This window comes from Agrobacterium bohemicum, assembly GCF_001562555.1.
Taxonomy (GTDB): domain Bacteria; phylum Pseudomonadota; class Alphaproteobacteria; order Rhizobiales; family Rhizobiaceae; genus Agrobacterium; species Agrobacterium bohemicum.
Map to the genome: position 1 here is coordinate 9,832 of NZ_KQ961036.1, position 56,571 is coordinate 66,402.

Consider the following 56,571-nt stretch of genomic DNA (forward strand, 5'->3'; position numbering starts at 1 on the left):
AGACATGGCGGCGCAGAGAAAGACTGCGTCAGCTCTTGTGGTAGCTCTGGCGGGGCAGCCTGACACAGCACGGTTGATAGAGGCAAATGGGCGCGAAGAAATCCTGTCGCGCTATATAGCATCTCTAACATCGATAACCACCGATGGTGGCATCCAGCTTATTACATTCATCAACGCCAATGGTGAAGCCGTTGCGCGCATTCACGCGCCCGATAAATTTGGCGACGACATGAAAGGTCGCCGCAAAACGGTTGTACAGGCTCTGTCGACCGGAAAGCTCGTTGCCGGAATTGAGCCCGGCCGCACGGCTGTCAGCATGTTTGCTTCCGCCCCGGTTATTCGTGACGGAAAAGTCATCGGTGCCGTAGATGCCGGAACGGCACTGGCAAATGACTACTTTAACTCAGTCGCAGAACGTATCGGCGGCGAGATCGCTGTCCAAATTATGATGGATGGAAAGTTCGTGAAGCAGGCCTCAACATCAGAGGCCTCGTTGCTGTCCGAAGAAGGCATGAAGACAGCATTCGCGGGGCAGCGTGTACAGGAAGAGCTATCTGTGGGCGACAGTGAATATGTCGTGGCGGCACTTCCTTTTACGAATTTCTCCGGCGAAACCATTGGCGTTCTTGAGATTGCATCTGATGTGACGTCGGTTGCCCATGCGGCGCGAGACGCCCTTTGGACAACCGTTATCGGCACGGCAATCGTCTCCCTGCTTTCGCTGCTGGGCTTCTTCCTTTTTGCAAAATCGCTGGCAGGCGCGATTGGCCGCATCACTGGCACTATGGGACAACTGGCTGACGGCAATCTCGACGCCGCAGTAGAAGGCGAAACCCGAACCGACGAAGTGGGCGCCATGGCGCGTGCGGTGAAGGTCTTCAAGGACAATGCACTGAGGACGCGCGAACTGGAACGAGATGCGGACCAGCAGCATAGCCTGACCGAAGACCAGCGTCAGCGTAGCGCCGAACAAGAACGGTTACGCTCCGAAGCGATGTCCCAGGCCACGGGTGGTCTTGCGGAAGGTCTGAGACAGCTCGCCGCCGGAAATCTCACCGTCAAGCTCGACCAACCTTTCGCTGGCGATTTTGAGAGTTTGCGAACTGACTTCAACAGGGCAGTCGAACAGCTTCGCAGTACGCTGACCGCTGTGGCGACTGCAACTAACGGCATTGATAGTGGCTCGCGGGAGGTAAGCCAGAGCGCCAACGATCTGGCAAAAAGGACGGAGCAGCAAGCAGCGGCTCTTGAGGAGACAGCTGCGGCTTTGGATGAGATCACCGTTAACGTTACAAACTCTTCAAAGCGCGCCGATGAAGCTCGCAAGACTGCCGTACAGGCTAATGAAAGCGCTGCCCAATCAGGTCGCGTGGTGGCGAACGCCGTCGATGCGATGCAGAAGATCGAGCAGTCTTCAAACCAGATCTCCAATATCATTGGCGTTATCGATGAGATTGCATTTCAGACCAACCTTCTGGCGTTAAACGCGGGCGTGGAAGCTGCACGGGCCGGGGACGCCGGGAGAGGGTTCGCCGTCGTCGCGCAGGAAGTCCGGGAATTGGCTCAGCGTTCTGCGAAAGCGGCCAAGGAGATCAAGGACCTTATCCGAAATTCGTCGATCGAGGTGCAGAATGGCGTCAAGCTGGTGAGCGACACCGGTGAGGTGCTGAAGACGATTGAAGCCTACATCGTTACGGTGAACCAGCACATGGATTCCATTGCAACATCTGCGAAGGAACAGTCCATTGGTCTTGCCGAGGTCAACACAGCCGTCAATCAAATGGATCAGGTGACGCAGCAAAACGCCGCGATGGTTGAAGAAACAAGTGCCGCCGGCGCGACGCTTGCCAACGAGAGCGGGCGGTTGCGCGAGCTGATCTCGCAATTTCAGCTCGGAGGAGCACTCCATAACACAGCATCGGTAATGGCGGCCGGGCCTGCACATTGTTCGGTCGCATCGCCGGCAAAACGACTGTCAGGGAAGGTCGCGTTGGCCTTTTCCGGCAACGCCGCCCTCAAGGAAAGCTGGGAGGAGTTTTGATGAACGTTTCCAATCGTTCCACAAGCAGCACCAGCGATATGCTCGAGATTATTGCTTTCCGGCTCCACGACCAAGAATTTTGCGTCCGTACAACGACCATTCGTGAAATTCGCGGATGGTCACCGGCTACACCCATCCCACATGCACCGTCCGATGTAATCGGCGTGATGAATCTTCGGGGAACGGTCATTCCCATCATCGACCTAGCTACCAGGCTTGGCATGAAAAGCACTGAGCCTAACGAGCGTAGCGCGATCGTTGTTGCCGAGGTGCACGGGAGGGCGATGGGGTTAGTCGTTGATCGTGTCTCTGACATTCTGACGATCGCCGCCAACCTGCTTCAGCCAGTCCCCGAGATCAGCATGTCCAGCGGCATGCGCTATGCCGAGGGTATCATTGCCCAACCGGGCGGAATGATATGCTTTCTTGCTCTTGAGGGCATGTTCGAGAAAACTGAAACAACGGCGATGCTCGCCGCTTAAGGGTCGTGTTCAATATTCTTTTGCATAGACCGAACAGCCGGCCGATCGGGTATCTGTCGATCGCCGCTGCAGGAATGGAGAGCTGCAGAGTGTGGTGCTGAGCGATAGACGGGCTTGCAATAGCTCATTTATAGCGTTAATTATGAGTTATAGATAGGGATGCTATAACTCATGAAATGGAACTGGCAAAACACTGATTGGCCAAACTTCAGGTACGACACCGCAAGCCTGGTACCGTTGGAGCAGAAATTCTTGCAGTCCGCCGGCGAGGTTATCGGTGCTGTCCGGCATTTCAACGATGACGACAGCAACCAACTTCGCATTGAGTTGCTGAGCGACGAAGCGGTCAAGACCTCAGAGATTGAGGGGGAATTTCTGGACCGCGTGAGTGTCCAGTCATCACTCCGCCGCCAGTTCGGGCTAAACACTGATGATAGACAGATCCGCCCCCAAGAGCGGGGGATCGCCGAGATGATGGCGGATGTCTATCGAAGCTGGCATAGGCCGCTGGACCATGAGGGACTGTTCCATTGGCATTCAATGCTGATGGCCGGAAACCGATATATTGAAACGGTTGGTGCTTACCGCACGCATGAAGACGCCATGCAGATCGTATCAGGTCGATTGGACAAACCCACTATCCACTTCGAGGCTCCCCCATCTCGTCAGGTTGCCGCTGAGATGGAGACCTTCATCACATGGTTCAATCAATCCGGGCCAGATGGTCAAACGTCGCTTCAAGCTTTGGCACGCGCCGCAGTAGGACACCTTTACTTTGAAAGCATACATCCATTTGAGGATGGCAACGGCCGAATTGGACGCGCGCTCGCCGAGAAATCCCTGGCGCAAAACATAGGGCAGCCAAGCCTCATTTCACTCGCCTTCACAATCGAGAAGCGCCGGAAGGCCTATTACTCAGAGCTTGAGCGGCACCAGCGCACGCTTGATATCACCGACTGGGTCATTTTCTTTTCAGAGACTATCCTGGATGCTCAACGAGCGACGCTTGAGCGCGTAGATTTCTTCATCCAGAAAGCAAAGTTCTATGATCGTTTTCGGGACAAGCTGAATGAGCGGCAAGAAAAGGTAGTCTCGCGTATCTTCAAGGAAGGCACGGCTGGCTTCAAGGGAGGTCTAAGTGCCGAGAACTATATCTCGATCACAGATACATCCCGCGCTACAGCAACACGCGACCTTCAGCAGCTCGTGGAGATCGGTGCACTGACGCGTAGGGGTGAACGTCGGCATACCCGGTACTCGCTTTTATTGCTGAAATAAATTGCTGTAGTCGAGTTAGGTTGGAACTTGAAACCGATGATAAACAATGTGTCGACGGTTCGAATGCGTCCAGGCGTTTGCCCCGTCCACCTACTCTGACGCCAGCGCCAAGTGGCTGGACGTGGACCGCTTGTCGGTCCGCGCTCGCGCCGACATAGGCATGAAGATCGAGATACGTCGTGTGTTCCATGAGAACTTCCAGGTTTATTGCGTTCGAGAGGTCTGGTGGCAATTGCAGCGGGGGGGCTTCTACAGGGCCTAGGTCATCCGTTGGCGAAGACCATGGCGAAACTTCAAAGCCGTTGAATTCGCCACTCTCGAATGGGACTGGCTCAACAACCGCCGTCTTCTGGAGTGCATCGGAAACATTCCACCAGCCGAAGACAAGGAGCGATACTACGTCGTGATGGACGTGCCATCCATGGCAGCATATCTGAGGCTGGTCGCGCCCGTGGCAAGATTGTTCTCACCCCAGCAGACTAGCTCCGCCAATCTTTAGGCCTTTCCTTCCGCTGATCACGGTTTATGACAAAATAGAAAGCGAACGCCGGTAACATCGGCTGGGTGGCTCTCAATCAATCAGACTTCAACATGCTTGCGCCGCTGTCAGATGGATTCATCGAACAATTCTGCCTCAGTTTGAGAAGTGAAGGTGAATGTGACCCGTTCACTGTCATCTTCCTGACGGATGCCCACTGCAGTCACAATCAACCGAGCGATCTCATCCCGTGCGTCACTGCCTGATCGAGACGAGTTCACCGTTTTCTCGATCGCTTGTGCGAAGACTTCGCTGATTACACCAAGACGCATATTGTGTTTCATGATGATATCGCGATCCTCAATGATCGCTGCCTGTTCAGCTTTCGGGAGTCCGGCGTTGTCCATTGCTGTTATCGTGGCATTCGTCGCGAGCTTGATTGGACCCTCGTTAAGCCAGCGCTCAACCATCTGATGGAATTGGTGCGTACGCGCTGCGGGGATTATTTTCTGTACAGTTATCGACATCTGCGTTCCTTTGTCAGCTTCGATGCATGCTTATAGACGTCCGCAACGAAAGGGACCGGCTACAGCGAAACATTAACAACTTGCTCGAGCACGGTGTATGAGGTCGAGCGGAAAGCTTCAATGCATTTGTGTTGCATGCCAGCTCCGCCGAGGAGGGTAGCCGTTGCGCTCGAGGTACGTATTGCAAGCAGCCAGCCCGCAAGACCGGCGATGGCACCAGTCATAACGAAGGCGAGGATAAGGTTGCGGGTGACGCGGATACCGGCCCGGAACGTCGCCGTTTCATTGCCGCCGATCATCACGAGATGCCGCCCGAGCGGCGTTTTCGACATGAGAACCGAAAATACGACGAAGCAGGCAATCGCGATCCAGCCGGAAAGCGGAATGCCGAGGAAGCGTTCTATTGCGAACACCCGGATGGAGGGGTGCGAGATCCTGCGCGGACCTGCCGCCGGAAACGGCCAGCACGATACCGCGCACCCATATGAAAGAGGCGAGCGTGATGATGAGGCGCTCGTCTTCAGCTTGACGACGAGGACACCGTTGAGAAATCCGATCAGCGCCCCAATGGCACAGGCAATCAGCAGGGAGACCGGAACCATCAGCCACTCCGGCGATAGCTTGATGCCAAGCCCGATGCCAGCCGAGCAAAAAAGGATACCGACGGCCATGGCAGACAGAGCTGCCACCGACTTCACGGATAGGTCCATATGACCCACAAAACACGATTTTGGGCATTTCTGGTTGTTTCGAAGCTAGGTTAAATGACAGCGAGCACGGTTCCGCTATCATATTGGCGAACAAAATCCACCCTTGAACCATCCCAGTGGTAGCAATAGTGCCGCCCTTGAACGGGTACCGGCGCCGTGTCCGGCCAGAAGAGACCAATGCACTGATAACTCGGCATACGTACGCTATCCCACACGAGTCCGTTGCTGCCATCGTCCCTCAGTGCTTTGCCTTCGATCTGCGAAGGACCGTAGTCGGTCGCGTCAAGGACGTCAGGTACTGCATTTACGTTATCAAGGGTTGTGTCTATGCTCCCTATCAGGACACGGAAGTCTGAAGTCCAGCCTGGACTTTCGGATGTTGCAGCCATGAATTTCTGGTGATGATGGACTGTCTCGGCTACTGCAACTTCTTCGCTGCTTCCCGCGTAATAGATGCCGTAACTACCATCCGTAAAGCGGCCGGGTCTTGCAGGTGAGCAATGGACGAATGGAGCCATCAACAGGCTAGCACCAGGCCCTGACACCCGTCTGTGTGCGGGAACTTTACCGAGGTCCCCCACTTCCAATCGAATGCGTGGGTTGGATTTCGCTTCGACCGAAACCAGAGCCTCCCAGTCACGTGGATCGGCAATGTCCTCAAACAAATCAATCGGCGGGTAGATTGACCGAATTATTCGATAAGTCTGCGGCCATTGAACCGAAGTCGGTACCGCAAAACCACTCACCATGCGCCGCGCTCTGCATCGAGCCACTCTCTTATAGCTGCAAGGTCGGAGAGTTCGCCGCGAAGCATGAAGTCAAGTGCTGACGCACCACCAAACGCAGAATTGGGTGCCTTGACCCAGGCATATCCCCGCGCGGGTTCTTTAAAAAGATGACGCAGCCCCTTATGGATACCCATCAGATGAGCCATGCGCATTTTGAGATCTCTGTCGATGCGGCCAAGGTTTCCCTCTTTCCATCGCGCCCAGGTGCGTGCGGACAGGCCACCCAGCAGCGTACTGGCTTGGGCGTCCGAGATATTCCATTGTCGGAAAAGATTGACGGTCGTGCGGGCCAATGCCCCTGCTTCAGCATCAGAAATTTCAGTTGAATTTGTACTTGCAGGTGTGATTGTAATCCGCTCTAGCAACATGCTTCATGCCCTCTGATTTGGCATAAAATACCATATATTTGCCAAATGGCAAGTCGCCTATAGCGCAGCAATCTGCGCTGTCTCAGATCATTTTTGCCAGGGGTATCTTGAATTGAAAAACTCCGACGTGCTCAACATCATTTGGTAAGAGGTTTACAATGGGCTTGAGAGCTTGAATGACTATTATAGAGCGTCGCTCCCTTCGCTTGGAAGCCACCTCTGTTAAATCCATGTCCCGTGGCAGACGTCGCCAGCGCCATGTGCTGGTGCAAATGCTGCACATCATCCAGTAGGGTTTTTATGGCTTTGCGCTCATCACCATCGTGCTATGCGATAATGCGCTCGACCGGGTCAGCCTGCGGCATTTCGAATTGCGGTGGCACGTTATTCAATCTCCATCTTTTAGATTCATTGCCCTGGTTCTCCAGACTGGACGCAGCCTGCATTGATTTGGTTCTTTTTTTGTTCCGCTTTGCGGATGAGTCAAAGCAACTCTTGGATTTGATTGAACGCTAGAAAATTATGCTACTGCTGAGTCTAGGGGAGGGGGAATGTGACCCGCGCAAGTTAGTGCGAGTTAGCGACCGCACAGTTACCATGGCGCTTGGCTTCTTTCGAAAAAGAACCCGCCCGATGGTCCGGAGGCATCTTGGCACGCCAGCCAGACAATTGTATCAGCGGCCTGTTCGACTGTTCGATATCCGGTGTGGTTGTTGAAGTCCGTCTTCGTGTAGCCAGGATCGGCGGCATTGACCTTGATCCCATCCTTCGCGAGGTCCTTGGACAAAGACAGGGTGATAGCATTCAGCGCCGTCTTGGAACTGTTATACGCAAGAATGTTCACAGCGTGGTAGGGGTGTGTGGGATCAGAAAGCCATGTCAGCGATCCAAGACCGCTGCTGACCATGATGACATTGGCTTGGCCGGACGCACGAAGCATAGGCAAAAACGCCTGCGTCGTTCGGATCGGGCCGAAAACGTTGGTCTGGTACACAGTTTCGATTTCAGTGATTTCCTGTGCGCCCGGAGCGGCATAACTTCCTGGTATACCAGCGTTGTTAATTAACACGTCAAGCTTCCCATCGGTGGCGGACACGGTTGCCGCTGCGTTCTTGACGCTATCGTTATCCCCTACATCGATGGCGATCACTCGCACATTAACACCCTCTGAGGAAAGCTTTTGGGCCGCACTTGCACCCCGCTCGGCGTCTCGGCTCCCAAGCCAGACGCGATAACCGAGCCGGCCAAGCTGCCGGGCTGTCTCGTAGCCGATGCTCTTGTTAGAGCCCGTAATCAACACAGACTTAACCGTCATGTGATTTCTCCTGGTTTGAATATGGTTGAAGGTTTTGACTTTCAACAATCCGCCTGCAGCCGATGCAGTCAAATCTAGCATTGAGGGATTGTTTGATAAGATACCTGAAACCGGCTAGTCTGATCGCCATGGCGAACAGCGATCAACTTCCTATGGACGATCTGTCCATCTTTCTTTCGGTGTGCGAGACGGGTGGTTTTCGTAAAACCGCTAAGCGACTTGGGTTGTCGCCATCGACGGTCAGCGAGAAGGTTGCTTTGTTGGAAACCCGGTTGGGGGCTCCTCTCCTCATAAGAACCACACGGAGCGTCAGTCTGACGGACGTAGGGCGGACGCTTGCGGAACGTCTGTCGCCGCTTATGCGCGAAACGCGAGCGGCACTGCAGGATGCCATGAGCTCTCAGGACGAGGTGAGGGGTCAACTCAAGCTAAATGTCACCGGGGCCGTCATGGTCGATATACTGCCTCCACTCATTGATCGTTTCCTGATCCGTTTTCCAGATGTACGAATTGAGATTGTGGTGGAGGACAGACTTGTCGACATCACGGCTGCGGGATGTGACGCTGGTATCCGCTACGGTGAGCATCTGGCGCAGGATATGATCGCTGTTCCCATCGGCCCGAAGTTTCAGCGTCTGGCGCTCGCAGCATCGCCGGGTTATCTCGATACGCAGGGTACACCCTCGCATCCCAGCGATCTTTTGGCCCACGATTGCATCCGGCTCCGGTTCTCAAGCGGTGCGCTCACGGCCTGGGAATTGGAGTGCGGCGACCAGTCACTGACCGTCGATCCTCCAGGTCGTGTCATCATCGGTGTCGATGCGGCACCTGCTGCGATTGAACTGGCGCGCGGTGGACATGGAATCATCTGTACTTTTAAGAATTGGCTTGATCCCGCGTTGAAGACCGGCGATCTCCAGCCAGTCTTGCAGCATTGGTGGAGCACGTTCGATGGTCCACGGCTATACTTCTCAAGCAGGCTCATGTCGGCACCCCTGAGAGCGTTCGTTGATCTGGTGGGAGAAGAGAGATTTAAGGGTAGCGCATGATCTTGACTATCGCCATTTCGGGTTATCGGTCCCTTCGTAACCTCGTCCTGCCGCTTGAAAAACTTACCGTCGTGACCGGCGGGAACGGGGCAGGAAAGTCGAGTTTCTATCGGGCGCTACGACTTCTGGCAGATGTCGCGCAGGGACGGGCTATCGCATCATTGGCGGCAGAGGGTGGCCTGCAATCAACGATATGGGCTGGACCGGAGGCTTTTTCGCGTAGCATGAAGGACGGCACGGTTCCCGTGCAGGGGACGGTGCGGAAACATCCGGTCGCACTCAAGCTTGGATTTGCATCAGATGATTACGGTTACGCGATTGATCTGGGATTGCCTGTGGCTCCACCCCAACCGAGCTATTTTGCGCTTGATCCCGTCATCAAGGCAGAAGCGGTGTGGGCAGGTGAAGCGTTCAGCCGCCGAAATGTGTTCGCAGAACGTGCAGGGCCAGTCGTGACCGCACTTTCCGAAAACGGTCAACGTCAGGTGCTGCTGCATGATCTCGCACCATTCGAAAGCATGATGACGCAGTCCGCTGACCCCAAGAACTTACCTGAACTTCTGTATTTGCGTGCCCAAATGAGTGGCTGGCGTTTTTACGATCACTTTCGAACAGATCCCTCTTCGCCTGTGCGACAGATGCAGATTGGAACTCGAACATTGGCCCTGTCATCAGACGGCGCCGATCTGGCAGCAGCCATCGCGACGATCCGGGAAATTGGCGATGCGGCGGGCTTTGATGCCGCTATCGAAGATGCTTTTCCAGGCAGCACAATCGAGATCAAGACGGAGCAAGGGCGCTTCGAACTGCTGATGCGCCAGAAGGGCTTGCTGCGGCCGCTTTCGACGGCAGAACTCTCCGATGGCACTTTGCGTTATCTGCTCTTGGTGGCAGCTCTCACCACGCCGCGCCCTCCCTCCCTGATGGTGCTTAACGAGCCTGAAACCAGTCTGCATCCCAGCCTCCTTGCGCCCCTGTGCCGTTTGATCATCCGGGCGTGTGACCGGTCTCAACTCCTCGTCGTGTCCCATGCGGAGGAGTTGGTTTCGCAACTTGACGCCGAAGGAAAGGCATTGATGGTGAGGCTCTCCAAGGTACTTGGCGAAACGGTGGCTGAAGGGATTGACGAACCTGCATGGAATTGGCCTGCACGATAAGCACTTCCCAACACTGATTTGGTAACTTCTTGCGCAAACATGGGTGATTTGCCGTTCCTCCCATATTCGAAGGTGCAACCTGCGGCGGGATGAAGACGGTGACGACGGCAGAATAGTTCGACAAGTGTTCGTTTTCTTATGAATTTGATCCATTTTTTTTCGCCGTAATCCACTTGCACCGGATAAAATTATTGTCGGACAATTCACTTCACCGAATGTGGTGGACTGACGCGATTTGGAAAATCGGGTTAAATCCTGCTGAACTCAACAGTGCAAATGAACAGGTCGTAAGTTCGGCTCCCATCAAGACCTTCAGCTTGAAATGATAACAACATACGACGTATGGGGCGAGGTCTCATTTGATGAGTATTCAGGTGGTCGATCAGAATGCCAGCTTCGCGCTCTTAGTATCACTTCCTCCGTGCTCCAGCAGGATTCAGGAAGGAGCCTGTGCATATAGACCGAAGGAGACCATGGCCGCTTCACACGCACGCGTAAACCGCATAGACGGACCTTCTTTGCCCGCTGCAAGTTTGCTGACGCGCGCTCCCTCCAACAGCATGGATAGCGTGTCAGCTAAAAGCTCTGGATCGCTAACACCTGTGGAACGGCAAAGATCGGCAAGCCGGGAATGCTGTTCCATCTTCAATGTTTCTATGATCGCATGCGCCGGGTGGCCTTGCTCTTTCAACTCCACCGCAGCATTGGCCAAATCACATCCATAAGGTTCGCTGGAAAGACATTGGGCGCGTGCTTTTACCCAGGCTGTAAGCTGAGCTCTTGGGTCGCCTGGGTTATCCGTTTCGAGATCTTCCCAGGCTTTCTCGAGCGTTCGAGAACTGTGCTTGAGCGCTTCACAGACGAGATCGTCCTTAGACCCAAAATGTCGATATAACGTCATCTTGTTGGTCGAGGCGGCTTCCGCGATGGCATCAACACCTATGCCGCGTATCCCGTGTTCGCGAAACAGTTGACAGGCCGTTGACACGATCCGGTCACGAGGTGCGATTTTCTCCTCGGGAGCGCGATCAGATTTCTCGGGTTTCATGAGTTTTAATTTTTATCCTGAAGCAGTGTTGACATAGGTGTGACCGGTCGGTAACTATTCGAATGTTACTTACTGGTAACACCTCAGCCAGGGCCCGTCAAGTAATCGCCCGCTTTCAGGAATTAGGAATTATCGAAAGGAGACTGCGATGAAACATACGACGGACGAGATGACGCTCGCTGAAATTTTGGGGGATCCTTTGATCCATGCAGTCATGCACGCCGATGGCATTGCACTGAACGATTTTAAAGACATGATGTATTCAGCAGCTAGATCTTTGAAGACGCGAGATGGCACAGCACTTAGTGGAACATTCCGAACGACCGGCCTTGCAGCGTCGTCCAAACGTACACTCGTGGCCACCATGCGGCCTTTGTTTACAGGTTCCTTTGAGCCGTGCTCCGCGACTAGGTGATTCTAGGTGCAGCCCGCATCGGTAACCCATACGTCGAGAATACAGTCGTGATTGTTGAGTTCAGCTAGATTTGCGCCACTGCGCCATCTTCTACTGCACAACCTCGTTGCTTCTACGGTGTTCGCTGAAAAGATCTTAACGCCTTGTGGAAGGATGCCCCCGGGATGAGAAAGCGGGCCGGGTTGGCGCGGTAATGAACAACTACGGGAATGATGGGCCGGAAACAGCTTATCAATTCCGGCCGATCGTCCCAGCCTTACCACTCCGAGCTTGAGCGGCACCAGAGCACGCTGAATATCACCGACTGGATCATTTTCTTTTCAGAAACTATCCTGGATGCTCAACGGGTGACGCTTGAGCGCATAGATTTCTTCATTCAGAAAGCAAAATTCTATGATCGTTTCGACGCCAGTTGAACGAGCGGCAGGAAAAGGTAGTCGCGCGCATCTTCAAGGAAGGCACGGCAGGATTCAAGGGGGGGGGGCTAAGTGCCGAAAACTACATCTCGATCACAACGTCGGCATACCCGGTATTCGCTTCATTTCAGAAATAAGTTGCTGCTAGTCTAATGAACTCCACCAGCGTCATTATCTAGGTGAAGGCTTATTCGATTCCGCTCAAAAGCTTTGACACCACGAATGTTCGCATCGTCTTCGGCCAGAGAATCTTCGATGGTTCTCGAGGAAATCTATTACATTGTAGAGATTGCTCAACCGGTTGATTGCTTGGGGTTGTGCGAGCTTGAAACATGGAAATTCCACCGATGAACTAACCGGCCGAAACGTTGTCGGAGACTAGGTCATACGTTCCGTCGCCAAGTCCCAGGAGTTGTCCCGACCACGGTAGAAAAAACGCGTGTGAAGTGGCTCTGATCTGCGAATCCGCAAGCCACTGCGATCTCTGCGAGAGGTGCATTGGACGCTCTGATCAATTGCCGGGCGCGATCGATGCGTTGGTTAAGGAGCCATTGATAGGGCGTCATCCCTGTGGATTCACGGAAAGCACGGATGAAATAACCCCGTGACAGGTTGCAGGCTTCCGCCACGTCAGCAATTGAGACTTCACCTTCAAGATGTTCAAGCAGGATGGATTTGGCCATTTGTTCGTGTGCGCGTGAGAGCAGCGGTGTTCGTGTAACAGCCGGTACTGGTCGCCCGCCGTAACGCTGAACCAGATAGGTGCCGATAGCCGTTGTCATCTGGTCAACGAACAACGCATTTGCCTCTTCTGGACGCTGAAGCGCGGGAAGCAGGGCGCGGGCTAGGTTGGCAAGGACGATGTCTTTGGATGCCGTTTCCGTCGTCAGCAGGGTTACGCCACTCACATCCGCATCTTCCGCTATCTTTGCAAGCGATGAGGGCGAAATCTGAAACAGCATGAAATCGAAAGGCGTGCTGAGATCGGCTTTGTAATTGTCGGAGAGGTCGCGGATGTAGATCGCGTTCTCGGAAAAATCATGGCTGATCGCATGATTTGCGTGAAAGATCCTCCGCTCGTGACCGGCGAGTAACGACACCCCGACGACGAACCCCTGATCACTGGCCGATGTCTTCACCTGATCAAGCGCGGTGGACTTTGTCGCCTTCCGGAAAATGTCTATGTTCGAGGATGACAGGCTTTGGTTGATCGACAGTTGCGTCAACGTACAGCCGAACTTGTCGGAGGGTTTGCCGTGGACGGGGAGGCCTTTATCGTCTGAACCGGCACTCATGAAACCCACCTCTCTTTTGATTGCAGCAACGGTGCTCTTTGACCGAATCGAAATGTGTTCCCGCACTGCAATCAGTTTACGGACTGTAACCACTCTACGAGAATGCTTTTATACAAGATAGCGTGACAAATTATGTGTAGAAAACTGCGATAGTTGATCCGCAATCAGGCCTGCAACGTAGTTTATGTAACAACGATACGAATGTGAGTGAATGGTTGGCAGTCAGTGAAAAAATTGCAGCGAGCTTTGGTGTAAAAGCGGCAAGGGCATTGGTCATCAGGCCGTTACGGGATGCCCAGCTCACCGTCGTGCATCTTCAGCAATGTTATGAGCATGGCAACAGCCGCGTCATTCTAGAGCCTGATAACGCATTCCTCGTCATGCTCTATCTTGAGGATGCCCAGCATTCCGATATTGGGTTGGACAAGCGGATAGAACCGATCAAGATCTATCCTAAGGCCTCCATCTGTCTTGTCAGTCTGAAACAGGGTGCGGCGATTTCCATCAATGGCCGGCTGGATGTTCTCGCCTTCCACGTTCCGTTTTCGCATCTTGCCGAACTGACCGAGGAAGCAGGCGAGCCTCGGATCGATGATTTCCTGACCTGTCGCGGTTTGCATGACCAAGTGATCCGCAATATGGGCGCAGCGCTTATGCCCATGTTTGACATGCCGGATGAGGTAAGGGATACGCTCGTTCCCCACATCGGTCTCGCCTTTATCGCGCATCTTGCCCATAAGTATGGTCGGTCTCCTGCCCAACATCTTTCGGCTTCCGGGCAGTTCACCTCCATGCAGGAAAAGCGGATCAAGACCTACATAAACACCAATCTTTCCCGCGACATCGGCCTTGAGGATATCTCCACTGCCAGCGGCTTTTCGGTGGAAGAGCTGTCCTCCGGCTTTGAAGAGACGACAGGACAGTCCATTAGCGAGTGGCTATTGGCGAGCCGGATTGCCAGGGCAAAGGCCTACCTTACCAAGACCGGCGAGAGTATCGATCAGGTTGCGGATGCCTGTGGCTTCAGCGAGCAAGCGACCTTCATTGAAAATTTCACGCATTCCGTGGGTGTCACACCGGACGAATGGCGCTCGCGCAATCGTCACTAGGCTGATGATGCCGACGACAGTTGGCCGTCGGCATCATGTTGAGTTGGATCAAGCCTTGATGAAGGCCAGCAGCTCGGCGTTCAGCACCTCGGCATTCACGGTCAGCATGCCGTGCGAGAAGCCGGGGTACGTTTTGATGGTGCCGTTCTTCAGCAGTTTGATGGCTTTGTGAGCCGCATCCGCAATCGGCACGATCTGGTCGTCTTCGCCGTGGAGAACCAGCGTGGGCACCGTAATTGCCTTCAGGTCTTCCGTCTGGTCGGTTTCCGAAAACGCCTTGATGCCATCATAATGCGCCTTCGCGCTTCCCATCATGCCCTGACGCCACCAATTCTGGATCACGCCTTCATGAACGGTCGCGCCTTCACGGTTGAAGCCGTAGAATGGGCCGGCAGGAACATCGCGGAAGAACTGAGCGCGATTGGCAGCAGTGGCTGACCGAAAGCCGTCGAAGACGTCCATGGGCAGGCCTTCTGGGTTGGCTTCTGTCTTCAGCATCAGCGGTGGAACGGCGGATACCAGCACGGCCTTCGCAACGCGACCGGCAGGCTGGCCGTGCTTTGCGACATAGCGCGCAACTTCGCCGCCACCTGTCGAGTGGCCGATGTGAACGGCGTTCTTCAGGTCCAGTGCTTCGACAACGGCGAATGCGTCGGCTGCGTAATGGTCCATATCATGGCCGTCGGAGACTTGCGCTGAGCGACCATGGCCGCGACGGTCGTGGGCAACTACGCGGTAGCCGTTTGCAAGGAAGAACAGCATCTGTGCGTCCCAGTCGTCGGAAGACAAGGGCCAGCCGTGATGGAACACGATTGGCTGTGCGTCCTTCGGACCCCAGTCCTTGTAGAAGATGTCGGTGCCGTCTGTGGTTTTAACGAAGCCCATTGTCTTGTCTCCTGTGGTTGGATTTGGGTTTGTGGCAGCCGGTGCAGCATGGACCGGGCGGGTTGTAAGTAGCACTCCCGCAGTCATGACAGCGCCGACAAGAAGTGCATCACGGCGGCTCAGAGAAAAATTGTGGTTTGCCATGATGGCTCCTTGTTGGTTCGAAGTGGTTTCGTGTGCAGTGCGTTTGTCTATGTGAAGAGAATGTGCCGAAAACGAACGACTAGCAATTGCAACAAAAGTGTCGATTAAATTTCGATAATTGCAATAATCCGGTCATGTTGCTCTGCTCGGTTTGTTGATTGTCAGAAGGTGCCGAACCACTGGTTTATCCTGGCCGGTATGGAATGCGATGACCTTGCTCTGAACATCCGCATCTGCAGTGGACACGCGCTTGTGCTGGCGCAAATGCTCCGCCCATGATTCCACCATGAACCATTCGGTGATTTTCTCGGGGTCGGCAGAGTCCTCGGTAACACCCCAGCCATAGGCTCCGTCCCGGCGTCGTTCGGATGACATCTCATCCAGCGCATGCAGGAACTTGCTGCGGTTGTGCTTCTCGACATGGTAGTCGATCAGGATCAACACGGGACCGCGATCATGCGCGACCGGCTCTGCGACCAGCGGCTCGGGCCAATGGTTGGACGAAACCAGATCTGCGTCGCCTGCTGGAAGCTTGACTCGGTGCATGATGAAGCCCGCGACCAGCAATCCTGCCGCTCCGATGAGCAGCGTTACTGGTACGCCCACGGCTTCGCCCACCGCGCCCCAACCAAGGCTGCCCGCCGTCATCGCACCATTGAAGACCGTCAGATAAACTGCAAGCCCGCGACCTCTCACCCAATTGGGTAGAACAGCCTGTGCCGCGCCATTCAACGTCGTTAGTGCGGTTATCCAGGATGCTCCAAGAAACAGCAGGATGATGATGGCCAGCCACTGCGGTGGGGCAAGTGAAAGAATGCCCATGACGAGGGCTGTCATGATGGCAGAGCCGAGAAGCAGGCCATTGGAGTCAAAATGCTCGCGCAGTTTCGGCATGACCAGCGCGCCACCAATGGCGCCTGCGCCGACCGAGCCCAGCAAAAGGCCGTAAAAGCTGGCGTCACCGCCAAGAAGTTGGCGGGCGACGAGGGGCAGCAGCGCCCAGACGGCGCTGGCGAAGGCAAAGAAAATGGCCGCACGCAACAGCACGACATGCAATGGCTTGCTGGCGCGGGTATATCTCAGCCCAGCACGAAACGCGCCGAGGAAATTTTCAGACAGGGCATCATCGGCATTTTTGGCGCGTGGCCACCAGATGAGTGCCGCTATGACGAGAATGTAGCTTGCGACGTCAGCGCCATAGGTAACAGCCGCTCCGAACGCCGCGAGCAGAAGCCCGCCTGCCGCAGGGCCAATCGAGCGGGCGATGTTTATACCCAGCGAGTTCAGCGCGACCGCGCCTTTTACATCTTCGCGCGGCACCAGTTCCGGCACGATGGCCTGCCATGTCGGTCCCATCAGAGCAGCTCCTATGCCGCCCAGAAATGTCAGGCCGATCAAGGCGCTGACGGACAGCATGCCGATATAGGACAGTGTCATCAGCGATATGCTGACGCTGGCAAGCAGAAGCTGAATGGCGATCAGGAATTTGCGACGGTCGAGAATGTCAGAGAGAACGCCCGCCGGGATCGCCAGGAGGAAGATCGGCAGCGTCCCGGCTGCCTGCACAAGAGCGACCGCTGCCGGTGCTGCGGAAAGATCGGTCATCAACCAGGAACTGGCGACATCGCGCATGAAGCTGCCCGTGTTGCCCAGAACCGTTGCCGCCCAAAGGACCGCAAAGACCGGCTGACGCAGCGGGGCGAAGCTTCCGCTTGAGGATGTGCGGACGCTCATCACTTCGCTCCTTTGGTCAGATCGAAGGCGGCAACGAAGACGAATGCTCCGGCAAGGCCAAGATGTTCGAAGAAAGCGTTGGTCGCCATCATGCGATCCATGCCGGGAGCCATTTCCCAGAAGCGCAGAGCGATGAGCGTCGCCACAATAGTGAAGCCTGCCAAGGCGAGCGCACCCGCCCAACGAAGAAAGCCTGAAATCACCATGGCAGACGCTGTCAGCTCAAATACAATGACGATCACGGCAAAGACGGCAGCAGGATGCAGACCGAAATGGTCCATCTCGCCCATGGCACCATTGAAATCGACAATCTTGGTCAAAGGTCCCTGGATATAGGCTGCGCACAGCGCAAGCAGCGAAACTGTCCGGACCGCTGGGGTTGCTATAACGCCCGCCAGGGCTGTCTTCAGTCTGTTGGTGTTAGATGAATGGTAGGTCATGGCTGCTCCTGCAGGTTGGCCCGTGTTGACGGGCTGTTGTCTTGCGATGGAGTGATTTTGAGCCGAAACGTTGCTGCCAGCAATTGCATCAATAGTTTCGATTTAATTGCGTTTTTTACAATATTGAGATGCGGACGGGCCATGGGGCCCGTCCGTCAGAGGAGGTACAATCACACCGCCCAGCACGAGCAACCCAGCGCGCCAAAGAAGCCCTTGAGATCGGCAATTGGCAGTTTCGACGTCCAGGCACCTGCGTGGTCGTGACCGTGAACACCGCAATCGCTGGCGCAGCCGCAGTTGGAAATCGCGGTGCGCCGCAAGGAACGTGCACCTGCACCCTCCGGCTCGCCCCATGCGGCGTAACCGCCGAACTTTCGAACGGGAGACCAGTCCGGCATAGCGGTCGGCACGTCGTTTTCATCCAGTGCCTTGAAGTCACCCGAACCATAGACGATCTTGCCACCGACCATGGTGAGATCCGAGGTCAGGAAGGAAATTTCGTCTTCGGAGCAGGAGAAAAAGTCCTTGTCCGGCACGATGAGGTCCGCAAACTGACCCTTTTCTATGCGGCCCTTCTTGCCCTCCTCGTTGGAGAACCACGTGACCTTTTCGGTCCACATCCGAAGTGCCGTTTCACGGTCAAGGCAGTTGGCGCGTGGATAAAGCTGCATGCCGCCAACGGTCTTTCCCGTCACCATCCACGATAGCGATACCCAGGGATTATAGGAGGCGACGCGGGTTGCATCGGTACCGGCTGAAACATGGACGCCCTTCTCCAGCATCTTGGCGATGGGCGGAGTGGCTTCGGCTACGCCGTGACCGTAGCGTTCCACGAAATATTCGCCCTGATAGGCCATGCGGTGCTGGGTGGCGATACCGCCGCCAAGCGCTGCAATGCGGTCTATGGAGCGATCTGAAATCGTCTCGGCATGGTCGAAGAACCAGTTGAGACCTTCGAGCGGAATATCCTTGTTGACCTTTTCGAACACGTCGAGTGCACGGGTGATCGTCTCGTCATAGGTGGCGTGCAGACGCCATGGCCAGCGGTTTTCGGCCAGAACCCGCACCACTTCTTCCAGTTCACCTTCCATTTCCGGCGCCATTTCGGGCCTTGGTTGGCGGAAGTCCTCGAAATCGGCGGCGGAAAAGACGAGCATCTCGCCAGCGCCATTGTGCCGGAAGTAATCATTGCCCTGCTTGTATTTGACCGACTGCGTCCATTTGAGAAAGTCTTCTTTTTCTTCCTTCGGCTTTTGCGTGAACAGGTTGTATGCGAGACGAACCGTCATCTGGTTTTCGTCGGAAAGCTTTTGGATGACTTCGTAATCGTCCGGGTAGTTCTGAAAACCGCCACCGGCATCGATCACGCCGGTAACGCCCAATCGGTTCAGTTCCCGCATGAAATGACGGGTCGAATTGACCTGATAATCCAGCGGCAGTTTCGGGCCCTTGGCAAGGGTGGAATAGAGAATGGCGGCGTTTGGCTTGGCCAGCAGCAACCCAGTTGGATTGCCATTGAGATCGCGCGTAATCTCACCACCATGCGGTTCAGGTGTATCCTTGGTGTAGCCAACTGCACGAAGGGCCGCGCCATTCAGAAGCGCTCTGTCATAGAGGTGCAGCAGGAAGACGGGCGTATCAGGCGCGACAGCGTTGATTTCTTCGATTGTCGGCAGGCGTTTTTCTGCAAACTGGTGCTCGGTGAAACCGCCGACGACACGCACCCACTGCGGGGCGGGTGTTATCGCCACCTGCCGTTTGAGCATATCCATGGCATCGGCCAGCGAGCGGACGCCGTCCCAGCGCAGTTCCATGTTGAAATTCAACCCACCACGCACGACGTGGGTATGGTTGTCGATCAGGCCGGGCAGAACGCGCTTACCTTTGAGATTGATGATCTTCGTTTCCGGTCCGGCAAGTGCCATGACATCGCCATCGCTGCCCACTTCGGAAAAAAGGCTGTCTTTGATGGCAATAGCCGTCGCATTGGGGTTGGCGCGATCAAGCGTCGTAACGCGGCCATTGTGAAGGATGATATCGGGATGCATGGTGTCTGCTCCGGTCTTGTTTGGATCCGCGGCTTTGGCCGACGAGAAGAGATTGGACAAGGCGAGGCTGGAAGCCGCACCAAGGAACGTGCGGCGCGTCGTCATCAGCCTTTACCTTCGGGAGCGTCTTGTCTGGAGGCGGCAAGATCGGCAGTAGCCTGCCCGCCCTTGGGCATATGGCCGAACATGTGCGGCTTGACGTGGTTGAGCCACGAGACCGCTGCCGGCTCCTTGTTCCAGATCGTCTTTGCGAGCGGCACGATCTGTTCGCCAACGAGAATGCCCAGAAGACCGACGAGAGCGATGACGGGCGGGGCGGGCGATCGGACATTGAGAAGGCCGTAAATAACCCCAACCAGAAGGCCGACGGCAAGCGAGAGCAGGTAGATTTTCATCGATGCGTTCCTTTTCCAAAATGATTGCCCCGCCCGACAATTCAGGCGGGGCTGCTTCAAATCAGATGGCGGCTGGGTTCGGGCCGATGCGCTTGCCATGGCTGACGCGCTCAGTGCCGCCGTGAACGTGGGTGACGGCATAGTCGATGCCCATGCCGTAAGCGCCGGAATGCTCCTTCACCAGGGAGGTGACGGCATCGTAGGTTTCCTTGCGAGCCCAATCACGCTGCCATTCCAGAAGAACCTGCTGCCATGTAACGGGGACGACACCGGCCTGAACCATGCGGTCCATGGCATATTTGTGCGCATCCATAGAGGTGCCGCCGGAGGCGTCGGCAACCATATAAATTTCATAATCGGTGTCGTTCATGCAGGAGAGTGCGAAAGTCGTGTTGCAGACTTCGGTCCACAGACCGGCGACGACGATCTTCTTGCGACCGTCAGCTGCATTCTTGGCGAGCGCATCGCGTACGTTCTGGTCATCCCAGGAATTCATCGAGGTGCGTTCGAGAATGTCATTGTCTGGCACGACGGCTAGCAGTTCAGGGAAAGTGTTGCCCGAGAAGCTGTCGGTTTCAACAGTGGTGATCGTCGTCGGAATGTTGAAAATCCTGGCCGCCTTGGCAAGGCCGACGACATTGTTCTTCAATACCTGCCGGTCGATGGACTGCACGCCAAAGGCCATCTGTGGCTGCTGGTCGATGAAGATGATCTGGCTGTTCTGGGGCGTTAGAACCTGAAGCTTGTTGGACATGTCGTCTTTCCTTTGATGTGTTGACTAAGGGAATGGAGGAGGGGCGGCGTTAAGTCTTGAAGGTTATGCCGACCGATTGTCTGAAAGTGACATCGTGCTGGTGGCCTTCCTTTTCTGAGGTCGCTGTCTGGTGTGATTTGAAATCTAAGCCAGTTGATCACGCGCCGGAATTGCAATAATAATTATCAATGAATTGCTTTGGGTGAAATAATCGATGAACGACTACAAGGCGCTGCGAACCTTTTTGATGGCTGCGGAAAAGCGCAACTTCGCTCAGGTCGCGCGGGAACTGGATATGACGCCAGCGGCTGTGACGCGCGCCATTGCGGCACTTGAGGACGATCTCGGCGTGCAACTCTTCGTGCGCACGACCCGGCAGGTATCTCTGACGACCGACGGGGCAATCTACGCGGCACAGATACAGCCCGCCTTTGAGGCGTTGGAGAACGCCCGAAAAGACGTGATGAACACCCACAAGGCCGACCATGGCCGCCTGCGCATCAGCGCGCCCACGTGGTTCGGCCAGCAGGTCCTGCCGCCTATTCTGTCAGGGTTCCAGAAGCGCTATCCAAAGATCAGCTTCGAAGTGTCCCTCGGCGATGGTCTGGTTAACATCATCGATGACGATTACGATCTGGCGATCCGTATTTCGGCAGCACCATCGGACAAGTTCACGATTTGGCGTAAAATCAGCGTGGTGAAGCGCATTCTGGTCGCTGCTCCGGGCAGTCGATTTGCGGATATGCAGCATCCGAGCGAACTGACGCCCGACGACTGCCTTGCCTATAGCGGCGAAAGCAGGCGGGAGAACTGGATACTCTCCGATGGCAGCGGAAGCGCCAGCATCTCAGCGGGCAGAACGTTCAGCGCCAATAGTGGCGAGGTGCTGGCGAAAATGGCGGCAGACGGCAATGGCGTGGCATTGCTTCCGACGTTTCATGTTGCGGAACATCTGCGGTCTGGAAAACTCGTCCATATTTTACCCGGATGGAAACCAACGGACCTGTGGCTGACGCTTTATTATCCACCCTATCAAGCGCTGCCGCCCCGAATTGCTTCCTTCTCTAAGTTCTTTGAAGAACAGGTCCCCGGCTTCATCGCTCATGATGCCGGTTGAGAGATTTTGCAAGCATAAAGATCGCCTCTGTCGAACCTTAAATTTAGCTGTGATGATGGTGATTGTTGCGGATCAGATCACGCCCACAGCTGCCCGTAATAAGAAAAGTCGACCCGCAGATGAGGCTGTCCGTACTCCGTGGCTGTTCGCCATAAATCTCGACTTTTGGGACTTGACTACCCTTCAGGCGAGTGCCTTGCCGTCCGTCTCAAAAGGCTGATCGTTCAAGGGAACGTCCGCTGCCCGTCGCCCGCGCGGTACACATATGAGGCGATAACTGTCATCTGGTTCTCTTCGAGAACAGGTTTAAGGCCTTGAGCCGGATATGTAGGGCCGATGACGCCCCGTTGCTTGGTGACTGGACAGTAGAGCGTGCTTCCTTCCACTTGCCTTTACGTCGAACTAAGGCGGATTAAGAGCCGGAATCGTGAAAAAAAATCGAGACGTGGAAACCGTCAATCTTGTCTTCTTTTCCGTAAATGCACATGGCGAGTGTGCCGCCCAAGCATGCCATTGAAGACGGATGCTGCAGTGCATATATAAAAAGCGGTCGATTGTTTGAAAGTGAACAACCAGCTATTATTCTAACCTTCGCAAACGCGCGCAGAAACTGAGAGTATGACGTCACAAGCAGCCTTGTTGCTGGTCAACCCGAATTCCCGCAGAGGAAAAGACAGTCTGCCCGAGGTGCGACGGTTGCTGCAGGAAGCTGAAATCCGTTTCACCGAGCTACCCGCCGATTATACGGGTACGACGTCCCAGGCGATAGAAGAGCATATTGGCTTGGTAGATCGTGTCATCGTCGGCGGTGGTGACGGTAGCCTGAACGGGGCGGCGAGGGGACTTTTAAAAGCGGGGCTTCCCTTGGGTGTTCTTCCGCTTGGAACGGCAAATGATTTCGCACGCACCATTGGCCTGCCGCTCGATCTTGCTCAGGCGGTGGATGTCATCGCTAAAGGCAACACGACTAGGATCGACCTCGGCGAAGCGAACGGGCATCCATTCTTCAATGTGGCAAGTGTCGGCTTCAGTGCCGATCTGGCAACGTCGCTGACTGAGAAAGCCAAGAAGCGTTGGGGCAAACTGGGTTACGGCATTGTCGCTGCCCGGTTGCTCGCCAGTTCACGGCTGTTCACCGCAACGCTCGAGCATGACGGTCAGACTGAAGAACTGCGAACCTTGCAGGTGGCTGTCGGTAATGGGCGCTTTTATGGTGGTGGCATGACCGTGCATTCGGATGCCACTGCGACAGACGGCATGTTGGATTTCTACAGTCTCGAGGTCGACCATTGGTGGAGGCTGCTGGCGCTTTTGCCAAGCTTGCGCAAGGGTACGCATGGCGACTGGAGCGATGTCCGGTCGTTCTCGACAAAGCATCTAACGATTCGCACCAGCAAGCCGCGCGCAGTCAATCTCGACGGCGAGTTAAAGACCAATACACCCGTGACGTTTCATATCAGGGAAAAGGCGATCTCTGTCTTCGTTCCGTGATGGATGCGAATTCATGTTTATTTATTTCAAAATACAAAGGCTGCATTTTTCATGGCAACAGGTCTCATAGCGCTTCTCGATGATGTCGCGGCAATTGCAAAGCTGGCTGCTGCGTCACTCGATGACGTTGCGGCGCAAACGGCCAAGGCCACTGGTAAAGCAGCAGGTGTCGTCATTGATGATGCTGCCGTCACGCCGCGATATGTGGTCGGCCTCAGTCCCGCCCGTGAACTGCCGATCATTGCCCGCATTGCATTGGGTTCGTTGAAGAACAAACTTGTGTTTCTTCTGCCGGCCGCGCTCCTTCTCGGCTATTTTGCGCCGTGGGTCATTACACCGCTGCTCATGGTCGGTGGGGTCTACCTATGCTACGAAGGGGCCGAAAAGCTCTATGCGGTTTTCTTCCCGCATGCTGCGCACGGTCACGAAAAGCAGGTTCTGGGTGAAGAGCTCGATCCGGTCGCTCTTGAAAACCAGAAGGTCAGCGGCGCGGTTCGCACCGATTTCATCCTTTCAGCGGAAATCATGGCGCTAACGCTGGCCGATGTTTCGCAGTCCAGTGTCTATATGCAGGGCTTCGTGCTCGCCGCCGTTGGTATTCTGATCACGCTTGCCGTTTACGGTTTCGTCGCGCTTATCGTTAAGGCAGATGACGTTGGCATTGCGATGGCCAAGACCTCATCGTCGGTCCTTCAGGTCATCGGTCGCGGTCTCGTCTACGGCATGCCTATCTTCCTCAAAGTGCTTGCAGCCGCCGGCACTGCGGCGATGCTGTGGGTCGGAGGCAGTATCTTGGTGCACGGGCTTGCCCAGCTTAGTTATTCTGGTCCCGAACACCTCATCAACGATGTTTCCGCTGCGGTCGTTTCTGCCATCTCATTCGCTCCGTCCGTCGTCGGTTGGCTCGCGACATCTGCCCAGCAGGCTGTGCTCGCCATCATGATCGGTTCCGTTGCCGTCGCTGCCATGGGCACTTTGATTGCGCCCGTGTGGAAAAAGATACTCAGCCGCAAACATGTCTAATGCCCGGGATCAGGTGAAATAGCGCACTCTTAGCGGCAGCAGCGCAGCGCCGATGGCGGAAGGATCGCCCTCGGTCTCTCTGAGAGCCAGTTGGAGTATCTTTGAAGCTCAGCATGTTGATGGGAGAGGCTAGGGGCGCTGATGGTTTGAGTTGCTTGCCGATGCGCTCGATTTTGCTTCTAATGTTTCGAAGACGATCCCTGTGAAAAGAGTAGCATAACCACCAATCGATCTCATGCACTGGCCATAATCTTTCACGAGGACAAACGTGTTACCCCGCTTTACGCGATAAGCAATGTCGAACGGCTGCCTGTCAATGACTGTCATTTTCATCCGTTCAATGACACCTGCTCGATCATCCGGATAGACGGTCTCAAGGAAACTCTCCGCGGGAAGCCCGCGATCAACCTCCGAATAATCAACATTCATGATCTCTGAATAACGCCTGTCCGCCCAAAACTTATTTTCCACGATGTCCCACGTGTAGAACCCTCCGTTCGTTACGGAAAAGAGCTTATGCCTCATCGATAAAAGTCCCATGTCTAAGTCTCATCTAATGTTGGCTAATACTCAACGATTCGCGTGGAAAATACCCCCTCAAACAGGGGGGAACGATTTTCACAGGCGAATTTGTGGTTGACGAACTCGCATTTACATCTCAATTTGTGGTATTCAATATTGCTGAAATAGCGCTAGTTTGTCTGGAGAGACTTACCAAGTTGGTTTTTTCTATTCCAGTTTATCGCTCGGTGCACAGAGTGCCTCGCTATGGAGCCCGATGGAATGTACTCAAATGCTTCAAAAGCACGATTGCTGAACAACCTTTCAAATGCTGTGCGCCTCGAACTGCTTTCGACCCTCTCAAAAAATGAAATGTCTGTCGGCGAGCTTTGCTCAAAGATAGGCATGAGCCAATCCGCTGTTTCTCAGCATCTGGCGAAACTGCGGTCCGACGGCTTAGTAAACACCCGGAGAGACGCCCAAACCATTTACTACCGCTGCGCCAACCCTGGTGTGCAACGTGTCTTGAATTTGCTCGACGAGATTTTCAGTCCAGAATTTTCCGCCGAGAACACTTACGTCTTTAAAGGCTCCAATAAAGCATGATTACACGGCTGACGATTTAAGACGGATTGGATAGTTGGATTGGTTTCCGCCTTACCCAAGCGAGAATTCTTGTTTGAAGATTGTTGCGTTCAATCTACTCGCTTGGAAGGATGGCAGACATGACGACAGAGACAATGAGGAGTTGCGCCAAGCGAGATGACGTTGACGCGGATACCGTTACCATTTGGATCGAAAGGCCAGGCGTTCGAACCGGTCAGCACGAACGTCCACGCCCCTGTTCGTTATCTACTGCAACAGATCATAGCTGATCAGGTCGAGTTGTGGCGCACCCGTTCTGAGGATCGTATCACGTGCGATGAAGGCGTAATGTTTTCCTTCTTCCAACGGCACCGGCATAAGTGTCGGAACGGCGTCGCTGACATAGAGCACCACATCTTTGCCGTCCGGCGTCCGCACCTGCATAGCAGGACCGATAAAGCGAGAGCGTGGTTCGTTGACCGCCAAGTTACGGTCGCTCATATCAGGTGATTTGGAAACGATCTTCGCCTCGAACCGTAGAAGCTTTTGGAAGACTGCGTCCCTAGCCGGGTCGAACGGTATCGTGCCGCTCGCATGGTCGGCCTGGTTTCTCCGTTTCGCTGCATCATAATCTGCAAAAGTCGGATAGCGCACAGACCACTCGAGTGGCTTTGATTGGTTCATCACGCGGTAGGCCGCGCCCGCAAGTGTCGAACTAATCCTTTGTGCAGATACCCTTTGAGATATCTGATCAACAAAGCTTTGTAATCGGCGCCTTGGCGAGTCGTCGTTTTCGAAAAGAACCTGCAGGCCAGGCCCCAGAGCCACGCCAACTTGTTTTATGTCCGGAGCGACCACCAGAACGGCGCCGTTGCCTACATCCAGCTTTCCGACCCGCATTTGTCGCATGAAGTCCAGCGCATACTGGTCAGGATCCCGACCTTGCAGGTCCCTGACTGCAACGGTGACCACCTCGACATCGGCGGCCGCCGCGAACTGAAAGGCGATCGTTTGCAATTTGTCGCGTACAAGCGGGTCGAACACGCCTACCTCGTCATAGACAAAACGGTCGAATTTTGATGGCATTGCTTCGGCTGAGAGCTTGGGCAAACGGTCAATGGCAGCGGGGCCGATGGTCTTGGAGCCGCCACTGGGGTTCAACGATGACATGTCATCCAACGGACCCGGAATATCAGGCATCCGGGCCGTATCGGGGTGATTGGATGCGATTGCCGGAACTTCAGCAACGGTTGGCGCCTCCGGCACGCTCTGTTCGACATGTCGTGCAGGGGGCTCCGCTAAAGCGACGGCTAGATCACCATCGCAGTTTTCTTGTTGCTGTTCGCAGGATTGTGCCCAGCCTGCCTTGACGGCATCAAGCCGTCTCTTGCGTCCGGGGTGGGTTGGCCCATCGGCCCGCGGGACCAGAGTGGCAATCGCCTTCTCCGCCTGCGGCAAAGTGGCCCCCATCTTGAAGAGAACGAAGCCTGAGAACTTGTCGGCTTCCAATTCTATCGGCGGCTTGCTGCCGCCCGGCAAAAGCGTGTGGCCGGAAAGATGGTGGCCGATTTCATGCGCAAGGATTGAGGTTCCGCTCCAGTCGTGGTCTCCCGTGGTGCGCGCAACCTCCTGCATGAACTGCCGGTTGTAGGCAATGACCCGCTTCGGAACGCCGTCCTTACCCATGACGATCAGTGCGGCAGCATTCGGCACTGCGCTTTCCGTGATTGTGAAGTTCTGTGGCAGGCCGGTATAGCGCATGATCCGGGAGACAGCGGCGGTCCCGTTCGCCTCGGTGGAGGCCTTGAATGTCCTCGCATCGACCTTTAATGCCTTACCATCATAGGAACAGGCTTGCAGCATTTCGGAAAGCTGCGTGGTCAGTTCATTTTCGTCGACTTTGCTCGCGTCCGCATTGTCCTTTTTCGCCTCTTTATCTTCGGAGGATGTCGGAGGCTGGGCCTGCGCAATAAGCGTGCCTCGTTCAGCTTCATCCAGTTTCGAGAACATGGAGTCGCATATCGCCTTATCGCTCTGCGTTGGCCAGAAACTCGTAGAATTCGCAGCAGATGCACCCTGTGTCAGGATAGATCCCGCGGCCACGCTCGCGCACAGAAATAAGGCTCTCATGGTGTCTTCCTTTCATGTCTTCGCTTCAGTCAGGAAAGTTGCGCGATAACGATACGAATTACGGCGCGTGCATAAAGATAGAAGAGACCCTCCTTCGACAAGTAGAACAGGCCCGCTCCGATCGCGGGCCACCACCATTGTTGTCGCCAATCAATGGCGAAAAACTGTCCGAAAGCGAAAAATACGATCCCGATTTCCACAAAGGGCATATAATAGCCGGTGTAGAAACGGTGAGACTTGACAATTTCTGCGGTGGAATCGAGCAGTAGCGGTGACAGATTGATGGTGTTGGCAACGATAATGACGAAATGCGCATACGTCGCCAGGACTAGGTGTTCAATAAAATTGAACCCCTGCCGCGCCCAGAAAGCGATGTTTGATGCAACCAATATTGCCAAGATGCCAAGTGAGAACGACCATTTTGACCATGATTGCACCAATGCCACTGCTTTGCTGAGCCGCTCGTCCTGGCTGCCGAGGTAGTCAACCTGCGCAATTACCAACAGCAGCACGACAATCGCTGCGAGAAGCAGTTTGAGTGGATGCGTGTGGCTCTTCCGCTGACCAAGAACATACTCACGGGCAACGGCGCCAGGCTTCGTGACGACGCGAAAGGCAGATTTCGCCATGTCGGCTTCAAACCATCGAAGCTTCTCCCAAACCTCGTCGCGCAGGTGTGAAGAGTTCAGCCTCTGTGCTTTCTTCTGTCCGCAAACATGACAATATTTATCACGCAGGGGCTCACCGCAGTTGCGGCAGATCGGCTCCTCAAAAAAACGATTGGATGCACCGGAGATGTCATTCCTCGTGGGTTTCTCACCTAGAGCTGATCTGGTTTCCGGCGATTGTTCCATGCAAATCTCCGCTCGTTATGACGTATTTTCACTGCGAGCGCGGGTGGCACCTCAGTCCATGCAGTGTACAATCGATTTCGGATCGCTGCAGAGCTCACCGTGATAGTCCAAGAGAATAACTCAATATGTAGGCTTCAGCTCTGGTGAGTTCTTTTACTCTGATGGCGTTTTAACAAGAGGGGCGTTGGTTCTGATCCAGTGCAGGCGTTATACTGAATTTCAATACGGTTTGACACTGTGCTAGGTCGGTGTGTCGATTGGTACATGAAGTGTGGCGCCCGTCTTTTTCGTCGCCGCTGTAAGGCGCTTATCTCTGGTCCACAAGAGTGCTCGATGGTCGATTAACGCGGACGGTCGCAAATGCACGTCCGTATGTCTGATCCCCGTGCTGAAGATTGAGTGTCGGTCAATTACAGTCATCACCTCGTCGTGAGAGGCGATCAATGCTTCGGGCTGCGCGGCTAGACACGCTACTACGGCATGACGGTCCTGTAGGTTGCCAAGCGCGAGTTCTCCGATCACGACAGGTGGCAAACAGTTGGTCGTCTTCGAAAATTTTTCGTAGCTCTGCATCTCCGTGGCGGGAGTGATCTATCCAGATTGAGGTGTCTACCAGTATCACTGGGCTGCCTTCGTCCCAGTGAGGGACCTAGCCCTCTCGATAAGGTTGTCGTCGAGATTGATGGTAGATCGCATGCCCAGACCTCTTAAGTTGAGGAGTTAACATTAGCACCATTTGGTGTTGAAATCCACGCCTCTGTCGGGAGGGATGAGAGTTACATATCTGTTTGTCGAGCAGAATTATATTCACCGCCGTGGGATCGATTCCTTCAAGGCGGTAACTGCGCCTCTTGATTTGGCCATTTCCTGCCATTTGATTTTCCGAACACCTTAAATCTCAGCGAGTGTCTACGTGCATAGGATGCAGGTCCCTGTCCTTGGCCGGATAGCAGTCATTTTCCGGACTGTTCTTCCCAGCAAGACGGATGACGTAAAAGTATCTTGGGTACGTATCTTCATGTCGAGAAGACGTTGATCTAAGCACTGGGTAATTGCCCCTTCGCAAATTCGCGCGCCGCCTGAATGAACGCGCTAAAGGCAGCCGGTGGGTTCTTTCTACCAGCGTAATACAGCGCGAGCGGTGCTAGGGAGGGCGTCCAATCCTCTAGAACGCGCACCAGTCGACCGGTCGCAATGTCGTCGCGCACATCTGCCTCCATAATGTATCCCAGGCCCACTCCATTTTGCGCCGCTATCCTGACAAGGCTTGACTCGTCGAGAGTTATTGAGCCTTGCACATCGATCTGGACAGCGTTCCCATCCTTTTCAAATTTCCACCGAAACAAGGCGTTGTTGGGCAGGCGCGCACGGATGCAGCGAAACCGATATAGGTCGGCTGGCACCGTTGGGCGGCCATGAGTGCGCAGGAACTCGGGTGATGCGACAACGGCGTTGCTGCGCTTGGTACCGAGTGGCACAGCGATCATGTCGGTCGGCACTAGATCGGCCGGCCTCAAGCCCAGGTCGAACCCCGCCGCAACAATGTCAACGATCCGTCCCTCCGTGACCAGATCGATATGCACCTGAGGGTAGCGTTGCATGAACGACAATATGAGCGGTTCGATTACCTCTCGGGCTGCTGTCGCGAAAGCATTGATCCGCAAAGTGCCCGTCGGAGTTTCCTGGAGCGATTGGACCGTGAGCATAGCGTCGTGGATGTCCGTCATAGCCGGCCCGACCCGTTCGACAAATGTCTTTCCCGCATCGGTAAGTGAAACGCTACGCGTTGTACGGTTGAACAGGCGCACGCCCAGGCGCTGCTCAAGCTTTGCGATGGCATTGCTCAATGCGGTCGTGGACATGCCGAGCTCGAGCGCGGCGGCTCGAAACGAGCCCAAGCGCGCGATGCTGAGAACGGCGTCTAAATCGACAAGTACAGAGCGTGTCATTATCCCTCTTTTCGCAATTCCTCATCCTCTTTTATCCCAGTTATCGTGTCAAGCAACTCGCCTTAGACTGCTTACACCGACCCCATAAGGGGCGACGCCCTCAACTGGCAGAGGTTGGAATTAAAATTGGAGGAACCAATGACGATCAAACTTCCCATGGCCATCAAAGCGTATTTCGAGGCCGACCGGACAGGCAGCCCGGATGCGATCGCTGCAACATTCACCGAGAACGGCATCGTGAAAGATAAAGGCCTCACGCACCGAGGCCGTGATGCCATCCGCGCATGGATGGCTGATGAAGCTCAGCAATACAGCTACACGGTCGAACCCTTCTTCATTGCCACCGAAAATGGGAAATCCCAGGTAACGGCCCATGCCGTCGGCGATTTCCCGGGCAGCCCGATCAATCTGCGCTTCTTCTTCGTCCTCGCGAACGACAAGGTCGCCGAACTGGAGATCACCGTATGACACAGTTTCTCACCTTGCAGGGCCGTCGCGCTCTGATCACCGGCGGGACCTCGGGCGCCGGCGCTGCAACCGTGGCACTGTTCAATGAGCTCGGCGCCAGCGTATTGACCACCGCTCGTAAGAAGCCCGCCGACTTCTCCGGAGCGGCGTTTGTCGAAGCCGATCTGACCACCCCGACGGGGGTTAAGGCCGTCGTTGATGCGGTACAGCGAGAACTCGGCGGTCTCGACATCCTCGTGAACGTGCTGGGCGGCTCTTCGGCCCCGTCAGGCGGCTTCGCCGCGCTCACCGACGCCGAATGGGAGAAAGAGTTCAACCTCAACTTCTTCCCGGCAGTCAGACTGGATCGCGCTCTCATTCCCGGGATGATCGCTCAGGGAAGCGGTGTCGTCATCCACGTTACGTCGATCCAGAGAAACCTTCCGCTACCCGAGGCGACGACCGGCTATGCTTCGGCCAAGGGAGCTCTCAACACTTACAGCAAGAGCATCTCCAAGGAGGTTTCTCCGAAGGGCGTCCGGGTGGTGCGGGTCTCTCCGGGTTGGATCGCCGATCCGGGTGCCAATGGTCTTGCCCTGCGCATCGCCAAGGAAGCCGGCATCGAGTATCAAGCCGCAGTGCAGGTGATCATGAACTCCCTCGGCGGCATACCGCTCGGACGCCCGGCCAAACCAGAAGAGGTCGCCGATCTGATTGCATTCCTTGCATCGGATCGAGCCGCGTCGATTACCGGAACCGAGCACGTGATTGACGGCGGGACCGTGCCAACCGCTTGAGCATTTGGCCACCACACGCCATCGCAGGTCAGGCGGGTGCGTCCCATCCGCCAATCTGGGAGTAGATCGCATCACGCAAATGCCGCACGTCGCGATTCAACGCAGCGAGTTCCGGTGGTGTCTGCGTCGAGGCTGCAAGCAAGGTGTCGCTGAGGCTACCTGCCTTATGCTGCAAGGCACGACCCAGATCTGTCAGCCCAACCAGTACCTGCCGTTCGTTGTTCACGTTGCGCGTCCGACGTAAGTGTCCGGCGGTTTCAAGGCGCTTCAGAAGCGGTGTCAACGTGCTGGACTCAAGAGCTAGTTTGTCGGCGATAGAAACCACCGTTTGTTCGTCTTCCGCCCAGAGAACGTTCAGGACGAGATATTGCGGATAAGTCAGCCCAAGCTCATCGAGAAGGGGCTTGTATGCGCGCTGGATTGCGATGCCGGCGGTGTAGATCGCATAGCACAATTGGTCGTGCAGAGGCGGGGGATCGTTATGGCGTTGGGTCATTTTGAACTCCTGTAGACATCCATATAATCGAACTTATCACGAAAACCAATATCGCGATAAGAATTATGTTGACGCGGTTATCCAGATGTGAAACTTAATAGATATCGCGATAATAGTTATCGTAATTAAAAAAAGGAGAAAGTCATGACACGCAAGTCCATCACCACAATTTCCGCGATCGCAGCTGCAGCCTCACTGTCGGTTGCACTGCCGGCAGCGAATGCCGCCGACATCATTCCCAAAGATCAATCCGTCAGAAACGTCGTTCTGGTTCACGGTGCTTTTGCCGACGGTTCCGGATGGAAGGGTGTTTACGACAATCTGACCAAACGTGGCTACCGCGTCACCATCGTGCAGAATCCGTTGACGTCCCTTGCAGACGATGTTGCCGCCACCAAGCGTGCGCTCGAGCGGCAAGATGGTCCGGCCATTCTCGTCGGACATTCCTGGGGTGGAACTGTCATCACTGAAGCTGGCATCGATGAGAAGGTTGCAGGCCTCGTCTATGTCTCTGCTCTCTCCCCGGATGCGGGTGAAAGTACGGCCCAGCAATACGAAGGATTTGCGCCCGCATCGGAATTCGTCATCGAGACGACAAAGGATGGTTTTGGCTATGTCAGCCCGGCGAAGTTCAAGGCCGGTTTCGCGCACGATGTCAGCGATGCAGAAGCCGCGTTCATGAGCTCTTCTCAGGTTCCGATCAACATGTCGGCGTTCGCCACGAAGCTCGAAAATGCCGCTTGGCGCACCAAGCCCAGTTGGGCTGTTATTGCCACCGAGGACAAAGCCTTCGACCAGGCAATGCTGATTCACATGGCAGACCGCATCAATGCGAAAGTTACCAAGGTGTCGGCAAGCCATGCCCTGTTCATGACGCAACCAGCGGTCATCTCCGACACCATTGACCAAGCCGCCAAGTCCGTCTCCGCAAAAAAGCAATAAACGATTTAGCTTCATCGGGACGGTCGCGACCCTCCCGATGACGCTCAAACACATCTGTTGAACAGACCGCGGGCCTGAGCGAGATGCCGACAGGGTCGGAGACTTCCAGGATTCACTCGTCCCTTGCGACCATGACTTCAGCAAATTTACTAAGATTAATTCACGGAGGGCCGCACGTGAAACTGTATGCCGATGACGAAAATGTATCGGCGGTGTATGCGCTTTACGTGAAAACACGGGGCTCCGTTTGGTCGCCAGCGCTTCGATATCGCCTGAAGGCGGGCGGCTCAATTTTGCCCGCCTGTGCTTTCGCATCAGAAAGCGCATACTGCGGCTGCTTTCACGCAGGAATAACCAAAAGTTGATCAGCCATGGTGCACTGCGGGAGCCTCATGTTTTGGCAGCCTTGAATTAGCCGAATTTTGAGGCACGGTTAAGGAATACATTCCTCTTCCGGAGATCGCCCATGGCGCTTGGCGCATCGCATCGCTTAAAGGAAAGCCTGGCGGCGGTCGAAACGATGACACGTTTCGCCCTTGCCGTTCTCGCACTCGCTTCCGGCGTCTACACCTATCTGGGTGTGCGCAGCATTCTGGACGGATCGCCGACGGCGGTCTTTTTTGCCGCCATCATCTACTCCGCGTCGGTATCCGTCGGTATCTATGCCTTCTGGTCCTACATGGCGCGGTTTTATCCGCACGTCACCAGCCGTTCCAGCCGCACCGCCATGCTGGCGGTGATGGCCGTTGGCTGCGTGATGATCCTGGCGATGTCGAGCTGGTTGAATGCCGCTGCGCTCGCAGGATCGGCGGCACTTGAACAGCATCTTGCGGAAACGGTCGAGGATTACACAGAAGATCTGGATCAGGCGCACCAGAATGCGCTGGCCGCACAGAGCCTGTTGCCGGACATTCAACGCGCCAAGGAGCGTTTCACCCAGCTTGCGGCATCCGAACGACAGTCCGGCGCGCTGACCGGCACTACCGGTTCCGGCAGCGTTGTTTCACTGCTGTCGCAGATGTCGTCGCAACTGAACGAACTGGAAAACGGCATCAATGCCTCGCGTGAGCAGGTTACCAGCCTGTTCAACGAAGGCCAGAAACGCCTCGAGACCATGCGTGGTCTCGTCTCTGCACCCGGCGTCGTGGAGCCACGCGCAGACAAGTTCTCGTCGGAAGTCGTGGCCCTGACCGGCGTCATTACCTCGTTGGGACAAACCTCGATCGCTCCCTCCATCCGCCGTGCGGCCGACGATCTTTCGCTTGGCTTCATCGCTCCGATCCCGGACGGTGGCGAACAGGATCTGATCACCCGTCAGGACCGAGTGATGGAAACCATCCGCACCTCGGTTGCGGCGCAATCCAAGGTGCTGTCCGACGCCGCCGACGAAATTCTCTCGCGTGCTCCCGTGGCCGAGCGGCGTTTTGTGCCGCTATCGTCTGCCGAAGCCGTTCTGCGTTATGCTTCCGACTTCATTCCCGCATGGGCAGGGGCAATTTCCATCGACCTGTTGCCAGGTGTCCTGGTGTTCATTCTGGCCGTGGTGAATGGTGCAATCCGCAGGCAGGAAGAGACCATGCCGTTCGCCGAACGGATCACCGTGGCAGAACTGATGCAGACGCTGGCGATACAGAAGGCCATTGCCGCGGAAGCCATGTCAGCCACCGAAGTGCAGGCCACAGAAGATGCCATTGCCGAAGCCAAGGACGACACGGAGGCCAACAACATCACGAGTCTCGGTATCAACAAAACGCCGCGCAAAGGTCCCGCGACGTGAAAGCGGCATCCGCGCTAAAGGCCTTGATCAACATGGACGACGGCGTGCTGATGCGCGGCGCCTTCTATTTGCTGCTCGCGGCTGCGGCCGTCTTTCTGGTAATCGACATCCGGGAGATCAGCACGGCCGAAGCGGCACGACCGGGTCTTGAAACATTGCCGGATGTGCCGATCTTTCTCCCGCCGACGACCGTGCCAGAGGCGCCTGGCGCGCCGCCAGTCCAACCCTCGAGTCCGGAGGAAGTTTTGCGCAAGCCGATGACATTCAATCTTGTCTCGGGTGGCGTACTCGTTGCCGAAGGCACCATCGAACCCGGCGCAGCCGGCCGTTTTGCCAGCGAGGTCGAGGCCCGTGGCGAGTATATCAAATTGGTCTCTTTGAACTCACCGGGAGGTTCGGTCGATGACGCCATTGCGATGTCCAAGCTGATCCGGGAGAGGAATATCGCCACGAAGGTTGCGGAAAAGGCGCTCTGCGCCTCCTCCTGCCCAATTGTGTTTGCCGGTGGCGCGACACGATCAGCCGAAAAAGATGCCGTGGTGGGCGTACATCAGGTGTTCAATGCCGGCATCGACCGCCCGTCACCGGAGCAAGCGATGTCCAGTGCTCAGGCGACCACCGCGCGTGTCGCGCGACATCTCGATGAAATGGGGATCGGCGCGGGTTTGTGGATCCATGCCCTGGAGACCCCGCCGAACCAGCTCTATTATCTCACGCGCGCAGAAATGTCGGAATACCGGCTGACGACCGACGCAACCCCTGTGGCTGGAAACAGCGCTGGCTGACGCTCAATCAGACATGTCGAAACCCGGTAGCCATACCCGCAAAGCCTCGAAGAGGTGACCCGCACAACAGGCAATGCAGGCGTTTTATTGGTTCCGATAAATGACTGCTAGGTAAACAAGACTATCGCCTTGGCAAATCATGCGCAGTAACACGAGGGGAGGGCGTGAACTGCAAAATCGTCACCCACCGCAAGCCAGGCAACCATAGGCGTGCCAAGCGGGAGTATGCTGGTCGCGGCCGGTCCGGCCTTGTCATCGATCACGCGCTTCACATCGAATATGACGGGCCATCCTTCCTAGTTGGCTGGGAAAGCCCCCGGGGGGGGGCTGCGATCAACCTCCGCACTTTGAACTTGGCGAAGCAAACGGCGGCCGATGCGGGACCCAGCGCCGTCTCGATCGCCCGGCGGGGGATGTTTCACATATAGTCCGTCGGCAAATGATTGGTCGTCTGCACTCGAACGTCGCCAAAAAGCTTCCTGATCATCAGTTCCCTGATCTTCCTGGCATCCCAGTGTGGCTTGCTGTTCTTGGCAGGGACGATCATAATCTCATTGCATCAGGCAACCGGTTGGCACAGCGCACCGGCCGCCGGGACCGGTCCGTCAGTGCCTCCAACCCGCCTTGCCTGTAGCGAATGAAGATTTTGTAACCGGTCATGGGCGAAATGTCGAACTCTCGGCACAACTCGCTCATCCCTTCGCCCTCCAGACGCGGGGCGACAAAACATTGAGCAGAGAGGCGGGCGGTTGCGATCAATCCGCAACTAACCTATGCCGTTTTCGTCTTAAATCCCGATTCAGTTTCGGGCGGTGATCGGTATTTACTTTCGCGACCCCTTTGACCAAATTGAAAATACTATTAAAGCAGCTTGTGTTTAAAGTCAGGAGCTGCGTGTCCTCTCGTCGCAACAGAAGTCTCCTATCATCCGAGTATCTCATTTCGATAAGGTGCCTTTGATCCGATGATGATGAACCCGCGATGGACAGCACCGGTCGTAACATTGATCTTTGGCATATTTTTCTGGCAAGTCGTTTGTCATCTAGGCGACGTCAATGAACCTTGGGATGCCACCGCGTACTGGTACGCTGCCTATCCTTTATCAGTAATCATATCTGGAGTAATCGCGTGGTTTTCCGGTAAATTGTGGTACGCAGGAGCCATAATCACATTCGCGCAGTTGCCTGCGTTGGTCGTTGCAAACAACGACACTTCAATAATGATCGGCCTCCCTTTTTTGCTCGCCTTGTCGCTTCCTGCCATCGCGACATCCGCGCTTGCAACGCGGTTGCGACGTCGGGCTTGAGATTGAGAGGACGCTTCCCCCTCGCGCTGAACGCAATGAAGAGCTGCTAACAATCCCGGCAGAGAATTCGTGCTTAGGCTCATCGCCCCTCATGCGTCGCCGCGGCACTTGCTGCGACAAACGCAATTTCCGATGTGGCGTGATCAGGTGGTCTGCTGAGTGTCGCTGCTCAGGATTTCAACGATCCGGTCGTAGCCGTAGAGAGTAGCGAGGCTTAGGGGTGTCAGGCCCGAGTGGGTTTTCAAATCACGGCGAGCACCGGCGCGTACCAGGGATGCTACGGCATCCACATATCCATGCCACACGGCATCGTGCAACGCGGTCAGGCCATTGTAAGGACCCTGTGCATCGAGCTCAACCTGTGTGTCCCCCTGCTTTGTTGATGAGGTCAGAATATCGATGTGATCCACCTTTCCGAAGTAGGCAGCGTCATGAAGTGGCGAACCACGCATGAGACCGATGGTACGGCGAGGATCTGCACCAGAATCCAGCAATACGCGCACTATGTCGGCATGGCCTTCGCGAACTGCGAGACCGAGAGGCGTGTAGTCGTCATCGAACGTCCCGGTTATTGGCACCCTAACCTCAAAATCCGCGCCATCTGCGATCAATCGCTTCACCTCCTCCATATTTCCGGCCTTGACTGATGAGATGATCGACAAGCCCGCGATGTGCTCTTCATCCGCCTCATCCCGCTCCTCAATAAGCGCTACGATTGCTTGGAGGTCGTCGTGCTTGGCGATTTCGAGCGCGGTCTGTTGCCAGTAGTTCCGTATCGTGGTCCGAGCGCGACGCGACAGCAAAACCCGCACGGCAGATTCGTGCTTGTGAAGCACGGCATCCATCAAGGCGGTGTTACCGAGAACGGGCGACTGCTGATCGATGAAGGCGCCGTGGTCCAAGAGCATTCCGATGACGTCGGCGCTGCCGGACTGTGCTGCCTTGTGAAGTGCTGTTGCTCCCATACGAGGTTCCGTCGCCAGCACGTCCGCGCCGGCAGTCAGGAGCAAAGCAACAGCTTGTGCCTGCCCAAGCGCAGACGCGATCATCAACGGCGTGAGACCATCGGGGCCTCTAGCATTGACGTCGGCCCCGGCGTCAATAGCGCATTTGACCGAAGCAAGATCGCCTGTACGAAGTGCGTGAGAAAGTGTCATGGTCTTATGGTCCTTGATCGGTTAGGCAGTTGCTGTAACGGTGGTATTCAGGCCGTTCAGGAATTTGATGATTTCGGCATTCACGCGTTCGCGGGCTTCATGATGAGGCCAGTGACCAACACCTTCCAGGCGCACGACATCGACGAGCCCGGGCGCTGTCTCGCGCATCTCTTCCACGGTTGGTGGGACCGGGTGGAACAGTCGGCACAACCCGTCTGCATCGCCCCAAATATAAAGGGATGGCTGCTTGATCAGCACATCCTTGTAGGCAGCGAGATGCTCAAACGTTGCCTGCACGCCACGGTACTGGTTCAGACCGCCTCGGAATCCCGTTCGCTGGAACGTTTCGATGTTGTGCTTCACATAGGCTGGATCGGCCCAGCTCGGCAGCACGTCGGGGGCAGGTCGAAACATATTCCGCTTTGTGTCGATGGGGTCCCAGCCGGTTCCTTCAGCGGGCTCGCCTGAGAGCCAGTAAAGTGCACTGGGAATAGTCTTGCTCGCATCACGGATTCGGTCATCCGTCTCGGGCTTCATCATGTCGAAAGCATAATAGAGAGCGCTGAGACCGCGACTGCGTAACATGTCCCAGGTACTCAACTCGCCACGCGGCAGGAATGGAATACTGAGCGTTATGATCCCGTTGAAACGATCTGGTCGCATGACCATTGCCCGTTGTCCGTGGTCCGCGCCCCAATCATGCGATACGATCGTCGCGGTCGGTACCTGCAATGCATCAAGGATGCCAATCAGGTCGCCCACAATGAAGGCTCCGCTATAAAGTGCTGGATCATCCGGGGAATAGCTGTCGCCAAAACCCCGCATGTCCAGCGCGACCGCGCGGTACCCGTTTTCGGCGACGACTTGCATCTGGCTACGCCACGTTTCCACTGTGTCTGGAAAGCCGTGCAAGAAAAGCACGACTGGACCACGGCCTTGTTCAACGACATGGAAAGAGGCGCCGTTGGCCTCAATTTGCGAATGCTGTTCCGGGTAATCCGCTGCGGCTGATACATCATGAGGGTCACTCATTTTATGCTCCAATTTATACATGATCCGCGCCTTGTGGTGCGCGTTGGATCGGCTCCAATTCGATAACTTCTCCACCTGAGGCGCGAAGCCGCTTGAAGTATGTGGCGTGGTCGATAAGCTGGGCTGGGAAGTAGAGGCCCGATGGAGGCGTATCGCCTGCGAGACCAGCCAGGCGTTCAAGAACGAGAGCGACACCCAAACCCGTTAGCGGCATCTGACCACCGGGGTGAATGATCGCGTGACGTTTCCGAAGCTGCCGCCCGGCGTGATCCAGGCCCGAAAGGTTGATCATGATTTCAGTTGAGACCGGTCCGCCATTTCGGCGGGCGGAGCTCATTCCAATGGCCAAGTCGAACCGAATATCAGGTGCGCCGGTTGCGTTTGCCAGCAACAAGACATCGTTCGGCGAAAACATGTTCGCGTCCAACTCGGTACCGTCGATTGCGCGAACTTTGGATCTGGTCTCGTCGCCATGGCACCACCGCCACGCGCCAGCCGTTCTCATAAGAGCGGCAGCTCCCGCATGCATCTGGCGCTCAAGGTCTGCATTTGCTGCGGGTCCGAACGCCTCCTGTTCGTCGAGCACCGCCTCGATGTGAATGTTTTCCAGACGACCAAATTCTCGGGCGAACAAGAGTGACGGTACGCTTGTCGCACCTACTAGCCACTCTGTACCGAGGACAACGGGCGCGGCGGCAGGGTTTTGCATGAATGTCGCAGTTTCCAAGCCGAGTTCGCTGATGCTTGGTGAGATGTTGACGTGCCCGACGCCCATTTGCTGTGCCCAGCGGAGAGCCGCCCCGGTTTCATCGGTGAACAGCGTTGCGACTGCCGAGACACGCCGCTCACCTAGCCCCAGGTTGGACGCAGTGAGGTCCACGACCACTGCAGACGTGCCGTCGACAGCTGCTGCTGCTCGTATCGCGCGTTGTTCGTCGCGACCGCCAATGAGGATAGGTACATCAGGATGTTGGTCACGCAAGAAGCGTGTAGCCCAGCGCCCGACCTCACCAGCGCCGCCGATAATCAGGATTGGGTCGTGCAGACTTCCAGAAGCTTGTAACATTGCGGTACCTATGTTTTACTAATACCTACTTATGGTAGGTTACTAAAAGTAGGTATGCAAGTGGAAAAACCAAAAGTCGCTGCCGATAACAGGACGGCGGGTCGTCTTTCAAAGCCTGAGCGGCGTCAGCAGCTCCTTGAGACGGCGCGCCTGATCGTTCGGGAGGAAGGCGCCGATAGGCTGACGCTAGGCCATCTCGCAGTGCGTGCGGGCGTTTCCAAGCCTGTGACGTACGAGCATTTTGAGACCAGAACGGGTCTGTTGATTAACCTCTATCGTTGGATAGACACAGAACGCATTACCGCGTTTCGCACGCTTATGGCTCAGGATAATCGACCGGCGAGAGAGACTGTTTCGGCTTTGGCTAAAACCTATCTGGCTTGCGGAACCGACCAGGGTGACGAATTTCATGCTGTCGGCGCGGCGCTTGCAGGAAGCGAAGAGAAAGCAGGCGTTTACCAGGAGTTGGTCGACGCTGTGATCGAGATGTTCGTGGAAGTTCTACGGCCTCACTCAAGCTTACGGCCGGAATCGCTGGCGTTGGCTTCCGCGGCTTTGGTTGCAGCAGGAGACGCATTGACAAGCGCCGTTACGCGCGGGAATTGCTCTGCTTCTGAGGCAGCGGAGGTGTTTTCGAATCTCATTGGAGCTGTTGTCCAAGGCAAAGTCTAAAAAGAGGTGCAGGGCGCCAACAACCCTTAGTTTTTCAACATTAAGTGGCCAGAGCAGTCATCTTTCAATGGACCAGTAGTCGCCTCCGGAGCTGGTCCATGGCGCGTTGAAACACGGCTGGATTGTCCAGCGCGCGCGACAGCACTATTGCGCCTTGTATGGAAAGCACGGCGTCTTCCGATAGAATACGCGCCTGTTCATCGTGCTGGCCCTGCCGAACAAGTGCCGCTTGCAACGCGTCTACCCAGCTTGCGAAATAATCCCGAACGGCCCGCGAGAAGCGGTCTCGTGTATTGGAGACGGCCAAGGCACCAACCAGGCACACGCGTCTGCCGGATTTGAAGTAATCCGTGACAGCATCAAGCATTGCATCGATGGCAGCATTGGCATCGCTCCCGCTCCGCAATGGGACGTATACGGCATTTTCGAACCATTGCTCGATTTCGGTGAGGACAGCTCGCACCATTTCTTCCTTCCCGCCGGGAAAAAAGTTGTAGAGACTGCCCTTGCCGAGGCCCGTAGCCTTGCCAATCAAGGCAAGGCTTGCGCCTTCGTAACCGTGTTCACGGAACACTTCAGCCAGGGGAGCTATGGTGTCAGATCTTTCGGCGACCATGCGGGCCATGACTAGAGACCCAAATCGCTGAGGCCAGGGTGGTCATCCGGCCGACGGCCGAGCGGCCAGTGGAACAGGCGCTCGCTTTCAGAGATCGGCATCTCATTGATGCTTGCATGTCTGTGCGCCATCAGACCGTCCTCGGCGAACTCCCAGTTTTCGTTGCCATACGCTCGGAACCATCGAGCGCTATCGTCACGATATTCATAGGCGTAGCGCACGGCGATGCGGTTACCGGCAAAAGCCCAAAGCTCCTTGATGAGGCGGTATTCATGCTCCTTGTTCCACTTGCGTGTCAGAAATGCCAGCGCGTCGTCACGAGTCGTGCAGAACTCCACGCGGTTACGCCAACGCGTGTCAAGCGTATAGGCCTGAGCGACCTTGGTAGCATCGCGCGTGTTCCAGCCGTCTTCGGCAAGACGAACCTTTTGTATTGCACTTTCGAGTGTAAAAGGTGGGAGTGGAGGGCGTGACATGGGAGTCCTTTTTTCAATTTGTACTGCTCGGTACTTAGTTTACTGATCAGTACAATGTTCGTTGACGTGTTACCTGTCAAGCACGCAAGATCGGAAAGCGATCTATCGGCGACGAGCGTCAGCCACTTCCTTGTGTAATCATCAACCACGGTCAGAACCCGCAACCCGCGCCAATCGTTTAGCCGATCCGAGACGAAGTCGTGTCACCATCACTGGCTGCCCTAGGCATCGGCGCTAGCGTGCCTATCGCTCGTCTCCCACCGCCGCGCCTGCGCACCCTCCGCTTGTCCCCGCGATAGAGCCGGGAAAACTTTTCGTGGTTCACAATGCGAACCAGGAGCAGCACATGAATGCGTCTATCTGGCGATCCGATTAATCACCGCTTGCAGCGCGTCGTTATTCACCCTGCCTGAGCTGAGTTGCTTATCGAGACTGTCACGTAAACAGTGCCGAAGGGATTTGTCTATTTCAACAATGCCCTCAGCCGCGGCGTCGCAAAGTCCAGAAACGTCCTTAGTTTGAGCGGCATCAGGCCCACCGATAGATGAACGAGATGAACCGGCGATGCCTCTCGTTCAAAATCTTCCAGCAGCGGCACCAGCAAACCGGCATCGACTGCGCGCTTTGCTTGATAGGCCATGACCCGCGTCATGCCGAGGCCGGACGCTGCTGCATCTACCGCAGCTTCTGCCGTGTTGACGGAAAGGCGCGTCCGGATTGGCACCGCGATATCTTTTGCGCCATCGTGGAACGTCCAGAACCGTGTCGAGAGCACGCCTTCGAACGCGATGCAATCGTGTTGTTTGAGTCCGTCTGGATGGGACGGATGGGAATGCCGCTTCAGATAGTCGGGATTGGCATAAACGGTCGTGCGCGTGGAGCCGAGGGGGATAGCCATCAGGCTGCTGTCCGACAGGCGGCTGATGCGCAGCGCGACATCGATATGTTCGTCGGCAAGACTGATCGGCCGGTCGCTCATGATCAGGTTGATGTTGATGTCCGGAAACGCTTTCAGAAAATCCGTGACAACCGGCAGAACATGCAGACGACCGAAGACGATGGGCGCCGTCAGTGTCAGGTCTCCCTTTGGTGCGACGTATTCTCCGGTGGCGCGGCGTTCGGCTTCTTCTACCCTCTCAAGAATTTCGCGCGCTGCACTGACATAACTCTCTCCAGCCTCTGTGAGCAGCATTCTGCGGCTGGTGCGGGTGAACAGGCGAACGCCGAGAAGGCTCTCCAACTCTGAGATCTTGCGGCTGACCGTCGGTAGCGGCGAGTGCAATGCGCGCGACGCAGCGGAAAGGCTACCATGTTCCACCACTGACAAGAGAACACCCATGGCATCGAGACGATCCATATTTACCTTCCATAAAACGAGAGGGTGGTTACATAAATAACCGTCTACTCTAAAAATATGGTTCCCGCTAGGTTTGTCACGTTACCGGATGAAGGTGTCCGGACCTCAAGGGAGCAAACCATGAAACTCTATCACTTTCCGCTTTCGGGCCATGCGCATCGCGCTCGTCTTTTTCTTTCCTTGCTGAATGTGAAAGCTGAGATCATCGACCTCGATCTGGCGAACGGCGAGCACAAGACGCCAGAATTCCTGAAGCTCAACCCGTTCGGCCAAGTGCCTGTGCTCGTAGATGGGGATGTCGTCGTCAACGATTCCAATGCTATCCTAGTCTATGTTGCCACGAAGCTTGGCCGCAAGGACTGGATGCCCGACGATCTTACCTCTGTCGCAAAGATACAGAAGTGGCTTTCCGTTGCCGCCGGAGAAATTTCGTATGGCCTGTGCGCGGCCCGCCTGATCACGGTATTCGGAGCAGACTTCCGCGCCGACGAAGTGATTGCCCGCGCTCACCGGATTCTCGGCCTTATCAATGCCGAACTCGAAAATCACCGTTTCATCATCGGCAATACACCGACCATCGCGGATATCGCGCTCTATAGCTACATCGCTGGCGCACCGGAGGGCAATGTCGATCTGACGCCGTATCCGGAGGTCCGCCACTGGCTGGCGCGGATCGAAGCTTTGCCCGGTTTCGTCGCTCTTCCGAAAACGGCCATCGGCCTCGCAGCCTGACATAGCCTTGCGGCCGGGTGCTGGCCCGGCCGCCGTTTCCATAGGAGGTTCGAATGCCTGTTAAAGAACTCTCACCATCGTCACCCTGGCATGCGGGCGAACTGCAAATACAGCGCCACGCCGGTGTGGTCGAACAAATGGACCCTGTCGGGCGCAAGGTTTTGCGCACGTTCATGCTTGATCAGCATCGGGAGTTCTATCCGATGCTGCCGTTCATCGTCATCGGAACTGTCGATGGCGATGGCACGCCATGGGCGACGATCCGTAGCGGACGGCCGGGCTTTATGCAGGCGCCCGATGCCCTGACGCTCAGCATCGATGCCGCCAGCGATCCCGATGATCCCGCCGAAGCCGGAATGAACGACGGCGACCCGATCGGTCTGGTCGGCGTCGATCTCATTACACGCCGACGTAACAGGATGAACGGTACGGTCATTCGCAGCGGCGGCGATCGTTTCACCGTCGCCGTCGGGCAGAGCTTCGGCAATTGTCCGCGCTACATCCAGCATCGTCAGTTCAGCTTCGTACGCGATCCAGCAACGCGGCAATCTTCCGAAGTGATTGTTTCAGATAGGCTCGACGCACATCAGCGTGGCATCATCGAAGCCGCCGACACTTTCTTCGTGGCGTCCTATGTGGACCTGGAGGGTGAAGGACGGCAGGTGGATGCCTCCCATCGTGGTGGCCGGCGCGGTTTCGTTCGTGTCGATGCCGATGGTGGCCTGACTGTGCCGGATTTCAACGGCAACCTGTTCTTCAACACGCTCGGCAATTTCGCCGTCAATCCGCGCGCCGGGCTACTGTTCGTCGACCATGAGACGGGTGACATGTTGCAGATCGCTGGAAGCGTCGAGATCATACTGGATTCACCCGAGATCGCGGCCTTCGAGGGCGCCGAGCGTCTATGGCGCGTCATGCCGGAAAAGGTGGTGCTGCGCAAAGATGCACTGCCACTGCGCTGGAACTTTCTTCAAGATGGCATGTCGCCAAGCAGCTTGATGACGGGAGACTGGCGCGAGGCCGCAAGCCGCTTGAAGGTCGCGGCCCAGGCAAAAGCCTGGAGGCGCTTCCGCGTGGAGCGAACCATCGACGAAAGCTCGACGATCCGTTCGCTGTACCTTGCGCCGGTCGATGACGAGGCTGTCATCCCGCATCAGGCAGGCCAGCATCTGCCGATCAGCATCACGGATGGGACGGACACGATCCGCCGCAGCTATACGCTCTCAAGTGCTCCGTCGGACGGCTTCTACAGGCTGAGTGTGAAGCGTGAAGGCCGGGCATCCACTCTCCTGCACAAAATGCGCGAAGGCGACGAGATCGAGGCGCTATCACCAGCCGGAGCGTTCACAATCAATGCAACGGAACGCACCCGTCCGGCTGTGCTCCTTGCAGCTGGCATTGGCATAACACCTTTGCTGTCGATGCTGCGTCATGTCGTCCATACAGGTGACAGAACGCGTTATCGTCGGCAGGTTTGGTTGTTCAGGTCGTCGCGCACCTCTGCCGAAAGAGCATTCGACCGCGAAATCGGCGAACTGGTTGTGCGTAGCGAAGGGACCGTTCGGGACATCAAGGTGCTCGGTGCGCCCGATATCGACGGCGACGGCCTTTTCGATGCAATCGGGCGCATCGACATGGCGCTTTTGAAGGCACAGTTGCCGTTCGGCGATTATGACTTCTACATCTGCGGGCCGTCGTCCTTCATGCAGTCGATGTATGACGGGCTGCGCAGACTTGACATCGCCGATGGTCGTATTCATGCGGAAGCGTTCGGACCCTCCGGCCTGAAGCGCGATCACGCTGTTCACGTATCCGCGCAGCCGCGCAAGCCTGCCGCTTCGGTCCCGACGCCTGTCGTCTTCACGCAATCTTCAATAAAGGCGCAATGGAAGCCGGACGGCGGGACCTTGCTGGAACTAGCAGAGCAAAGTGGCCTCAGCCCGCCCTATGGCTGCCGCGCTGGAAATTGCGGGGATTGTCGAACGAAGATCGTCAAGGGTGACGTCAGTTATCTCTCCGAACCTAGCTATGCGGTAGAAGATGGCGAGGCGCTGATTTGCTGTTCGGTTCCTGCACAAGGGGAGGAGGGTTTGCAACTCGGATTGTGAGTGCTGCAAATTCGTTGTCAGACGACTTGTCGCGTGCCTGTAGCTCCGGAAGACATTTCCGCTGAACCTTCGAAGATAAACCGGGCTTTGGACGCGTGGCTTGTTGATCCGGCGCAATATCAGCGATGGCGATCTAGCATTCTTCACGACCTGGTGCCCGGCCGGAACAGGCATTCAGACGCTCGTATCCGTCGAAGGTCGGCGTTGGGCAATGGAAGATAGCTTCGAGACAGCCAAGAGCGAACTGGGCCTCGATCATAATGAGACCCGCCCGTGGCATGGTTGGCATCCCCATGTCTCGCTCGTCATGCTCGCCTTCGCAACGATGGCTGTGATCCGATATCGCGCCAATAATGCGGCACCCCAAAAAAGACCGAGGATGCCGACCATCAAGATCTGATCCGCTGGTCCATCCAAGAGGTCCGACGCATTGCTAATAAGCTTGCCCAGCGACGTATAAAGCCCGCCTACATTATTGCATGGTCATGTTGGAGACTAGCGCATCAGGCTCCCGCATGACGCGCTCATTTGAAATTAAAATGCAACTGTAATGTTAGGTTAGAAACCACAGAAATCGTTGGCCCCGGCGGTCTATATTTAACGGGGAGTAGTCTTGAGGTTGCCGTTGAGGGGTACCGTGACGACGTTATCCATTATCATCTACACCTGCTGGATGATGCCGGTTTTCTATGCCGGTGAGGATCAAAAAGCAGCCTTCAATTTCAGTAACCTTTCGTGGACTGAGTTGGAGCGACCACGAGTTCCTAGACAGTGTCCGACGCAAAGACGTTTGGGATCAATTATGAAAATGGCGGGAGGAGGCAACTTCGAGATCGCGAAGGCAGTTGCTGTCGCTTATATTTCTGAGCAGCTATGATCGCAGTTTGGTATCGCGCTTAAAAGTAGAGTGGCGAAAAGACGAACGCTAGATTTTGTAATTCAATTGCATTACTATTAGATATCAATCTGGAGATAGCTATGGCTGCAAATGCGCTCGTTCAAACTCGTATCGATGCTGACGTTCGTGACCGGGCGTCCCTAGTTCTTGAAGGTATGGGACTTACAGTGTCAGACGCGGTCCGCATACTGCTTACGAGAACCGCCAACGAGGGCATGTTGCCGCTTGAACTTTTTTCAGGCAGCGAGGCTCACGATACTTGGTTTCGTGCCAAGGTGCTTGAGGCGCTAAATGATACAAGACCGGATATTTCCGACGATGAAGTCGAGGCTCGTTTCGAAAAGCGTCGGCAGGCTGCGCGCAATAAGGCGGCGGGTATAACGTGTTGAGACTAACCTAGTTTCCGTTTGCTTTATCGGATCGCGACGCAATTTTTACTTTTATCGAGTTGGAAACCCGGCCGCCGCCATTTTGGTCAACGAACGCATCGTCGTTGCAGTCGGTCGCCTGATCGATTTTCCAGCAAGTGGCCGGGTTGGCAGAATTGCCGGGACACGCGAACTCGTAATTGGCGGAACGTCTTACGTCGCAGCGTACGCAATCACAGAAGCTAGGGTTCGAGTACTGCGTGTCTTGCACGGGGCTCAAGAATGGCCTGAAGATTTTCCAAATAGTTAGCCTGGTCCTAAGTCTTCCGGACCAAGGTGTTTGCGGTTCGTACCCCTTCAAGGCGTCAGGTCCTGACGTCTGGTCTCGCTATTATATTCGCGGATGCCGATCGGGCACAGGCACTGTAAAATTGTCAGCTGCACCGTAGGATCACAGCTCGTCAGTGATCATCACACGTGGCGAACACCATTGTCCTTTCAGAAGCTTCCGCATCAGACGCTTCGCAGGCTTGACATAGGGGCTGCGGCAATCTCACATGCGCGCGTTGATACGGCCAAGGGAGATTTATCGAGATGCGTCATGTGCTTACCACGGCGACGAGCGCCATTATTTTGGCTTTGACCACGGGGGCGTCCGCGGCGGATATCAGCCAGGGCGGCGCCAACGCCATACGTGACAATCTCAATCATCTGCTGCCCAAGGACATAGCCAAGAGTGCGCCTGTTACAGTCACGCCGGCCGGATCGCGCTACGAGATCGTCTATGACTTCGCCAAACTGCTGGCAAAGATCAAGAAAGAGGATTTCAACATCAAGGGCCTGGCGCCCTTCAAAATGTTCGCGAAACCGCAGGACAACGGGCTCTGGGATCTCGAAGGCAACAACAACCTTAATGTTACCGGCCATTTTACCGGGCCTGACAAGAAACGCTCGGACTTCACCTATTCGGTTGCCGACATGGTGTTTAACTCGGTCTTCGACCCGGCAATCAGCTATTTCCGTTCCGGTGATTTCAGCGCCAGGGATTTGAAATTCACCTCGTCCACCGATACCGAGGTGGTCAATATCAGCTTCGGCGACATGATCTACAAGTTGGCCTCCGCCGAAAGCGCCACTGCAGGACGCCTGGATTTTGTTACCAACGGCAAGTTCAGCACGTTTGCGGAGCAGGTCAGCAGCGAAGAAATGCCACCGATCCAGATCTCGGCAGACAGTCTGGATTTCGATGCCAAGGTCAATGGCATTGCAGCCAAGGACTTAAAGGAAATGGTCCTGTTCGTGCTAGATCACGCTGACCAGAAGCATCTCACCAAGGAGAGCGAGACCAAGCTCAAGGACATGCTCGGCAATGCCTTTCCGCTGCTGAGCTCGCTTGAGGAAACTATCAGGCTTAACAACTTCGCCGTCACCAGCGCCATCGGCGGCGGCGGCGCCAAGTCCTTTGGCTATCACATCAAGGTCGATGGGCCGAGCAACGCGACGCGCATCGGCGTGGCGATGGATGCTGCCGACGTGACGCTCGACAGCGTGCTAGTTCCTGCCGATTATACCGCCTTCTTGCCGCAGGCGCTCGATATCCAGTTCGGTGTCCCGGGCATGGATTTCGCAGCTCTCGGCGACGAGTTCATGAAGATGGACTTCACCAAGTCGACCGGCGACAGCGAGAAGGCGGGACAACAGGCCGCCGAGAAGCTCTTCCCGGGCGGTATCCTGAAGGTTGATTTCCCGAAGGTCAGCGCCAAGTCCAGCGTCTATGACGTTGAGGTGTCCGGGGAGCTGGAAGGCCGCGTCGATACCCAGACGGACTACAAGCTGAACGCATCGATTGTGGCGCGCGACTACGACAAGACGATCACGGCCGTGCAGGAACTGGCAAAGACCAATCCCGATATGACCCAGGCATCCTTCGGCTTGATGATGATCAAGGGTTTTGCCAAGGCCGATCCCGATGGCGCGCAGCGCTGGGACGTGGCGATTGCCAGCGACGGCTCGGTCAGCGTCAACGGCCAGCAGATCAAGGGGCCGGACGCACCGGCCACTGACGAGGCCGTGTCTTCGGACGAGGCGGTTCCCTCGGATGAGACAGCGCCTTCCGACGATACCAAGCCCTGATTGAAGAAGGCCCGCTCTGAACGCAGGCTTTTTTCGTCGGCAAGACAATGACGAAGCGCCGGTTGCCGGCCTTGCAGGCATTCGGGACGGTTTGCGTCTGGCAGCCGTGCTCGCTGCAAACCAAGCAAAATTCGCGCGTGCAGATGCTATCGGGACGGCCCGGTCGGTCGGGCCCGCCTGAACCATCCAGCCAATCATAATTACAGGCGATGTTACGGCCATTCGCCGCGATCAGCTGTCGCACGCAACCACGCACCTACTCGACCTGCTACAAATGTCGTTGGGCACTTAATCGGGTCTTCCTGAATTTTGTGCGTTCGATCGGTCAATTTTATTGGCATTATCCGGGCGCCGAGAAGTTTAGGTCCGGCCGTGCCGAATATTTCGCGCTTGATCTTCTTCCGTCGGCTGATCTGGCCTTCTGTCTGGCCATCTAGCCTAGCCTCGTCTCTGTCAGATACACCACTCCTCCCAAACCCAGCCCGAGTGTGGAGGGCGGCGCTCTGTTATCAAGTGCTGCCGCCTAGGTGTTCAGGCGTTGAAGCGTTCCGGTCGAAACGTCGCTAGAAGCGGATGTCGGTTGCCTGTCGCCATTTCGTGGGCTGTCAATTCGCCAATGATGAGGCCGAGAGTGGCGCCGCTATGGCTAAATGCGACGTGGCAACCTGGCACATTGGGCAATACCCCAAGCACTGGCTCGCCGTCACCTGGTATCGGTTTAAGACCGGCACCGTAGGAGGCCATTTCCAGCTTCGGTTGTCCGGCCAGGACACGGGACGCTTCCGTCAGCAGTCTGTCTATGGTGGATTGTTCGACTTCGTAGGAACCGTCGGCGCGCGTCACGACTTCGTCCGCTGCCCAATCGGCATCTATGGCGAAGGTGGCGTCCGGGGCGGGACGGATAGCAACACGGGGCGTGTTGAGTACGGCTGTCAACGGATGATTGATCTTTTTGGTGGTCACAACAAGGGCGACAGGGGTGCCATCGTCAATTTTTTCACCGAGTTCGGCAGCCATTGCTGGAACGGCGGGTCCGGTTGCGACGAGAACCGCATCAGCGATATGTCGCTGGCCTGCCGCCGTATCCGCACCAACAGCTTGCCCTTCTTCAACAGCAACTTGCGCCTTACCCTCGTCGGAAATGAGTACCCCACCGCGCTTGGCAAATTCTTTCATCAGATGAACGATAAGCGAGGGCAGATCTACCCATCCCTCGCCGGGATTGAAGATCGCGCCGATCCCAGTGATCGCGGTTGCTTCGACACCGGGCGTCATATTGGATACGTCCCCAGGGGTCAGATGCTGCGCATCATAAGCAAGCGATACCTCGTGGGCATACGCCGCCGATATCTCGTTGCCTTCGCCTTCCGGATCCCATGTCAGGCCACCATCGAACTTGAGCCAGTCGACCGGACCAAGCTGGCTTGACAATGTCCGATACCGGTCGATCCCAGCCATGCGCAGAAGGTGATAGGGGTTCGAGCGCATACGGGCTGAATTGAGCCACGATAACGAGCGGCCAGAGGCCCCGTTGGCAACTGGGCCGTCGTTAATAAGGGTGACGGAGACGCCTCGCCGCAAGAGATTTACGGCGGTCGAGACCCCGAAGATACCAGCGCCAATGATAACGGCTGAAGAGATTGTATTTTTGGACATAGGATTGTCTTTCACTCAGATTGCTATTCAAAAATTCAGAGGGTTTCCCATCGGCCAGAGATGGCCGAGCGAAAAAGGGCGTCGATGGCCCTCATATTGGCGATGGCGTCATCGAGACCTGGTAGCGGCGGGGTGCCAGAGAGAATTGCCTGCGCGAACGCGTCTGCCTGCAAGCGGTACTGGTTGGCAGATGCAATCTCCATCACCTCGCGACCGGAGCCTGAAAGATCGCGTCCATCATCCACGGTGATTGTGGTGGTCGCGTCGAGCGGAGCATTAAACGGCACATCGATTTCAATACGGCCCGCTGTTCCAAGCAGCGTTACCTTTTGCGTCAGAGCCAACTGTGTGGAGCAGGTAAAGCCGAGTTGACACCCGCCGGGAAACTCGAGAAGACCGCTGGCTAACCTGTCCGTTCCGAACTCTGGATCACGGTCGAAGAGGCCGATCGCGCGAAGGGGCTCGTTTGCGAAGGCATAGCGGGCTATGTTGAGGGCATAGCAACCGACATCGTAAAGGCCACCACCGCCAGTGCTTGGCTGATTGCGGACATTGTCCGGCTCGTTCAGAAAATAAGAGAACAAAATCTGGATCGCTCGCAGTTCGCCAATACGGCCGCTGGCTATAAGCGCATGCACCTTATGCCATTGCGGATGATGACGCACCATGAAGGCTTCCGCGACCGGCACCCGCAGGATTTTGGCAGCTTCGGCAAGCGATTTGGCCTCGTCAGCCGTAAGTGCGATGGGCTTTTCGCAAAGCACTGGTTTGCCGTGCTGCAACGCCTTCAGTGTCATCGGTACATGCAAATGGTTAGGAAGCGGATTGTAGATAACATCGATATCGGGATCCGCCAGTAACGCATCGTAGCTGCCGTAATAGCGCGGGATGGAATGCGCCAAAGCGACAGCCTTTGCCTTTTCGAGCGATCGTGAAGCGACTGCCTCCACACGACCAAACATGCTCGTCTGTATTGCGGGAATGACCGTACTTGTCGCGATGTCGGCGCACCCCAATACGCCCCAGCGGAGTGTCTTCGTCATTGTCAATCCTCTCTCTGATGTCGGTCGGTCACAATACTTCGGCGAGGAAGCGGCGCAGACGGGGGCTTTGCGGGTCGTCAAAGATACGCACTGGCGTGCCGGTTTCCACCACGCGACCTTCGTCCATGAAGACGACCTGATCGGCAACGCGTCGAGCAAAGCCCATCTCATGGGTGACGACCACCATTGTCATACCCCGCCCACCAAGCTCCGCCATCAGGTTGAGGACACCTTTGACGAGTTCGGGATCAAGCGCGCTCGTCACTTCGTCGAACAGGATGACTTCTGGTTCCATTGCCAGGGCCCGGGCAATGGCCACGCGCTGTTGTTGGCCGCCGGAAAGACCACCGGGCCGATGATGTTGGCGACTGGCCAGTCCCACATCGGCAAGGCGTGCCTTGGCAATGCGCTCTGCCTTCTCCCGGGGCATTCGCTTGATTTTGGTCAGGGACAACATCACGTTGTCGAGTGCCGTGTGATCGGGGAACAGATTGAAATGTTGGAATACCATGCCAACGCGGCGCCGCAGTTTCTCGGGCTTCATTGCAAGAATATCGTTACCATCAAGCAGAAGCGTGCCGCTCTTTGGTTCTACCAAGCGGTTGAGGCAACGTAGCAGCGTGGATTTCCCAGAACCTGACGGGCCTATGATGCAGGTTACGCTGCCCGGCTTGATCGTGAGGTCTACGCCTTTCAGCACCTCCAACTCGCCGTAGGCCATGGTCAAATCCCGAACATCGATGCTCCCGCCCTTGAATGCAGCGCTGGTATCCTTAGTCTGTTGGGCCCGGTCGAGTTCAGAGACCTCTTCCAGACCGCTGGTCAGGGTTGTCGACTTCTGCTTGCCAATGCGCAACCGCATATCGATCGTGTTGACCAAGTGCGTCAGCGGTACCGTGATGACGAGGTAAAAAATTCCGGCCAAAAGCAGAGGTGACAGGTTTCCCGTAACAACGGCCTGATCCTGTCCAACGCGAAAGATCTCGCGCTCAGAGGCGAGCAGGCCCAGGAAGTAGACGAGGCTGGAGTCCTTAACGTTGCCGATGAATTGGTTGACGAGAGCCGGTAAAACCCGGCGTATGCCTTGTGGTACAACGATCAGGCGCATGCCCTGGCCGTAACTCATGCTGAGCGCACGTGACGCTTCCATCTGCCCTCGATCAACGCTTTGAATCCCCGAGCGGAAGATTTCACCGATGTAAGCACCGGCGATAAGACTGAGTGCAAGAATGCCGAGAGGATAGGGAGAAGGCCCAAATAGATCTCGTCCGATGCGAGCAAAGCCCTGACCGATGAGAAGGATGGTAACGATGGCGGGAAGGCCGCGGAAGACGTCGGTATAGATACGCGCGGGGATGCGTAGCCATGGCGAGCGGGATATCCCCATGATTGCCAGGACCATACCAATAATGACGCCGAACACCGTGGACGCAAAGGCAAGAATGAGGGTGTTCTTCAGGCCCACGGTGATCATTGCAGGCAGGACTTCGGCCATCGCATTCCAGTCGAAAAAGCTTCGACTGATATTATCAAACCAGTTCATACGGTCTTCCTTCGAAGTATCTTTACCTGCCGGGCAGGACGAGGAAATGTGGCCATCAAGCGGCTGCTTGGAAAGCCCGACCAAGAGGCGGTCGGGCCAGCGCATTACTTCTTGGGGAGATAGGCTTCGGGCATCGGAGAACCTGGGAACCACTTTTCGTAAAGCGACTTCCAGGTTCCGTCCTGCATGGCGTCATGCAGACCTTTGTTGAAGGCAGCCTTTAGCGCGTCATTACCCTTGCGGATGACGAAGCCTGCGGGGGCGTCAAAGCTCGGAATGTTGATTGCGATCTTCAACGCCGGATAGCGGGCCGTGTACTCTTTGGCGGCCTCGTAGTCGAGGAAGTGGCCATCAACGGTGCCATTGTTCAGGCCGGAAATGGCGGAGTTGTTATCGGGAAATTTGACGAGATCTGTTCCCGCAAAGTTTTTCTCTGCATAAATTTCTTGCAAAGTGCCCTGTACCACGCCCAGGCGTTTGCCTTTTAGCGCTGCCGCATCCTTGATAGCAGCATCGGGCGTGACCACCGACAGATATCCGGCGAGGTACCCATCGGAAAAATCAACTGTTTGCTTCCGTTTGTCCGTCGTGCCAATGGCGGCGACCGCAACGTCGAAGCGACCGTTGGCAACCGACGGCATCAGCGCTGAGAACTCCTGGCCTGTGAAAATGACTTGGTCCTTTTTGAATCCCATCCGTTCTGCAACGTTCAAGAAAAGCTCAATATCGAAGCCGGTAAAGGCACCGTCCACTGTGGTAAACGTGTAGGGCTTCGCGTCGCCCATTGTGCCGACGCTGATCGTCTGCGGGTCGATCAATCCGTAAGGGTTTTCAGCCGCTCTGACAGCGTTTGTTGTTCCGCCGGCCAGCACAAGGCTGAGGGCGAGCGCTGCGGTGCGCATTTGCGCTGAAAACGAGAATTTTGGCAGGGCAGAAATCTTCATTTTGGTTCTCCGTCTCTGGTGGTTGTTTGCGGATCGGTTTCGCATGACACGGAGCATTAGCCGACGGAGGTCGCCCTCAGTCGTCACTTGCGTCACGGACCGGTTTCTCAATTGATTATTTCCACTGAGACCAGTCTCTTTTAGATTGAGACCGGTCTCTTTGTGGTCTCATGATTGTTATATTCGAGTTGACCGCTCGTCAATATCTCTTGTAAAGCTTAATCCATGAAAGAAATTCAGCCAAAGAATACTGCTACAACGGTGGCCGACGTTGCACGTTCAGCGGGGGTGTCGAAGGCGACAGCCGCCCGCGTCCTCGGAGGGTACGGGACCGTGAGCGACAAGGTCCGGGACGCTGTCAAGCTTGCTGCGAAAACACTTGACTACCGCCCAAACGAGCTAGCACGCAGCATGACCACCGGCCGGTCTGGCACGATCGGGGTTGTGGTAGGTGATATTGAAAACCCGTTCTTTGGCTCAGCCGTACGCGGCATCTCGGATGTCGCGCGTGCGGCAGGCTTCAACGTAGTACTGGCCACGTCGGGAGAAGATGTTGACGTCGAGCGCGCGGCTGTCAAGACGCTTGTTGCCAAGCGGGTCGATGGGTTGATTGTCTCGCCAGCGCAGGAGAGCGAGACCGAGCATCTCAAGGAACGAGGACGTGCGGGCCGACCGTTGGTTCTCCTCGATCGCGCCATTGCGACACTGGCAGTTGACAGCGTCACGGCCGACGATAGAGCCGCGTCGGAAGCCGTAACACGTCTGCTGCTTGACCGTGGCCACCGCCGTATCGCCTATGTAACGGCTTGCGACACGCCAACGCATCTCTACAATGATATTGGAGAGATACTGACTGGTTCCGTGCGAGAACGCATCGAGGGCTTCCTCCATGCTGGTGAGGAGGCAGGGCTCGCAAACATGCCCCAATGGGTGCGCTTAGGTGCAAACACGGCCGAGGCCACGCGTCAGTTGACCATCGATCTGCTCAGCGCCACTCCGCCTCCGACGGCGATCATTGCTTCCGATAGTCTTATAGCAATCGAGGTGTTCAAGATTGCACGTGAACTCGGCATCATTATGCCAGAGGCCCTTTCGCTTGTTACCTTCCACGATGCAGCGTGGACAGCGGTGACAACGCCGCCTGTTACGGTGGTTCGCCAGCCTGTGTACGAATTGGGCGAAGCAGCCGCCCGAATGCTGATCGAACGGTTAAGCGGTCTTGATAATCCTCCGCGCCAAGTCGTTCTTCCCACGAGACTGATTGAACGTGGCTCAATCGCAACTCTTTTTACGGGGCTCTAAACCTCACTCTCATAGACGTGGTGTAACCTTAAATCTTGGAAGCCGATGCTTCAGGCTCCGATTTTACTCCCACGGGTTCAATCCAGTCGTCCGACGTATCACTTGATATCGGATCCGGGGAAAGCGCCGCACTCGTCGGTGATCCGCTGTCGCTACGCGCTAATGTCGACGGCGGCAATAAAGCTCGATTTTTTCTTCCGAAGCTCTTGAACCCGAAATTTCGAAAAACCAAATCGATGACCGCCAGTCGCTGATAAAGGGCTGGCCTTGCTGGAGGTACCGTCTTTCGGCACTTCCGTACCCCATGTTGCTTCAAGGAGGATATGGCTATGGCAACATCTTACGACTACGCACCTCTTTTCCGATCGAGCGTTGGTTTCGATCGGGTCTTC

Annotated in this window: 52 protein-coding genes and 9 pseudogenes (1 of these 61 only partly in view); 27 read left to right on the plus strand and 34 right to left on the minus strand. The window is 55.8% G+C overall.

The window, feature by feature from the left end; translation table 11 throughout:
- The 4 genes and pseudogenes from ATO67_RS19745 to ATO67_RS23575 all read left to right on the plus strand — a co-directional run.
- On the plus strand, positions 1-2,041 hold a 2,041-nt coding region (locus tag ATO67_RS19745), incomplete at its 5' end, for a methyl-accepting chemotaxis protein (RefSeq protein ID WP_245304041.1).
- On the plus strand, positions 2,041-2,523 hold the full coding sequence (locus ATO67_RS19750; protein WP_067653170.1) for a chemotaxis protein CheW: 483 nt from the start codon (positions 2,041-2,043) through the stop codon (positions 2,521-2,523). The genes ATO67_RS19745 and ATO67_RS19750, both read left to right, overlap by 1 nt.
- 171 nt (positions 2,524-2,694) lie before the next feature.
- Positions 2,695-3,801: a Fic family protein gene (locus tag ATO67_RS19755; protein ID WP_067653172.1), complete on the plus strand. Its 1,107-nt coding sequence runs from the start codon at positions 2,695-2,697 to the stop codon at positions 3,799-3,801.
- 262 nt (positions 3,802-4,063) lie between these two features.
- Positions 4,064-4,231, plus strand: a pseudogene (locus tag ATO67_RS23575) (IS3 family transposase); the annotation flags it as partial.
- Positions 4,232-4,407: 176 nt separating this feature from the next.
- Here the strand turns inward: ATO67_RS23575 and ATO67_RS19765 are convergent.
- From ATO67_RS19765 to ATO67_RS19785, 5 genes are all read right to left on the minus strand, one after another.
- On the minus strand, positions 4,408-4,806 hold the full coding sequence (locus ATO67_RS19765) for a hypothetical protein (RefSeq protein ID WP_067653174.1): 399 nt from the start codon (positions 4,804-4,806) through the stop codon (positions 4,408-4,410).
- 59 nt (positions 4,807-4,865) lie between these two features.
- The gene (locus tag ATO67_RS19770; RefSeq protein ID WP_082760351.1) at positions 4,866-5,516 is read right to left on the minus strand and encodes an ABC transporter permease; all 651 of its coding nucleotides are present in this window, start codon (positions 5,514-5,516) and stop codon (positions 4,866-4,868) included.
- A gap of 50 nt (positions 5,517-5,566) precedes the next feature.
- Positions 5,567-6,265 (minus strand): RES family NAD+ phosphorylase, encoded by a 699-nt coding sequence (locus ATO67_RS19775; RefSeq protein ID WP_067653176.1) that lies wholly within the window; start codon positions 6,263-6,265, stop codon positions 5,567-5,569.
- Positions 6,259-6,672, minus strand: a complete 414-nt coding sequence (locus ATO67_RS19780; protein WP_067653179.1) for an MbcA/ParS/Xre antitoxin family protein — start codon at positions 6,670-6,672, stop codon at positions 6,259-6,261. Before ATO67_RS19780 ends, ATO67_RS19775 begins: the two co-directional genes overlap by 7 nt.
- A gap of 592 nt (positions 6,673-7,264) precedes the next feature.
- Positions 7,265-7,987, minus strand: a complete 723-nt coding sequence (locus tag ATO67_RS19785; protein WP_067653180.1) for an SDR family oxidoreductase — start codon at positions 7,985-7,987, stop codon at positions 7,265-7,267.
- A 128-nt stretch (positions 7,988-8,115) separates the two neighbouring features.
- Here ATO67_RS19785 and ATO67_RS19790 point away from each other — a divergent pair, with 128 nt between their 5' ends.
- Positions 8,116-9,036: a LysR family transcriptional regulator gene (locus ATO67_RS19790; protein WP_067653182.1), complete on the plus strand. Its 921-nt coding sequence runs from the start codon at positions 8,116-8,118 to the stop codon at positions 9,034-9,036.
- The gene (locus tag ATO67_RS19795; RefSeq protein ID WP_067653184.1) at positions 9,033-10,193 is read left to right on the plus strand and encodes an AAA family ATPase; all 1,161 of its coding nucleotides are present in this window, start codon (positions 9,033-9,035) and stop codon (positions 10,191-10,193) included. Before ATO67_RS19790 ends, ATO67_RS19795 begins: the two co-directional genes overlap by 4 nt.
- Before the next feature lie 436 nt (positions 10,194-10,629).
- On the opposite strand, the gene ATO67_RS19800 is transcribed toward ATO67_RS19795, so the two are convergent.
- Positions 10,630-11,241 carry a TetR/AcrR family transcriptional regulator gene (locus tag ATO67_RS19800; RefSeq protein WP_067653187.1) on the minus strand — a complete coding sequence of 204 codons (612 nt, stop codon included), beginning with the start codon at positions 11,239-11,241 and terminating at the stop codon, positions 10,630-10,632.
- 148 nt (positions 11,242-11,389) lie between these two features.
- Between ATO67_RS19800 and ATO67_RS19805 the strand changes: the two genes are divergently transcribed.
- Both ATO67_RS19805 and ATO67_RS22980 read left to right on the plus strand, forming a co-directional pair.
- Complete coding sequence (locus ATO67_RS19805) at positions 11,390-11,656, plus strand: hypothetical protein (protein WP_067653189.1); 267 nt, start codon at positions 11,390-11,392, stop codon at positions 11,654-11,656.
- Positions 11,657-11,913: 257 nt separating this feature from the next.
- Positions 11,914-12,179: pseudogene (locus ATO67_RS22980) on the plus strand (DUF4172 domain-containing protein); the annotation flags it as partial.
- Positions 12,180-12,455: 276 nt separating this feature from the next.
- On the opposite strand, the gene ATO67_RS19815 reads toward ATO67_RS22980, so the two are convergent.
- Positions 12,456-13,289 (minus strand): helix-turn-helix domain-containing protein, encoded by an 834-nt coding sequence (locus ATO67_RS19815; protein WP_067653382.1) that lies wholly within the window; start codon positions 13,287-13,289, stop codon positions 12,456-12,458.
- A 281-nt stretch (positions 13,290-13,570) separates the two neighbouring features.
- On the opposite strand from ATO67_RS19815, the gene ATO67_RS19820 reads away from it, so the two are divergent.
- On the plus strand, positions 13,571-14,476 hold the full coding sequence (locus ATO67_RS19820) for a helix-turn-helix transcriptional regulator (RefSeq protein WP_245304042.1): 906 nt from the start codon (positions 13,571-13,573) through the stop codon (positions 14,474-14,476).
- A 48-nt stretch (positions 14,477-14,524) separates the two neighbouring features.
- Here the strand turns inward: ATO67_RS19820 and ATO67_RS19825 are convergent, their stop codons facing one another.
- From ATO67_RS19825 to ATO67_RS19850, 6 genes are all read right to left on the minus strand, one after another.
- Positions 14,525-15,361, minus strand: coding sequence for an alpha/beta fold hydrolase (locus tag ATO67_RS19825; protein ID WP_067653384.1), 837 nt, complete (start codon positions 15,359-15,361; stop codon positions 14,525-14,527).
- 276 nt (positions 15,362-15,637) lie between these two features.
- Complete coding sequence (locus ATO67_RS19830) at positions 15,638-17,239, minus strand: MFS transporter (RefSeq protein ID WP_067653195.1); 1,602 nt, start codon at positions 17,237-17,239, stop codon at positions 15,638-15,640.
- A complete protein-coding gene (locus tag ATO67_RS19835; protein WP_067653197.1) occupies positions 17,239-17,679 on the minus strand; it encodes a DoxX family protein in 441 nt (146 codons plus the stop codon). The genes ATO67_RS19830 and ATO67_RS19835 overlap by 1 nt, the downstream gene beginning before the upstream one ends.
- 170 nt (positions 17,680-17,849) lie before the next feature.
- Positions 17,850-19,832 (minus strand): amidohydrolase, encoded by a 1,983-nt coding sequence (locus ATO67_RS19840; protein ID WP_067653198.1) that lies wholly within the window; start codon positions 19,830-19,832, stop codon positions 17,850-17,852.
- Entirely contained in the window at positions 19,832-20,122 is a 291-nt protein-coding gene (locus tag ATO67_RS19845; RefSeq protein ID WP_067653200.1) for a XapX domain-containing protein, read from the minus strand. The genes ATO67_RS19840 and ATO67_RS19845 overlap by 1 nt, the downstream gene beginning before the upstream one ends.
- 61 nt (positions 20,123-20,183) lie before the next feature.
- Positions 20,184-20,876, minus strand: coding sequence for a hydrolase (locus tag ATO67_RS19850; RefSeq protein ID WP_067653202.1), 693 nt, complete (start codon positions 20,874-20,876; stop codon positions 20,184-20,186).
- A gap of 214 nt (positions 20,877-21,090) precedes the next feature.
- Between ATO67_RS19850 and ATO67_RS19855 the strand changes: the two genes are divergently transcribed.
- The 3 genes from ATO67_RS19855 (at position 21,091) to ATO67_RS19870 (ending at position 24,507) form a co-directional block, all read left to right on the plus strand.
- Complete coding sequence (locus ATO67_RS19855; protein WP_067653204.1) at positions 21,091-21,993, plus strand: LysR family transcriptional regulator; 903 nt, start codon at positions 21,091-21,093, stop codon at positions 21,991-21,993.
- 618 nt (positions 21,994-22,611) lie between these two features.
- Complete coding sequence (locus ATO67_RS19865; protein WP_067653208.1) at positions 22,612-23,484, plus strand: lipid kinase; 873 nt, start codon at positions 22,612-22,614, stop codon at positions 23,482-23,484.
- 51 nt (positions 23,485-23,535) lie between these two features.
- A complete protein-coding gene (locus tag ATO67_RS19870) occupies positions 23,536-24,507 on the plus strand; it encodes a DUF808 domain-containing protein (protein WP_067653386.1) in 972 nt (323 codons plus the stop codon).
- 129 nt (positions 24,508-24,636) lie between these two features.
- On the opposite strand, the gene ATO67_RS19875 is transcribed toward ATO67_RS19870, so the two are convergent.
- Entirely contained in the window at positions 24,637-25,047 is a 411-nt protein-coding gene (locus tag ATO67_RS19875; protein WP_067653210.1) for a hypothetical protein, read from the minus strand.
- A gap of 243 nt (positions 25,048-25,290) precedes the next feature.
- On the opposite strand from ATO67_RS19875, the gene ATO67_RS19880 reads away from it, so the two are divergent.
- Positions 25,291-25,614 (plus strand): ArsR/SmtB family transcription factor, encoded by a 324-nt coding sequence (locus ATO67_RS19880; protein WP_106404994.1) that lies wholly within the window; start codon positions 25,291-25,293, stop codon positions 25,612-25,614.
- Positions 25,615-25,860: 246 nt separating this feature from the next.
- On the opposite strand, the gene ATO67_RS19885 is transcribed toward ATO67_RS19880, so the two are convergent.
- The 5 genes and pseudogenes from ATO67_RS19885 to ATO67_RS19900 form a co-directional block, all read right to left on the minus strand.
- Positions 25,861-27,723: a TPM domain-containing protein gene (locus ATO67_RS19885; protein WP_067653214.1), complete on the minus strand. Its 1,863-nt coding sequence runs from the start codon at positions 27,721-27,723 to the stop codon at positions 25,861-25,863.
- A gap of 29 nt (positions 27,724-27,752) precedes the next feature.
- A complete protein-coding gene (locus ATO67_RS19890) occupies positions 27,753-28,577 on the minus strand; it encodes a DUF3667 domain-containing protein (protein WP_067653216.1) in 825 nt (274 codons plus the stop codon).
- Positions 28,578-28,817: 240 nt separating this feature from the next.
- A pseudogene (locus ATO67_RS23580) lies at positions 28,818-29,199 on the minus strand (type II toxin-antitoxin system VapC family toxin).
- Between the two features lie 8 nt (positions 29,200-29,207).
- A pseudogene (locus ATO67_RS22985) lies at positions 29,208-29,273 on the minus strand (type II toxin-antitoxin system VapB family antitoxin); the annotation flags it as partial.
- 341 nt (positions 29,274-29,614) lie between these two features.
- A complete protein-coding gene (locus tag ATO67_RS19900; protein ID WP_067653217.1) occupies positions 29,615-30,526 on the minus strand; it encodes a LysR family transcriptional regulator in 912 nt (303 codons plus the stop codon).
- A gap of 138 nt (positions 30,527-30,664) precedes the next feature.
- Between ATO67_RS19900 and ATO67_RS19905 the strand changes: the two genes are divergently transcribed.
- Both ATO67_RS19905 and ATO67_RS19910 read left to right on the plus strand, forming a co-directional pair.
- Positions 30,665-30,994 (plus strand): nuclear transport factor 2 family protein, encoded by a 330-nt coding sequence (locus ATO67_RS19905; RefSeq protein ID WP_067653219.1) that lies wholly within the window; start codon positions 30,665-30,667, stop codon positions 30,992-30,994.
- Positions 30,991-31,770 carry an SDR family oxidoreductase gene (locus tag ATO67_RS19910; protein ID WP_067653221.1) on the plus strand — a complete coding sequence of 260 codons (780 nt, stop codon included), beginning with the start codon at positions 30,991-30,993 and terminating at the stop codon, positions 31,768-31,770. Before ATO67_RS19905 ends, ATO67_RS19910 begins: the two co-directional genes overlap by 4 nt.
- 28 nt (positions 31,771-31,798) lie before the next feature.
- On the opposite strand, the gene ATO67_RS19915 is transcribed toward ATO67_RS19910, so the two are convergent.
- Positions 31,799-32,266 carry a MarR family winged helix-turn-helix transcriptional regulator gene (locus ATO67_RS19915; protein ID WP_067653223.1) on the minus strand — a complete coding sequence of 156 codons (468 nt, stop codon included), beginning with the start codon at positions 32,264-32,266 and terminating at the stop codon, positions 31,799-31,801.
- 144 nt (positions 32,267-32,410) lie between these two features.
- Between ATO67_RS19915 and ATO67_RS19920 the strand changes: the two genes are divergently transcribed.
- The 3 genes from ATO67_RS19920 (at position 32,411) to ATO67_RS19930 (ending at position 35,770) form a co-directional block, all read left to right on the plus strand.
- Entirely contained in the window at positions 32,411-33,208 is a 798-nt protein-coding gene (locus ATO67_RS19920) for an alpha/beta fold hydrolase (RefSeq protein ID WP_067653225.1), read from the plus strand.
- Between the two features lie 466 nt (positions 33,209-33,674).
- Positions 33,675-34,985: a hypothetical protein gene (locus tag ATO67_RS19925; RefSeq protein ID WP_067653227.1), complete on the plus strand. Its 1,311-nt coding sequence runs from the start codon at positions 33,675-33,677 to the stop codon at positions 34,983-34,985.
- Positions 34,982-35,770, plus strand: a complete 789-nt coding sequence (locus ATO67_RS19930; RefSeq protein ID WP_067653229.1) for a COG3904 family protein — start codon at positions 34,982-34,984, stop codon at positions 35,768-35,770. The genes ATO67_RS19925 and ATO67_RS19930 overlap by 4 nt, the downstream gene beginning before the upstream one ends.
- Before the next feature lie 427 nt (positions 35,771-36,197).
- Here ATO67_RS19930 and ATO67_RS23905 read toward each other — a convergent pair.
- The 5 genes and pseudogenes from ATO67_RS23905 to ATO67_RS19955 form a co-directional block, all read right to left on the minus strand.
- Positions 36,198-36,529, minus strand: a pseudogene (locus ATO67_RS23905) (helix-turn-helix domain-containing protein); the annotation flags it as partial.
- A 333-nt stretch (positions 36,530-36,862) separates the two neighbouring features.
- Complete coding sequence (locus ATO67_RS23175) at positions 36,863-37,033, minus strand: hypothetical protein (RefSeq protein WP_157940909.1); 171 nt, start codon at positions 37,031-37,033, stop codon at positions 36,863-36,865.
- 186 nt (positions 37,034-37,219) lie between these two features.
- Positions 37,220-38,233 (minus strand): ankyrin repeat domain-containing protein, encoded by a 1,014-nt coding sequence (locus ATO67_RS19945; RefSeq protein WP_067653235.1) that lies wholly within the window; start codon positions 38,231-38,233, stop codon positions 37,220-37,222.
- Positions 38,234-38,254: 21 nt separating this feature from the next.
- Positions 38,255-39,265, minus strand: coding sequence for an alpha/beta fold hydrolase (locus tag ATO67_RS19950; RefSeq protein WP_067653237.1), 1,011 nt, complete (start codon positions 39,263-39,265; stop codon positions 38,255-38,257).
- 13 nt (positions 39,266-39,278) lie between these two features.
- Complete coding sequence (locus ATO67_RS19955) at positions 39,279-40,331, minus strand: Rossmann-fold NAD(P)-binding domain-containing protein (RefSeq protein ID WP_067653239.1); 1,053 nt, start codon at positions 40,329-40,331, stop codon at positions 39,279-39,281.
- 54 nt (positions 40,332-40,385) lie between these two features.
- On the opposite strand from ATO67_RS19955, the gene ATO67_RS19960 reads away from it, so the two are divergent.
- The gene (locus ATO67_RS19960; protein WP_082760354.1) at positions 40,386-41,003 is read left to right on the plus strand and encodes a TetR/AcrR family transcriptional regulator; all 618 of its coding nucleotides are present in this window, start codon (positions 40,386-40,388) and stop codon (positions 41,001-41,003) included.
- Between the two features lie 64 nt (positions 41,004-41,067).
- Here ATO67_RS19960 and ATO67_RS19965 read toward each other — a convergent pair whose 3' ends face one another.
- From ATO67_RS19965 to ATO67_RS19975, 4 genes and pseudogenes are all read right to left on the minus strand, one after another.
- Positions 41,068-41,628 (minus strand): TetR/AcrR family transcriptional regulator, encoded by a 561-nt coding sequence (locus ATO67_RS19965; RefSeq protein ID WP_067653241.1) that lies wholly within the window; start codon positions 41,626-41,628, stop codon positions 41,068-41,070.
- Positions 41,629-41,630: 2 nt separating this feature from the next.
- Positions 41,631-42,095: a nuclear transport factor 2 family protein gene (locus tag ATO67_RS19970; RefSeq protein WP_067653243.1), complete on the minus strand. Its 465-nt coding sequence runs from the start codon at positions 42,093-42,095 to the stop codon at positions 41,631-41,633.
- An 86-nt stretch (positions 42,096-42,181) separates the two neighbouring features.
- Positions 42,182-42,453, minus strand: a pseudogene (locus tag ATO67_RS23585) (IS3 family transposase); the annotation flags it as partial.
- A gap of 105 nt (positions 42,454-42,558) precedes the next feature.
- Positions 42,559-43,452 carry a LysR family transcriptional regulator gene (locus ATO67_RS19975; protein ID WP_067653245.1) on the minus strand — a complete coding sequence of 298 codons (894 nt, stop codon included), beginning with the start codon at positions 43,450-43,452 and terminating at the stop codon, positions 42,559-42,561.
- A 120-nt stretch (positions 43,453-43,572) separates the two neighbouring features.
- Between ATO67_RS19975 and ATO67_RS19980 the strand changes: the two genes are divergently transcribed.
- From ATO67_RS19980 to ATO67_RS22600, 5 genes and pseudogenes are all read left to right on the plus strand, one after another.
- Entirely contained in the window at positions 43,573-44,184 is a 612-nt protein-coding gene (locus tag ATO67_RS19980; RefSeq protein WP_067653247.1) for a glutathione S-transferase family protein, read from the plus strand.
- 53 nt (positions 44,185-44,237) lie between these two features.
- Positions 44,238-46,292 carry a 2Fe-2S iron-sulfur cluster-binding protein gene (locus ATO67_RS19985; RefSeq protein ID WP_067653249.1) on the plus strand — a complete coding sequence of 685 codons (2,055 nt, stop codon included), beginning with the start codon at positions 44,238-44,240 and terminating at the stop codon, positions 46,290-46,292.
- Positions 46,293-46,371: 79 nt separating this feature from the next.
- Positions 46,372-46,692 (plus strand): annotated as a pseudogene (locus tag ATO67_RS19990) (IS701 family transposase); the annotation flags it as partial.
- A gap of 578 nt (positions 46,693-47,270) precedes the next feature.
- Positions 47,271-47,579: a type II toxin-antitoxin system RelB/DinJ family antitoxin gene (locus ATO67_RS19995; RefSeq protein ID WP_067653253.1), complete on the plus strand. Its 309-nt coding sequence runs from the start codon at positions 47,271-47,273 to the stop codon at positions 47,577-47,579.
- Positions 47,580-47,620: 41 nt separating this feature from the next.
- Positions 47,621-47,868 (plus strand): annotated as a pseudogene (locus ATO67_RS22600) (type II toxin-antitoxin system RelE/ParE family toxin).
- A gap of 144 nt (positions 47,869-48,012) precedes the next feature.
- Here the strand turns inward: ATO67_RS22600 and ATO67_RS22990 are convergent.
- Positions 48,013-48,090: pseudogene (locus ATO67_RS22990) on the minus strand (IS6 family transposase); the annotation flags it as partial.
- 62 nt (positions 48,091-48,152) lie between these two features.
- Between ATO67_RS22990 and ATO67_RS20000 the strand changes: the two are divergent.
- Positions 48,153-49,691: a hypothetical protein gene (locus ATO67_RS20000; protein WP_067653255.1), complete on the plus strand. Its 1,539-nt coding sequence runs from the start codon at positions 48,153-48,155 to the stop codon at positions 49,689-49,691.
- Positions 49,692-50,222: 531 nt separating this feature from the next.
- Here ATO67_RS20000 and ATO67_RS20005 read toward each other — a convergent pair.
- The 4 genes from ATO67_RS20005 to ATO67_RS20020 all read right to left on the minus strand — a co-directional run bounded on the left by ATO67_RS20005 (position 50,223) and on the right by ATO67_RS20020 (position 54,835).
- Positions 50,223-51,347, minus strand: a complete 1,125-nt coding sequence (locus ATO67_RS20005; protein WP_067653257.1) for an NAD(P)/FAD-dependent oxidoreductase — start codon at positions 51,345-51,347, stop codon at positions 50,223-50,225.
- Between the two features lie 35 nt (positions 51,348-51,382).
- A complete protein-coding gene (locus tag ATO67_RS20010; protein ID WP_067653259.1) occupies positions 51,383-52,390 on the minus strand; it encodes a Gfo/Idh/MocA family protein in 1,008 nt (335 codons plus the stop codon).
- Positions 52,391-52,418: 28 nt separating this feature from the next.
- Entirely contained in the window at positions 52,419-53,933 is a 1,515-nt protein-coding gene (locus tag ATO67_RS23745) for an amino acid ABC transporter permease/ATP-binding protein (RefSeq protein WP_067653390.1), read from the minus strand.
- Positions 53,934-54,037: 104 nt separating this feature from the next.
- A complete protein-coding gene (locus tag ATO67_RS20020) occupies positions 54,038-54,835 on the minus strand; it encodes an ABC transporter substrate-binding protein (RefSeq protein ID WP_245304049.1) in 798 nt (265 codons plus the stop codon).
- A gap of 267 nt (positions 54,836-55,102) precedes the next feature.
- Between ATO67_RS20020 and ATO67_RS20025 the strand changes: the two genes are divergently transcribed.
- Entirely contained in the window at positions 55,103-56,179 is a 1,077-nt protein-coding gene (locus ATO67_RS20025) for a LacI family DNA-binding transcriptional regulator (protein WP_067653263.1), read from the plus strand.
- A gap of 329 nt (positions 56,180-56,508) precedes the next feature.
- Positions 56,509-56,571, plus strand: partial view of an Hsp20 family protein gene (locus ATO67_RS20030; protein ID WP_067653265.1) — the beginning only. Its footprint extends 411 nt past the window's final position; only the first 63 of its 474 coding nucleotides appear in the window; it begins with the start codon at positions 56,509-56,511; its stop codon lies off the right edge, out of view.

Bases quoted from the DNA above. Each gene is read 5' to 3' on its own strand.
- ATO67_RS19845 (WP_067653200.1), bottom strand. From the start codon at position 20,122: ATGAAAATCTACCTGCTCTCGCTTGCCGTCGGCCTTCTGGTTGGGGTT.
- ATO67_RS19800 (WP_067653187.1), bottom strand. From the start codon at position 11,241: ATGAAACCCGAGAAATCTGATCGCGCTCCCGAGGAGAAAATCGCACCT.
- ATO67_RS19865 (WP_067653208.1), top strand. From the start codon at position 22,612: ATGACGTCACAAGCAGCCTTGTTGCTGGTCAACCCGAATTCCCGCAGA.
- ATO67_RS19950 (WP_067653237.1), bottom strand. From the start codon at position 39,265: ATGAGTGACCCTCATGATGTATCAGCCGCAGCGGATTACCCGGAACAG.
- ATO67_RS19900 (WP_067653217.1), bottom strand. From the start codon at position 30,526: ATGACACGCTCTGTACTTGTCGATTTAGACGCCGTTCTCAGCATCGCG.
- ATO67_RS19985 (WP_067653249.1), top strand. From the start codon at position 44,238: ATGCCTGTTAAAGAACTCTCACCATCGTCACCCTGGCATGCGGGCGAA.
- ATO67_RS20025 (WP_067653263.1), top strand. From the start codon at position 55,103: ATGAAAGAAATTCAGCCAAAGAATACTGCTACAACGGTGGCCGACGTT.
- ATO67_RS19835 (WP_067653197.1), bottom strand. From the start codon at position 17,679: ATGACCTACCATTCATCTAACACCAACAGACTGAAGACAGCCCTGGCG.
- ATO67_RS19795 (WP_067653184.1), top strand. From the start codon at position 9,033: ATGATCTTGACTATCGCCATTTCGGGTTATCGGTCCCTTCGTAACCTC.
- ATO67_RS19765 (WP_067653174.1), bottom strand. From the start codon at position 4,806: ATGTCGATAACTGTACAGAAAATAATCCCCGCAGCGCGTACGCACCAA.
- ATO67_RS19840 (WP_067653198.1), bottom strand. From the start codon at position 19,832: ATGACGACGCGCCGCACGTTCCTTGGTGCGGCTTCCAGCCTCGCCTTG.
- ATO67_RS19965 (WP_067653241.1), bottom strand. From the start codon at position 41,628: ATGGCCCGCATGGTCGCCGAAAGATCTGACACCATAGCTCCCCTGGCT.
- ATO67_RS23175 (WP_157940909.1), bottom strand. From the start codon at position 37,033: ATGGCAGGAAGCGACAAGGCGAGCAAAAAAGGGAGGCCGATCATTATT.
- ATO67_RS19870 (WP_067653386.1), top strand. From the start codon at position 23,536: ATGGCAACAGGTCTCATAGCGCTTCTCGATGATGTCGCGGCAATTGCA.
- ATO67_RS19980 (WP_067653247.1), top strand. From the start codon at position 43,573: ATGAAACTCTATCACTTTCCGCTTTCGGGCCATGCGCATCGCGCTCGT.
- ATO67_RS19955 (WP_067653239.1), bottom strand. From the start codon at position 40,331: ATGTTACAAGCTTCTGGAAGTCTGCACGACCCAATCCTGATTATCGGC.
- ATO67_RS20005 (WP_067653257.1), bottom strand. From the start codon at position 51,347: ATGTCCAAAAATACAATCTCTTCAGCCGTTATCATTGGCGCTGGTATC.
- ATO67_RS19910 (WP_067653221.1), top strand. From the start codon at position 30,991: ATGACACAGTTTCTCACCTTGCAGGGCCGTCGCGCTCTGATCACCGGC.
- ATO67_RS19915 (WP_067653223.1), bottom strand. From the start codon at position 32,266: ATGACCCAACGCCATAACGATCCCCCGCCTCTGCACGACCAATTGTGC.
- ATO67_RS19755 (WP_067653172.1), top strand. From the start codon at position 2,695: ATGAAATGGAACTGGCAAAACACTGATTGGCCAAACTTCAGGTACGAC.
- ATO67_RS19880 (WP_106404994.1), top strand. From the start codon at position 25,291: ATGTACTCAAATGCTTCAAAAGCACGATTGCTGAACAACCTTTCAAAT.
- ATO67_RS19855 (WP_067653204.1), top strand. From the start codon at position 21,091: ATGAACGACTACAAGGCGCTGCGAACCTTTTTGATGGCTGCGGAAAAG.
- ATO67_RS19780 (WP_067653179.1), bottom strand. From the start codon at position 6,672: ATGTTGCTAGAGCGGATTACAATCACACCTGCAAGTACAAATTCAACT.
- ATO67_RS19925 (WP_067653227.1), top strand. From the start codon at position 33,675: ATGGCGCTTGGCGCATCGCATCGCTTAAAGGAAAGCCTGGCGGCGGTC.
- ATO67_RS19775 (WP_067653176.1), bottom strand. From the start codon at position 6,265: ATGGTGAGTGGTTTTGCGGTACCGACTTCGGTTCAATGGCCGCAGACT.
- ATO67_RS19750 (WP_067653170.1), top strand. From the start codon at position 2,041: ATGAACGTTTCCAATCGTTCCACAAGCAGCACCAGCGATATGCTCGAG.
- ATO67_RS19830 (WP_067653195.1), bottom strand. From the start codon at position 17,239: ATGAGCGTCCGCACATCCTCAAGCGGAAGCTTCGCCCCGCTGCGTCAG.
- ATO67_RS19790 (WP_067653182.1), top strand. From the start codon at position 8,116: ATGGCGAACAGCGATCAACTTCCTATGGACGATCTGTCCATCTTTCTT.
- ATO67_RS19850 (WP_067653202.1), bottom strand. From the start codon at position 20,876: ATGTCCAACAAGCTTCAGGTTCTAACGCCCCAGAACAGCCAGATCATC.
- ATO67_RS19805 (WP_067653189.1), top strand. From the start codon at position 11,390: ATGAAACATACGACGGACGAGATGACGCTCGCTGAAATTTTGGGGGAT.
- ATO67_RS23745 (WP_067653390.1), bottom strand. From the start codon at position 53,933: ATGAACTGGTTTGATAATATCAGTCGAAGCTTTTTCGACTGGAATGCG.
- ATO67_RS19885 (WP_067653214.1), bottom strand. From the start codon at position 27,723: ATGAGAGCCTTATTTCTGTGCGCGAGCGTGGCCGCGGGATCTATCCTG.
- ATO67_RS19995 (WP_067653253.1), top strand. From the start codon at position 47,271: ATGGCTGCAAATGCGCTCGTTCAAACTCGTATCGATGCTGACGTTCGT.
- ATO67_RS20020 (WP_245304049.1), bottom strand. From the start codon at position 54,835: ATGCGCACCGCAGCGCTCGCCCTCAGCCTTGTGCTGGCCGGCGGAACA.
- ATO67_RS19875 (WP_067653210.1), bottom strand. From the start codon at position 25,047: ATGGGACTTTTATCGATGAGGCATAAGCTCTTTTCCGTAACGAACGGA.
- ATO67_RS19905 (WP_067653219.1), top strand. From the start codon at position 30,665: ATGACGATCAAACTTCCCATGGCCATCAAAGCGTATTTCGAGGCCGAC.
- ATO67_RS19945 (WP_067653235.1), bottom strand. From the start codon at position 38,233: ATGACACTTTCTCACGCACTTCGTACAGGCGATCTTGCTTCGGTCAAA.
- ATO67_RS19890 (WP_067653216.1), bottom strand. From the start codon at position 28,577: ATGGAACAATCGCCGGAAACCAGATCAGCTCTAGGTGAGAAACCCACG.
- ATO67_RS19825 (WP_067653384.1), bottom strand. From the start codon at position 15,361: ATGGGCTTCGTTAAAACCACAGACGGCACCGACATCTTCTACAAGGAC.
- ATO67_RS19960 (WP_082760354.1), top strand. From the start codon at position 40,386: ATGCAAGTGGAAAAACCAAAAGTCGCTGCCGATAACAGGACGGCGGGT.
- ATO67_RS19975 (WP_067653245.1), bottom strand. From the start codon at position 43,452: ATGGATCGTCTCGATGCCATGGGTGTTCTCTTGTCAGTGGTGGAACAT.
- ATO67_RS19770 (WP_082760351.1), bottom strand. From the start codon at position 5,516: ATGGACCTATCCGTGAAGTCGGTGGCAGCTCTGTCTGCCATGGCCGTC.
- ATO67_RS19785 (WP_067653180.1), bottom strand. From the start codon at position 7,987: ATGACGGTTAAGTCTGTGTTGATTACGGGCTCTAACAAGAGCATCGGC.
- ATO67_RS19970 (WP_067653243.1), bottom strand. From the start codon at position 42,095: ATGTCACGCCCTCCACTCCCACCTTTTACACTCGAAAGTGCAATACAA.
- ATO67_RS20000 (WP_067653255.1), top strand. From the start codon at position 48,153: ATGCGTCATGTGCTTACCACGGCGACGAGCGCCATTATTTTGGCTTTG.
- ATO67_RS20010 (WP_067653259.1), bottom strand. From the start codon at position 52,390: ATGACGAAGACACTCCGCTGGGGCGTATTGGGGTGCGCCGACATCGCG.
- ATO67_RS19920 (WP_067653225.1), top strand. From the start codon at position 32,411: ATGACACGCAAGTCCATCACCACAATTTCCGCGATCGCAGCTGCAGCC.